Genomic DNA, 57671 nt, shown 5'->3' with positions numbered 1-57671 from the left:
GAAAAAGATTCGATTTTCCCTGATCGAAAGTTACGTGGAAGGGCCGGATTTTCCAGCCCTTTTGTCTTCAGGCTGTTACCGGCTCCAGCAGGCGCGCCCAGCGGCGTCCCTTGCGCTCCGCGTGCGCATTTTTATGCCAGGCATAGCCGGTGATCAGCGGCAGCGCCAGCGTCGCTTCGCTGTACACCATCTGCTCGAAGGTGGTGTCGACCTTGCCCCACGAGCTGGCTTCCTTCAGCGTGCTCGACGACAGCGCGCCGTCGCGCACATCGGCCACCGTGATCTGGATCGCATACTTGTGCATCGGCGCGTCCATGCCCAGCACGTCCGCCGCTACCACGATGTCCTGGGCGAAGTTCTTCGGAACCCCGCCGCCGATCATCAGCAGCCCGGTCGTCGGGTTGGCGATCTTCAGCTGCGTGATCTCGTAGAAATCCTTCGCCGAATCGAGCGAAACCTTCGGCTTGTCCTGCCGCTTGTGCTGGTGCGCCACCAGCCCGAAGCCCGCCGAGCAGTCGCTGAAGGCCGGGCAGAAGATCGGCACGTCCTTCTGATACGCCGCGCAGACGATCGAGTCCACGCCGCACTTGTCCGGCGTCCGCGCCTGCTCTTCCAGATACGCGCCCATCGCGCGAATGAACTCCCGCGAGCTGTACGGACGCGGATCGAGCGAGTCGGCGATCTTCTCCGTCGTCTCGTCGCAGATGCGCAGCTCTTCCTCGTCGATCAGCGTGTCGTAGATGCGGTCGATCTTCAGCTCGCGCAGCGTGCCGTCTTCGGTGCCCTGCTTCAGCAGGTCGCTGGCGATGTAGTGTTTGAAGCCCAGCGCCTCGAAGAAATCCTGATCGACGATGTTCGCGCCGGTCGACACAATCGCGTCCACCATGTTGTTGCGGATCAGATCGACGAAGATCTGCTTCAGCCCGGCCGAGATCAGTGATCCCGCCAGGCACAGAATCACGCCGCACTCCTGGTCGTGCAGCATGCGTTCGTAGATCGAAGCGGCCCGGTAAAGGTCACGGGAGCTGTACGCCATGTGCTGCATCGCATCGACCAGCGCGACGACGTTGTGCTCTTTGATATCGATGTGCCGGATCGGGTCCTGCAGTAGCTCTTGTTTCGTAGGCATAGCCATTCCAGAATATCAAGGTATGGCCGCGGGTTTCGAGGGCCGAATGTGAATTTCAGGCAACTCGCCCGCATCTCCCGTCTTTCCTTCATGCGCCCGCGCAGACCGCGTCTATACTCACCATGATGAAGCCCTCAGCCAGCCTTCTGCGCCGCATCGCCGCCCTTCTGGTCCTGCCGCTCACGGCCGTCCCGCCCTCCTTTGGATGGGGCCGCGAAGGGCACATGATGATCAATCGCCTCGCCGCCGAAAGCCTGCCCGCCGATCTGCCCGCCTTCCTGCACACCCCGCAGGCCATCGACGAGATCGAGTACCTCGGCCCCGAGCCCGACCGCTGGCGCTCGCCCGCCGAGCCCGAGCTCAACGCCGAGCAGGCGCCGGACCACTTTATCGACCTCGAGCTCGCCACCCTCATCGGACCGCTGCCCCGCCAGCGCTATGAGTACATCGCCGACCTCTACGCCGCGGGCATCACGCACCCGAAGCAGGCCGCCGACCTCCGCCCCGAAAAGGTCGGCTTTCAGCCCTACATCACCAGCGAGGTCTGGGAGCGCCTCAAGTCCGCCATGCGCGACTACCGCGAGCTCAGCGCGAAGCATGAAGACACGAAGCCCGTCGAGGCCGCGATCCTCTTCTATGCCGGCTGGCTCGGCCACTATGTCGGAGACGGCTCGCAGCCGCTGCACACCACCATCAATTACAACGGCTGGGCAAATAAAGACAATCCCGGCAACTACACCACCGATCACCAGATTCACAGCCGCTTCGAGACCGTCTACGTCGCCGCCAATATCAAAGCGTCCGACATAAAGCCGCTGCTTCCCGCCGGCCGCCCCATCGGCGACGAGTGGACCGACTACCTGGCGTATCTGAACCACACGAACTCCCTTGTCGAAAAGCTCTATCAGCTCGACAAAGACCACGGCTTCGACGGCGCCGGCACCCCGGAAGGAAAGCAGTTCACCGAAGAGCGCCTCGCCGCCGGTGCCGCCATGCTCCGCGACCTCATCTCCGCCGCGTGGATCAAAAGCGCCGACCCCGTGCCCGAATACCACCGCAGCGCCCCGCCCGTAAAGGACGGCGCAGCCGCACCCGGAATGTAAGTCAAACCGCCCCGGCCGGAGATCTGTTATGTGGAATGGATTCTGCGGAAACCTGATCCGGCGAACGAACCGGAATCTTCTCATCCTGCTGGTGATCGTCTTCGCTGCCCTGATCGCCTTCTTCGGCTTTAACCGGCAGTACTTCCTTGGCTTCTTTCGCGGCGCGCAGTCCGTTACCGCGCAGCAGCTCATCGCCATCTCCGGCTCCGCGCAGGCAGGCGACCGCTTCATCCGCCTGCAGGGTGGCCGCACCATCGACACCGGCATCACGCACATCACAAAAGACGACAACCACCCCGGCGGATACACCGACAGCTACTTCCTCGCCACCGCCGTCGGCGATCGCTTTCTGATCGTGCGCTCCCCGCACTCTCTCGCGGCAACGGTGGACTCCGCATCCTTCGAAGGCCGCCTGCAGCCGGTCTATCCCGAGCTGCGTTCGCATCTCATCGATCCGGTCGTCCAGGACAATCCCGGCGTGCGCTTCCTGTCCTTCTATCTCGACGAAGAAGATTACAAAACCTTCGGCTGGACATCGGTCATCATCGCCGCACCCATCCTGCTGCTGGCGCTCTGGGGACTCTGGCTTTATCTCCAGCGCAGCGGCGAGTTCTCCAGGCACCCCTTCGCAAAGCGCCTCGCGCGCTGTGGGCAGCTTGAGATGCTGACGCAGCAGATCGAAGCGGAGACTTCGCAGGCTCACTTTCAGGCAAAGCGAGGCACCGTCTCACTCGACATCACACAGCACTGGCTGCTGAGCGGCTCTCTTTTCAGCGCGACCCCGATGCAGCTTCAGGACCTCGTGTGGGCCTACCGTCACGTGATGAAGCGCAAAGTCTATTTCCTCATCACCGTTTCAAAGCGCCACTCGCTCATCGCATACGACCGTCTCGGCCAGAAAGTGCAGACGCAGCTCGATGAGGCAAAGGTCTCCGAAGCCCTGCAGGAGCTGGCGCGGCTGGCACCGCAGGCAGTGTACGGCTATGACAGGCGGCTCTTCAGGCTATGGCGGAAGAACAAAGACAAATCGGGTTTTCTGTCCGAAGCGAGAGCCATGCTCGATCTGCCTGACGCACAGTCCGCCCGGTCGAGCACCATGCTTCAGGGCTGAAGCGCCGCCACAGTCGCACACCGGAAACCATGACTTCCGCCTGCGCGCTGCCGGCTCCGCTCAGCTCTTCTGTTACGTTTAAGGTACCTTCACGCAGAAAATCACCGCAGAGGCCAGAGTCATACAGATGCCCCCACTGTCTGAGAAATCACGCACCAGCAGGCGTTCGGAGATCGCATTCTTTCTGCTCACCGTCGCCGTCTCTCTGCACTTCGCGCTCGACTATGTGCGCCTTACCAATCCCATGATCGGGCTGGAGGACTACCTGCACCTCCAGATCGACACTCCCTTCCGTTACCGCATTCTGCCTCAGCTTCTCTACCGCGTCTGGGCGTACGTCATCGCGCACCTGCACATTCACCTGCCGTCTCTCAACCCTCCCGTTGATTCGCCCGACAACTGGTTCATGGTGCTGCTCGCGGCCGCGTCTGTGATCGGCGCTGTTTACTTCACCGCGCACGCCATCCGGCATATCACCGGCACATCGCGATACAAGTGGCTTTCCTTTGCGCTGGTCCTCTGCGCCTATTTCGATTACACGCTGGTCCTCAACCGGAATCTTTTTTATCCCTACGATCTGCCGACGCTCTTTTTCTTCTCTGCGCTCACCTGCTTCGCCGTCACCGGGAACTACTGGCTCTTTGCCCTGACCTTCATTCCTGCGGAGCTGACGAAAGAAACGGTCGTCATCGCCATCCTGATCTTCTTTCTTCTGCAGATACGGCAGGACAACTGGAAGAAGGTGGTATCGTACTGCGCTTTTCTCTCCGTCCTCTTCGTCATCATCAAATACCTGCTCTTTCGCGAGCTCTATCAGCCCTGCGCGCACTGTGGGAATCTGATGCAGAATCAGCTCCGTTCCAATCTCTCGCAGCTCGTCAATCCCCTCTTCTGGATATCGATTTTCAGCGTCTTCGCGTACCTCTGGGTCGCGGTGGTCGCTCTCTGGCCGTGGATCTCTCAGCGGATGCGCTATACCTTCGCCATCACCGCTGCCGCCTGGGGGCTGCTGATGTTCGGAGCCGGCATTCTCCGCGAAATCAGAATCTTTTCCGAGCTCTCCGCGCTTCTGGTTGTGGTCATTGCCTCCGGCCTGCATCGCCGCATTACCGCATCCGGCGCGCAGCCCGGCGAAACAGCCGTTTCCGAATCCTGAGCCCGCCCCGGCAATGGCCGGTGTCAGCCCGCAATCGCCGGCACCAGCCGCTTCAGCAGGCCGCTGAGGCGCGCCTCCACCTGTTTTCCCGTCTCCAGAACCTCGACGTGGTCGAGCGGTCTGGCCCCGATGCCCGCCGCCATATTCGTGACGCACGAGATGCCCAGCACCTCCAGCCCCATGTGCCGCGCCACAATCGTCTCCTGCGCCGTCGACATCCCCACCAGATCGGCGCCCATCGTCCGGAAGGCCCGAATCTCCGCCGGCGTCTCGAAGCTCGGCCCCAGCACGCACAGATACACGCCCTCATCGAGCGCAAACCCCTCCGCCTCCGCCGCCTCGTGCGCCAGCCGCCGCAGCCGCGTCGAATACGCCTCCGACATATCGAAGAAGCGCTCGCCCAGACGTGCATCGTTCAGCCCGCACGCCGGATTCCGCCCCGAAAAATTGATCTGGTCCGCGATCAGCACCAGCTGCCCCGGATGCATATCCAGCCGTATTCCTCCGGCCGCATTCGTCTGAATCAGCGTCCGGATTCCGTACCGCCCCAGCACCCGCACCGGAAAGGTCACTTCCTCTGAGCTGTAGCCCTCATAGGCGTGCACCCGCCCCTGCATCACCGCCACCGGCACGCCCGTCTTCCCGCCCACGCGGCCCAGCACCATCCGCCCGCTGTGTCCGAAGACCGTCGAGTGCGGAAAGTACGGAATCTCCTCGAACGGGATCGCCGTCGCGCAGTCCAGGTGGTCGGCAAACGCGCCCAGACCCGAGCCCAGAATGATGGCCACCTGCGGCCGCATCGCGCAGCGCGTGTGCAGATAATCCGCCGCCGCGCAGGCCCTGTCGTAAAGTGTCCCCTTCGTGATCAAGTCAGCATCCCCGTTCGTTATCGAATCAGAATACTCACGATCGACGCCGACATCAGATTCGCCATCGTCCCCGCCAGCATCGCCCGCAGTCCCAGCTTCGCCAGCTCCCCGCGCCGATTCGGAGCCAGCGCGCCGATCCCGCCGATCTGAATCCCGATCGAGCTGAAGTTCGCAAAGCCGCACAGCGCAAAGGTGGCAATCGTGAACGAGCGCGTGCTGATCATCGCCTTCTGCGCGCCCAGATACGTATACGCCACCAGCTCATTCAGCACCATCCGCGTGCCCAGCAGATTGCCCACCATCCGCGCATCCCGCCACGGAATCCCGATCAGCCACGCCACCGGCGCGAAGAAAAATCCCAGAATCGCATTCAGGCTCGCCGGAAAGGGAATATGGTGCCCGCCCAGCCAGTTGTGCAGCCCCCCCAGAACGCCGTTGCACAGCGCAATCAGCGCCAGAAACGAGATCAGCATAATGGCCACGTTGAAGGCCAGCTGCCCGCCGTCGATCGTCCCCCGCGCCACCGCGCCCAGCAGGTTCTCGCTCCTGTGCTCGGCCTCCTCCGGCATCCGCACCACGCCCGCCGTCGCCGCCTGCTCCGTCTCAGGAACCAGCATCTTCGCCAGCAGAATCGTGCCCGGAGCCGTCATGATCACCGCTGCCAGCAGATGCTCCGCGCTGATGCCGTACAGAATGTACGCCGCCATAATCCCGCCCGAGACATGCGCCATGCCGCTCGTCATGATCGTCATCAGCTCCGAGCGCGTCGCGTCCGGCAGAAACGGCCGGATCGTCAGCGGAGCCTCCGTCTGACCCATGAAAATACTCGCCGCCACATTCAGGCTCTCGGCGCCTGAGACCTTCATCGTCCACTGCATCACCCGCGCAAAGATGCGGATGATGATCTGCATAATCCCCAGGTGATACAGCACCGCAAAAAACGCCGAGATAAAGATGATCGTCGGCAGCACCTGAAAAGCGAAGATGCTCCCCACCGAGGAGTGCTGTTTGCCCAGCTCCCCGAAGACGAAGGTCGATCCATCAAAGGCGTACGAGAGCAGTTTGTTGACGGCATCTCCGGCCGTCTTCAGCACATGCTGGCCCACCGTCCACTCCAGCACCAGAAAGGCGAAGAGCACCTGCATGCTCAGGCCCCAGACCACCGTGCGCCAGCGAATCGCCCTCCGGTTCGACGAAAACAGCCATGCCAGCAGCAGCATGGTCATCACTCCCAGCACTCCGGTAAATCGCGCCAAATCCATCTCCCTGCGTTCCCCTCATCCTATGGGCAGCCCCCGTCTTTCCGGAACAGATTTCTCCCCCGCCGTCACTTTCCTTCCAGGCGGAAGCCGAAGGGAAAGACCTCGGAAAAGGGATGCGTCTCCCACCCCTGCTCTCCGGTAAAGCTCACCACCGCATCCGCAGCCGTGAACTCGCTCATCACCTGCAGGCACGCCCCGCACGGCGGACTCGGCGCGTCATTCAGATTGGTCACCGCAATCGCCACAATCCTCGCCCCCGCCCCCCGCTCGCTCACCGAACGAAAGAGAGCGCTCCGCTCCGCGCAGTTCGACAGTCCGAAGGACATATTCTCGACATTGCAGCCCGCATACATGGTTCCATCGCTGAAAAGCAGCGCCGCGCCCACGCGAAACTTCGAGTAAGGCGCATAGGCGTGATGAGCCGCCGCAGCCGCCGCCTCGCGCAGACGATGAAGTGTTCCCGCATCGATCGCCGTCATACATTCCGGTCCCCGAAGCTGATTTCACCAGACCCGGCCCGCAAAAGCGAGAAACGATTCCCGCCCGCACCTGATGCCTGATGGTTGATCCCTGATCCCTGCGCCCTGTGCCCTGTCCTCTGCGCCCTGTTCTCAAGTTCCCTGTCTTCCCTTCCGATAAAACACCCGTGGATGACCTCACACGAGAATTTCTGATCGAGAGCCAGGAAGGCCTCGACCGCATGGAGCGGTGCCTGACGGAGCTTGAAACACGCCCCGAGGACGCCGAGCTGATCGCCGAGATCTTCCGTTCCGTGCATACCATCAAGGGGACGACCGGCTTTCTCGGCTTCGGCCGCCTCGAGTCGCTCTCCCACGCCGGCGAAAACCTCCTCGGCCTGCTGCGCGAAGGCAGAATGCTGGCTAACGCGGAGATCATCAGCGGTCTGCTCTCCCTGCTCGACGGCCTGCGCTCCATCCTGCAGTCCATCGAGGAGTCAGGCGCCGAGGGCCAGGGCGACGATGCCGCGATGATCGCGCATCTGCAGGCCCTGCAGCAGCCAGGCCCCGCAGTCGAAAACGTGCCCGAAGCCGTGGCAGAGGCCGCTCCCGTCCTCGCAGGTGTTGCCGTCGCCGAAGAATCTGCCGCTGTGGCCGCAACAGCCCCATCAGCAGCGGCCTCCGGAACCGTGAAGCGGCGCGTCCGCCGCAGCCGCGGAACCGGACCGGCCGGAAGGCCGCGCCCGGCCTCGGAAAGCGGCGCACCCGGCGATCCGGACCGTTCGGACCCTCCCCGCTCCGCTCCTGATCCCAGTCCCGGTCCCCGTCCCGATCTCAGCTCCGGTCTCAGTCAGCCCGCACCCGCCGCCGAGGCCCCAAAGCCGGCCCGGCCTGCGGCTGCACCTTCGGCCCCGCCCTCTTCGCCGGCATCGGAGATCGCCGCGCAGCGCCAGCCCTCCGCCGCCGCCGACTCCACGCTGCGCGTCGATGTCGATCTGCTCAACCGCATGATGAACCTGGTGGGCGAGCTGGTGCTGACCCGCAACCAGATTCTGCAGGCCACCGCAGCCGACGCCGGCTTCGCGCTGCTCTCGCGGCGGCTCGACATGGTCACTGCCGACCTGCGCGAGGCGGTGATGAAGGCCCGCATGCAGCCGGTCAGCCATGTTTTCTCGAAGTTTCCGCGCCTCGTGCGCGATCTCGCCCAGACTCTCGGCAAGCGCATCCGCCTCGAGATGGAAGGGCAGGAGACGGAGCTGGACAAGAGCCTGCTCGAAGCCATCAAAGATCCGCTCACCCACGTCGTGCGCAACGCCTGCGATCACGGCATCGAGGCCGCTGAAGCGCGCCTCGCCGCCGGCAAGGAGGCCGAAGGGCTGGTACGTCTGCGCGCCCTTCAGGATGGCAGCCACGTCATCGTCGAGGTCATCGACGACGGCGGCGGACTGCGCGTCGAGAAGATTCGCGCCAAGGCCCTCGACCGCAGGCTGATCACCCCGCAGCAGGCTGCGCAGATGAGCGAGCGCGAGGTGCTGCAGCTGATCTTCCTCGCCGGTTTTTCCACCGCCGAGGCGGTCACCAGCGTCTCCGGCCGCGGCGTCGGCATGGATGTGGTGCGCAACAACGTCGAAAAGATCGGCGGCAAGGTCGAGATCGACAGCAAGGTCGGCCGGGGCACGGTCATGCGCCTGCGCATCCCGCTCACCCTCGCCATCATTCCCGCGCTCATCGTCCGCAGCCGCGACCGCAACTTCGCCCTCCCCCAGGGAACGCTCACCGAGCTCGTGCATCTGGCCTCCGATCAGGCCGCCGCGCAGATCGAGTGGCTGGGCAGCGCCGCGCTCTTCCGTCTGCGCGAAAGGCTGCTGCCGCTGATCTTCCTGAAGGAGATGCTGGCGCTCGACCGCATGCCGGAGGCCGCGGCCTCCGACCAGGCCACGAATCCCGTCACCGGAGCCCCCTCCGGCTGCTACATCGCCGTGCTCAATGCCGACGGACGCCGTTACGGCCTGGTCGTCGACGGCCTTGCCGACCCCGAAGAGATCGTCGTCAAGCCGCTCTCCCCCATTCTCAAAAGCATCGGCCTCTTCTCCGGAGCCACCATTCTCGGCAACGGAGAGACGGCCCTGATCCTTGACCCCGGAGCGCTCGCCACCCGCGCCGGCGTCGGCCTCTCCGCCGAAGAGGAGGAAGAGACCGCCACCGAAGTTCAGACCGCCGGCACCGGGGACAGCGAGTATCTGCTGGTCGAGACCGGCAGCGAGCTGGCGGCGCTGCCTCTGACCACCGTGCTGCGCATCGAGCGCATCCCCCGCTCGCGCATCGAGCACATCGGCCGGACGCCGGTGCTGCGCTTCGAGGGCACTCTGCTGCCGGTCGAGGACAGCGCGCAGCCCGTGCCGCCAGGAAAAGCCGGCGAGCAGACCATCGACGAGCAGATGACCATCGTCGTCTGCCTCGACGGCCGGCGCCACGTCGGCATGGCCGTCTCCCAGGTGCTCGACGTGGCCGGAGGCCGTCAGCTCGAGGAGGCCGGAACCGGCGCCGTCGCCACCGGCGTCACCCTGCTGAAGGATCGCGTCACCAGCGTCGTCAATCTCGCCCGCATTCCCGCGCTGCCTCCGCATGCGGCTCCGGAAGAGAGCCCCGCAGCCGCCGGGGAGACCGAAGCGCCGGCAGTGGAATTCTCCCCGAACTTCTCTACGGAGGTGGCCTGAAATGATCGCAGCGCAGGAAGAGAGAACGCTCGAAAGCCTCGGACGGCCCGGCAGCGCCTCCGCCGAAATCCTTGAGGTCTGCTCGGTCCGCGTGGGCGATACGCTCTTCGGCATCCCCATCGCGCAGATCCTTGAAATCCTCGGCCGTCCCGCCGCGCAGAGCGTTCCGCTCGCCCCTTCGTGGGTCGGCGGCCTCGTTCACTACCGCGGCGAGCTGCTGACCGCCGTCTCTCTGCGCCGTCTGCTCGGTATGGAGCCGCTCGGCGCGCCGGAAGATGTCCTCGTCTTTGAATCGACCGGCGGCCACTACGGCCTGCTCGTCGACGCCGTCAGCGAGGTGCTCACCGTGTCGGCCTCCGAGTACGAGCCACCCCCGGCCACCCTCGACAGCCGCCGCAAGACCCTCTACGCCGGCACGTGGAAGCGGAAGGAAGGCCTGCTCATCGCCCTTGAGGCGGCGCGCTTTGAACCGACCCACCTCTCCCGCACCCTCGAAGCCTGAGCCGCGCAGACACCGCGCCGAATCCGGAGCAAACAGCAGTCCTTCGCAACGGCCAACAGAGCAGTCCTTTGCAGCCGACCACAGAGAAACGGAGAGGAGGAGAGGAGAGGAGAAAGATGCGCGCCCTGATCGTCGACGACTCCCAGTTCATCCGCAGTTACCTTCGCGCCCTGCTTGAAGTGCACGGCATCGTCTGCGAAGCCGCCGGAGACGGTGCCGCCGGCCTCGACTGTGTCCGCCGCTTCGGCCCCTATCGCGTCGCCCTCATCGACTGGAACATGCCCGGCATGAGCGGGCTTGAAATGGTGCAGGCTCTGCGCCAGGACCCGGCGCTCGACGGCATGAAGATCGTCATGGTCACCACCGAGGCCGAGAACGATCACATTGAAGCCGCCCTCCACGCCGGCGCCGACGAATATCTGATGAAGCCCTTCGACGAGGCCGGACTGATCGACAAGCTGCAGATGGTAGGCGTCGTCGAGGCATGAGCGCCGCAGTTTCTCCCGCTGCGGGAGCCCGCATCCGCGTCCTCATCGTCGACGACTCCACCGTTATGCGCACCCTGCTGCGCATGACCCTCGATCCGCATCCGGAGATGGAGATCGCCGGCATCGCCCGCGACGGCGCCCAGGCTCTCGAATCGCTCGACCGCCTCCGCCCCGACCTGATGCTCCTCGACATCGAGATGCCCGGCATGAACGGCCTCGACGTCCTCACCCGCATCCGCGAGCGCCACGACGCCGTCCGCATCATCATGTGCAGCACCCTCACACGGCGCGGAGCCGCCATCACCCTCGAAGCCCTCGCCCGCGGCGCGACCGACTACGTCACCAAGCCCGAGGCCCAGCACGGCGTCGCCGAAGGCGTCGAAACCCTCACCCGCGACCTCATCCCCAAAATCCTCGCCCTCTTCCCGGCTCCGGTTCGCACTCCGCCGCCACCCGCGGCTGTATCTCCCGCCGCCGGAACTCCGCCGGCCCCGAACGCGATCACGGATGCGAACCCGGACGCGATACCGCCCGCACCTTTCCTTCCCTCGCGCTCCGCCGCCTCACCCGGCGCGCTGCTCATCGGTGTCTCCACCGGCGGCCCGGCGGCGCTCGAGCGTCTTCTGCCCGCCCTGCCCGCCGATTTCTCTCTGCCCGTCCTTATCGTCCAGCACATGCCGCAGCTCTTCACCTCGCTGCTGGCCGAGCGGCTCAACCTGCTCTGCCCCCTTGCCGTGCGCGAGGCCATCCCCGGCGCCCGCCCCGAGCCCGGCACCATCTGGATCGCCCGCGGCGACTGGCACATGGAGGTCACCCGCGACCTGCACCTGCAGCTTCGCCAGACCCTCCCCGAGCACTCCTGCCGCCCCTCCGTCGATGTTCTCTTCCGCTCCGCCGCCGCCGTCTGGGGAGCCGGCCTGCTCGGCGTCATCCTCACCGGCATGGGCTCCGACGGCCTCGCCGGCTGCCGCACCGTGCGCGAGGCAGGAGGCACCGTCTTCGTCCAGGACCGCGCCACCAGCGCCGTCTGGGGCATGCCCGGCGTCGTCGCCGAGGCCGGCCTCGCCCACATGACTCTGCCGCTCGGCGAAATGGCAGGAGAGATCCTGCACTACTCCGCCCGGCGGCTCTTCCGTACCCGGCACGAGGCAGGCGCCGCATGGCAATGACCGCGACCGACTTCGATTTTCTGCGCACCGTCGTCTCCCGCAACTCCGGCAACCAGATCGACCCCTCGCGCGATTACCTCTTCGAATCCCGCCTCGGCGGCCTGCTGCGCGCCCAGGGGCTCACCGCGCTCGACCAGCTCGTCGCCGCCCTCAAACTGGAGCCCGATGCCCGGCTGCAGCGCTCCGTGGCCGAGGCCATGACCATCAACGAGACCAGCTTCTTCCGCGACAACTCCCCCTTCGAGCTGCTGCGCACCGCCCTGCTGCCCGCCCTCATCGAGCGCCGCCGCCACATCCGCAGCCTGCGCTTCTGGTCCGCCGCCAGCTCCACCGGGCAGGAGGCCTGGTCGCTGGCCATGCTGCTGCGCGAGCACTTCCCCGACCTCGCCTCGTGGCGCATCGAGATCCTCGGCACCGACCTCTCCGCCGAGATGGTCGAGCGCGCCCGCGCCGCCCGCTATCAGCGCCTCGAGGTCAACCGCGGCCTGCCCGCCCGCTTTCTGCTCAAATACATGGTGCGCATCGACGACGAGTGGGAGGTCGCCCCGGCCCTGCGTCCCCTCTGCCGCTTCGAGCAGCGCAACCTCTGCCGCCTGCCCGTCCTGCTCGACACCTTCGACGGCATCTTCCTGCGCAACGTCATGCTCTACTTCTCCGCGGAAACCCGCCGCCACGTCCTGCTCGAGATGCACCGCGCGCTCTCCCCCGACGGCTTTCTCGTCCTCGGCTCGAGCGAGCAGCCCGGCATGCCCCAGCACTGGCTCCCCGTCCTGACCGAAAAGACCTGCTACTACCGGCCGCTCCCTGCCGCCGGCTGATCGCAGACCGCACCGCCGCATACAACCACACTGCCGCATTTTCCGGTCTATCCTCGCAGTGGGTATGCACTGAGTGCGATGAGCCAAAAGACCGCAGAAAAACCGCCGCCGAAGCAGCGCTCCGCCCGCAGCGCCGAGCGCATCGCAGAGGCCGCAAACAACGCCGCGCTCGCGCTCTTCCATCCCGTCACGCGGACGTGGTTCCGCTCCGCCTTCGGTCGCCCCACCGCGCCGCAGCGCCTCGGCTGGCCGGCCATCGCACGCGGTGAAAGCACGCTGATCCTCGCCCCCACCGGCACCGGAAAGACCCTTACCGCCTTTCTCTGGTGCCTCGACCGGCTCATGCTCCCACGCGACGCCGCGCCCGCCGTCCCCGGCTGCCGCGTCCTCTACCTCAGCCCGCTCAAGGCCCTCGCCGTCGATGTGGAGCGCAACCTGCGCGCCCCGCTCGCCGGAATCGCGGAGACAGCCCGAAGCAGCGGCATCGCCGTCCATATACCGGAGATCGGCATCCGCACCGGCGACACCCCGCAACGCGAACGCGCCCGCTTCCGCCGCACTCCCGCCGAGATCCTCATCACCACGCCGGAGTCGCTCTACCTGCTGCTCACCTCCGAAGCCGCCGCCGGCCTGCGCACCATTGAGACCGTCATCGTCGACGAAATCCACGCACTCGTCCCCACCAAACGCGGAGCCCATCTCGCCCTCAGCCTCGAGCGCCTCGAAGCCATCGCGCACAAACCGCTGCAGCGCATCGGCCTCTCCGCCACACAGCGTCCGCTCGAAGAGGTCGCGCACTTCCTCGCCGGCGCAGAGCCACCGAAAAAGCCCGCCCCGGAGCACGATCCCTCCGAGCCCTCCGCTTCCTCTGTGCTCTCTGTGGTGCATGCCTCAGCACCTTCCGTGCTCTCTGCGTCCTCTGTGGTGAATATGTCCTCTGTGGTGAATGACGACGAGCCGCCGCACCGCTTCCGCCCTGTCACCATCGTCAACGCCAGCGAGCCCAAACGCCTTGAGCTCCGCGTCGAAGTTCCCGTCGAGGACATGGCCCGCCTCACCCAGCCCGAAGAGCCCTCAAAAGACGGAGCCGCGCAGCCGAAGCGCACCTCCATCTGGAGCGCCATCCATCCGCGCCTGCTCGAGATCATCCTCGAGCGCCGCTCCACCCTCCTCTTCGTCAACAACCGCCGCAGCGCCGAGCGCATCGCCGAGGCCATCAACGACCTCGCGCAGCAGCCGCTGGCCCGCGCCCATCACGGCTCGCTCGCCGCCGCGCAGCGCTCCGAGATCGAGGAGCAGCTCAAGGCCGGCCACATCCGCGCTCTCGTCGCCACCTCTTCCCTCGAGCTCGGCATCGATATGGGCGCCATCGACCTCGTCATTCAGATCGAAGCGCCGCCCTCCGTCGCCGCCGGCATGCAGCGCATCGGCCGCGCCGGCCACCAGGTCGGAGCCGCCAGCGACGGCATCATCTTCCCCAAGTACCGCGCCGATCTCGTCGCCTGTGCCGCCGCCACCCGCGCCATGCACGAGGGGCTGGTCGAATCCACGCGCTATCTGCGCAACCCGCTCGACGTGCTCGCGCAGCAGATCGTCGCCACCGTCGCCCAGCCGCCCTCGCTTGCTCATCCGCGGCAAAAGGGCCAGCCGCCGCGCGAAGCCGTCCTGCATGTCGACGATCTCTTCGCCCTCATCCGCGGCGCCGCGCCCTTTGCCTCGCTCACCCGCTCCGCCTTTGAAGGCGTGCTCGATCTGCTCTCCGGCCGCTATCCCTCCGACGAGTTCGCCGAGCTGCGTCCGCGCATCACCTGGGACCGGCAGCGCCATCTCCTCACGCCGCGCGAAGGCGCAAAGAGCCTCGCCATCCTCAACGGCGGTACCATCCCCGACCGCGGCCTCTACGGCGTGTTCCTCTCCGGCACGGAAAAGAAGCCCGTCCGCGTCGGCGAGCTCGACGAAGAGATGGTCTTTGAGAGCAAACAGGGTGAGACCTTTCTGCTCGGAGCCTCCACCTGGCGCATCGACGAGATCACCCACGACCGCGTCCTCGTCTCGCCCGCGCCCGGCGAACCCGGCAAAATGCCCTTCTGGCACGGCGACCGCGCCGGACGCCCTCTCGAATTCGGACAGCGCATCGGCGCGCTCATCCGCGAGCTGCGCGAGCTGCCGCCGAACGCCGCCATCAGCCGCCTCGTCCGCGAGCACGATCTCGAAGCCCAGGCCGCCGAGAACCTGCTGCGCTTCCTCGCCGACCAGCAAAATGTAACCGTCACAGTACCGGATGACCGCAACATCGTCATCGAACGCAGCCGCGACGAGCTCGGCGACTGGCGCGTCTGCGTGCTCACCCCCTTCGGCAGCCGCGTGCACGCTCCCTGGGCCATGGCCGCCGCCGCGCGTCTCAGGACCTCCGGCCTCGCCGGCGTCGAAACCATGTGGACCGACGACGGTTTCGTCCTCCGCTTTCCCGATACCGATACGGTGCCCGACGCCGCTCCGCTGCTCGTCGATTCCGCCGAAGCCACCGGCCTCGTCCTGCAGCAGCTGGGAGCCACCGCGCTCTTCGCCGCCAAATTCCGCGAGGCCTCGGCCCGCGCTCTGCTGCTGCCGCGCCGCCGTGCCCAGGGCCGCACGCCGCTCTGGGCGCAGCGCAAACGCGCGTCTGATCTGCTCTCGGTGGCCGCGCAGTATCCCTCCTTCCCCATGCTGCTTGAGACTTATCGCGAGTGCCTGCGCGATGTCTTCGACATGCCCGCCTTTCTCGAAACCCTGCGCGCCATCGAAGCGCAGCGCATCCGCGTCCACGTCGTCGACACGCAGAAGCCATCGCCCTTCGCCGCCTCGCTCCTCTTCGGCTACGTCGCCAATTACATCTACGAGGGCGATGCTCCGCTCGCCGAGCGCCGCGCCCAGGCGCTCTCCATCGATCAGGAGCAGCTTCGCGATCTCCTCGGCGAAGCCGATCTCCGCGAGCTGCTCGATGCCGCCGCCATCGCCGAAGTCGAGGAACAGCTTCAGTCACTCGGCGAAACGCAGCGTGCCCGCACCGCCGACGCCGTGCACGATCTGCTCCTCCGCCTCGGCGATCTCTCCCGCTCTGAGCTCTCCCGCCGCGTCGCCTCGCCCGAAGTGCTCGATGCCGTCCCGCGCCTGCTCCGCGCCCGCCGCGTGCTTGAAGTCGCCATCGCCCAGGAGCCGCGCCTCATCGCCGTCGAAGATGTGGCCCGCTATCGCGACGCCCTCGGCACTCCGCTTACCTCCGGCATCGCCGCCGCCCTGCTTGCTCCCGTCGAAAAGCCCGTCCTCGAGCTCATCCGCCGCTACGCCCGCACCCACGGGCCATTCACGCTGCAGGAGGCCGCGCACCGCTTCGCACTCGACCCCGCAGCCGTCGAAGCCGCGCTGCGCACTCTTCTCCTCGACGGACGCATCGTCGAAGGTGGCTTCCGTCCCGGCGGCGTCCATCGCGAGTGGTGCGACGCCGAATCGCTGCGCCTCATCCGCAGAAAGTCACTGTCACGGTTACGAAAGGAGATCGAACCTGCCGAACCCGCCACGCTGGCCCGCCTTGAAACCCACTGGCAGGGCGTTCTGCAGAAGCGCCGTGGTCTCGATGCGCTGCTCGACACCATCGAAAACCTGCAGGGTGCGCCGCTGCCCGCCTCGCTCGTCGAGTCGCAGATCCTCCCCGCGCGTCTCGCAAAATATGCGCCCGCCGATCTCGACACCCTCATCGCCGCCGGCGAAGTCGTCTGGATCGGCTTCGACCCCCTCGGCGAGCACGACGGACGCATCGCCCTCTATCTCGCCGACAAAGCCCCTGCGCTGCTGCCGCCACGTCCAAAGCCCGCGCAGCTCGATCCCCGCGAGGAAGCCATCCTCGCGCAGCTCGCCCGCTCCGGAGCCATGTTCTTCGCGCAGCTCCACGACGCGCTCGGCGGCGGCTATCCCGGCGAAACCCTCGACGCCCTCTGGAGCCTCGTCTGGCGCGGCCTCATCACCAACGACACCTTCCACGCGCTGCGCGCCTATGTCGCCCGCCCCGATACCGCGCGCTCCGCAAAGCGCCGGCACAATCTCCCCGCCTTTCACTCGCGCCGCACCACTCCACCCGCCGCGCAGGGCCGCTGGACGCTCATTCCCCAGACAGACCGCACCACCGCCGCCGCGCAGACCGAATGGAGCCACGCCATCGCCCTTCAGCTTCTGCACCGCTACGGCATCGTCACCCGCGAATCCGTCGCGCAGGAAAATCTCCCCGGCGGCTTCAGCGCCGTCTACGATGTGCTCAAAGCGCTTGAAGAGAGCGGCCGCATCCGCCGCGGCTACTTCGTCGCCGGTCTGGGAGCCGCGCAGTTCGCCCTCCCCGCCGCCGTCGATCTGCTGCGCTCGCTGCGCAGCGCACCCCCGCCCGACAAGCCGGAGATGGTCTCTCTCGCCGCCACCGATCCCGCCGGCGTTTACGGCAGCGTTCTGCGCTGGCCGCAGCCTTCCGGCGATCCCGAATCCAGCGACGCACCCGCCACCACGCTCACCCGCAGCGCCGGAGCCTCCGTCATTCTGCGCAATGGCGAGCTCATCGCGTACATGCGCCGCAACAATCCCGCTCTCACCGTTTTTCTGCCCGCCGATGAGCCCGACCGCTCCGCCGCCGCCCGCGATCTGGCAGCCTTCCTCGCGCAGCAGACGCTCGATCAGCGCCGCCACGAAGAATCCCGCCAGCGCGGCGGCATCCTCATCGCCACCATCAATGGACAACCCGCGCAGCGGCACTTCCTCGCGCGCTTTCTCACCGAAGCCGGCTTCCGCGCCGCCCCCTCCGGCTTCAGCCTGCCTCATCAGGAGACGAACATACAGTCGCCGTAAGAAAAGAAGCGATAGCCCGCTTCCACTGCATGGCCGTACGCCGCCATCACATGCTCGCGCCCGCCAAAGGCGCTCACCAGCATCAGCAGCGTCGACTGCGGCAGATGAAAATTCGTCAGCAGTCCGCCGACGATCCGGAATTTGTAACCGGGAGAGATAAAAATACTCGTCACGCCCGAATGCGCCGCAAGCTCACCGCTCTCCATCGTTGCCGCGCAGTGCTCCAGCGTGCGCACCGTCGTCGTGCCCGCAGCAATCACACGCCGTCCGTCGCGCCGAGCCGCGTTGATCGCTGCAGCCGTCGCCTCGCTCAGCGTATAGCGCTCCGCGTGCAGATGAATCTCCTCCACCGTCTCCACACGCACCGGCTGAAACGTCCCCAGCCCCACATGCAGCGTCACGTACGCGACCTCAACACCGCGCCCGCGCAGCCGCTCCAGGATCTCCGGTGTAAAGTGCAGCCCCGCTGTCGGAGCAGCCACCGATCCCCGCTCCCGCGCATACACCGTCTGATATCGCTCGCGATCCTGCGCCCGGTCCTGCCTGTGAATGTAGGGCGGCAGCGGCATATGCCCCAGCCTGTCTAAGATCGCAAAAAAATCCGGCGTGGGTTCAAAGCGCAGCGTCCGCTCGCCGAACTCCCCGTGCGCCGTCACCTCGGCCTGCAGCTCGTTTTCGCCGAAGGTCAGCCTCTCGCCCGTCAGCACCTTGCGCCCCGGCCGCGCCAGCACTCTCCACTCCCACTCGGAAACCTGCTCGGTCAGCAACACCTGAATGCGCCCGCTCGTCTGGTGCCCGGCCTGCGTGTGCAGCCCCGCGCGATGCGCGAACAATCGCGCCGGAATCACGCGGCTGTCGTTCAGCACCAGCAGATCGCCCTCGCGCAGCAGATCGGGAAACTCGCGGAACCATCCGTCCTGCCATGCCCCTGTGGCACGATCCAGGCGCAGCATCCGTGCGCCTGCGCGGTCCTCAGGCGGCTGCTGCGCAATCAGTTCTTCGGGAAGATGAAAATCGAAATCGGAGACAAGCACTCCGGCCATTTTATCGGCCCGTCAGGCCGATTTACTTTTCCTCATCTCGCGCCACAGTGTTCCCGCCAGCGTGCCGATCAGATACAGAATGCCGGCATTGATGACAAATCCAGACAGGAGCAGGTGTATGTCCATCTGGTACCAGGGAAAAGCCAGCATGACAAAGGGAATCCAGTCGAGCCCGACGTTCGAAGGTTTCGTCGTCGCGGCCGTCAGAATATACACAGCCACGACAAGCACGATGTAGCCGGCGGCAAGGTAAATGCCGAGACGACCCTTCCGGCTTTTCTTCACTGCCTCTGCCGCCATCTCCCTCACCCCTTCGCGAAATGCCTTTCCGCCTGCAGCCGCGCCCGCTCCAGCGCGTCGTTCAGCTCCTGCCGCTTCGCTTCGAGCGTTTCCGCGTCGGCATCGTCCGCAGGAGCAGCCACCGCCCGCGCCCAGCTCACCGCCACGCGCGAGAACGGTTTAGGAACAAGAAATCTATCCCACGAGCGCATCACCCACGCCCGCTCCGGCAGCAGATAAAAGCTGCCCATCGCTTCGCCTGTCAGTTGCGCCAGCTTCACCGGCCCGATCTTCGTCTGGTAAATCGGCCCCCGCGGACCATCCGCCGTAAACACCACCGGCAGGCCCTTCGCCAGCACATCGCGCAGCCCCAGCAGCCCCGCAAACCCGCCCCGCGAGCTCGACCCGCGCACGCTGTTATACCCCAGCAGCCCCAGCGTCCGCGCAATCAGCTCCCCGTCAAAGCTTTGACTGATCAGAATCGAGCAGCGAAATTTGCGGAAGTACCAGCCGCACGGCAGCGTGCATCGATGCCAGAAACAAAAAATGCCCTTCGCCGGAGGCGCCGCCGGAACCGCGCCCTCTTCGGCAATCACCTCAAAGCGCAGCGTCGCGCCGATCGCCGCCAGCACCAGCGCCGTCACGCGCGGCACCACCCACAGCGCCACCCGCTGCCCAAAGGAGAACTCTCTGCGCGCACTCACTGGCTCATTCTAGCGGTGGAAACAAATCAGCCGCACAACAGCATTCCCCGCTGACCGCTTTTCCGCTGACCGCCTCTTCGCTGTCCTTTAGCTATAGCGCAGCCAGCGCAGCATCTCCGGCAGCGTGGCCCGCTTGCCGTACATCAGAATGCCCACGCGGTACACCCGCGAGGAGAACCACAGCACCACGTACACCGACACCGCCATCAGGCCCACCGAAGCCCATATCTGCCACGCCGGAGGAAACTGCGACGCCATGCGCAGAAACATCGTGATCGGCGCGCACGGCGGAAACAGCGAGATCGCCACCGACCACACCGAGTTGGGATTGCTCACGATATACGTGATCAGCCCAAAGCTCAGCCACGCCGGAACCGCCGCCAGCGGCGCATACTGCTGCAGCTCCTGCTCCGTGTCGCACGTCGCCGCCAGCCCCGCGAAGAGCGTGCTGTACAGCGCATAGCCCAGCAGAAAGTACACCGCAAAAAGCGCAATGTCGATTCCCGAAATGCTGATCGTAAACTCGCCCGCCAGCAGCTTCTCCGCCAGCGCCGTGCTGGCAAACAGCGCGCCGGCCGCGCCCCAGATCGCCAGCTGCGTCAGCCCCACCGCGCCAATCCCGATCAGCTTCCCGGCCAGCATGTCGCTCGGCTTCACCGTCGCCAGCATCACTTCAAAAATGCGCGACGTCTTCTCCTGAATCACCGAGCGGCCCACGTTCATGCCGTAGAAGATCACCGTAAACATCAGCAGAAACGCCATCGCGTACGCGGCCCAGAAGGTATTCAGCGCGTTCGAGACCGTCTCTTTGCCCTTCTCGATCCGCATCGTCGTCAGATCGATCCGCTTCGTCAGCGTCTCCACCTGACCCGCCGAGATACCCCGCTCCGCCAGCCGCTGCTGCACCAGCGCATGATTCACCGCATCCGTCAGCCTGCCCTCGGTCACAAAGTCACCTGAGCTGCGCGACTCCCACTCCGCCTTCGCCGCCCCGCCCGCCGGCGTCTCGATCCACAGAAACCCGTCGATCTCCTTGCCGTTCACCTTCGCAATCAGATCGGCCTTCGCCGCCGCATCGGCCGGCGCAATCACATCCACCACCATGCGCGCGTCTTTGTCCGCCAGCAGCTGGTCGCGCACCACCCCCGCCAGCGCCGGGCTCTCCGCCGCCACCGCAATGTGCTTGCCCGCGCCTGAGTTCTTTCCCGCGAACACCATCACCGCAATCAGTCCGGCAAAGACCGCGGGAATCAGAATCGTCGTGACCTTGAAGGCGCGTCCCTTCACCTGCTCCAGATACTCGCGCTTCGCAATCAGCAGCACATCACGCATCGATCTTCTCCCCCACCGTCTGAATGAAAATCTCCTCCAGCGACGGCTCCATCACCTCGAACTTCCACACCGTCGCCTTCCGCGACGCCTCCCGCAGCAGGTCCTGCGCGTCCGCATGCGGCTTCAGACGAATCTCCACCAGTCCCGCGTAGTCCTTGTACTCCGCAATCGCCGGATGCTGCAGGAAGGAGTTATCGCCCTCAAAGCTCATCTGCACATGGTTGCGCTCGTAGCGCGACTTCACCTCGCGCATCCCGCCCGCCAGCACCGCCCGCCCGCGATTCACCAGACAGATCGCGTCGCACAGCTTCTCAACCTGATCCATCCGGTGCGTCGAAAACAAAATCGCCCGCCCCTGATTCTTCAGATCGATCAGCGTGTCCTGCAGCAGCGTCGCATTCACCGGGTCCAGCCCCGAGAACGGCTCGTCCATAATGATCAGCTCAGGCTCATGCAGCAGCGTCGAAATGAACTGGATCTTCTGCTGCATCCCCTTCGACAGCTCTTCGGTCTTCTTGTCCACGGCCTCCAGAATCTGCAGCCGCTCGCACCACGCATGCGCCCGCTTCCCCGCCGTCGCCGGGTCCAGCCCCCGCAGCTGTCCCATGAACACCAGCTGCTCCATCACCTTCATCTTTTTGTAGAGGCCGCGCTCTTCCGGCAGATAGCCCACGCGCCGCAGGCTCTCGCGCGCAAACGGCTTGCCCAGCAGACTCACCGTGCCCGAGTCCGGCATCGTGATGCCGACCATCATGCGAATGCTCGATGTCTTGCCCGCGCCGTTCGGCCCCAGCAGGCCGAACATCGTTCCCGCCTCGATGCGCAGGCTCAGATCTTTAACCGCGATCTTCTGTTCGTACACCTTCGAGACACAATCCAGCTCAACCACCGCAGCCATCGAATCCATTCTCCGGAAGTAACCCAAAGTCTAACAAAGCATCGTAAAAGCGATGTCCGGCTGTGAAACGGTCAGCTGGTAAAGCGGTCAGCTGATCGGACCTTAGCTGACCGCTTCCTGGCTGCTACCATCACTCTGTGCCGGAGCTCGAAACCCCCGTACAGTTCGTCAGAGGCATCGGCCCGCAGATCGCCGGTACTCTCGCTGAAAAAGGCATCCTCACCGTCGAAGATCTGCTCCTGCATCTGCCCTTCCGCTACGAAGACCGCCTGCACCCGCGCGCTCTCAGCGAGCTCAAAGCCGGAGAAACCGCCAGCATCATCGGCGAGGTCCGCGGAGCCGCTCTTCTCCGCACCCGCGCCATGCCCATCTACGAAATGACCATCGGCCAGGGCCTGTCGACCCTCAAGTGCATGTGGTTCCACGGCAGCTATCTCGAAGGCAAATTCCGGCCCGGGCAAATGGTCGCCCTCTACGGCAAAGTCGACGCCTCCCGCTCCGGCCGCGGCTTCAAAATGATCCAGCCGCAGTTTGAGATCCTTCCCGACGCCAGCACCGGCGACGACCTCGACCGCATCCTCGAAGTGGGCCGCATCACGCCCGTCTACGAATCGCTCAGCGGCAGCCGCCTCGCCTCGCGCTGGATACGCCGCATCGTCTGGAACCTGCTCGAAGAGATGAAAGGGCAGATGCCCGAGACGCTGCCCCGCGCTCTCATCGACCGTCTCGAGCTGCCCTCACGCGACGAGGCCCTCCGCGCCATCCACTTCCCGCCCGCCGGAACCCCCATGTCGCGCCTGCAGTCCTCGGCCACGCCCGCGCATCGCCGCCTCATCTTCGAAGAGTTGTTCTACCTCGAGCTCGGCCTCGAGCTCAAGCGCCGCCGTTTTCAGAAGAAGACCGGCATCGCCTTCGAAACCAGCGAAAAGGCCCGCTCCGCGCTGCGTGAGATTCTGCCCTTCCATCCCACCGCCGCTCAGAAAAAAGCCCTCGGCGAAATCGCCGGCGATATGCGCCAGCCCCACCCCATGCGCCGCCTGCTGCAGGGCGACGTCGGCTCCGGAAAAACCATCGTCGCGCTTCAGGCCATGCTCGTCGCCATCGAAAACGGCTGTCAGGCCGCGCTCATGGCGCCCACGGAAATCCTCGCCACGCAGCACTACCTCTCAGCGCGACGCCTCCTCGATCGCTCCTCGCGCCGCTATCGCATCACCCTGCTCACAGGTTCGCTGGATGAAGACGTCAAGCGCCTCGCCCGCAGCCGCATCTTCTCCGGAGAAGCCGATCTCGTCATCGGCACGCATGCGCTGATTGAGGAAAAAGTCGAGTTCGCCAACCTCGGCCTCGTCGTCGTCGACGAGCAGCACCGCTTCGGCGTCCTGCAGCGCTTTCGCCTCATGAAGAAGCCCAACGCCGCCGAGCCCGACGTGCTCATCATGACCGCCACGCCCATCCCGCGCACGCTGGCCCTCTCGCTCTACGGCGATCTCGACCTCAGCGTGCTCGACGAGCTGCCCCCCGGCCGCACGCCCATCGTCACCCGCCAGGTCTCCGACGAACGCGCCGATGAAGTCTGGAAATTCGTCCGCGAGCAGGTCGCCAAAGGCCATCAGGCCTACGTCGTCTACCCCGTCATCGAAGGCCCGAAAGACGATCAGCCCGAGCTCGACTTCGCTCCGCCTGATCCCGAAACCGAAGCTTCACAGAAAACCGAAGCCTCCCAGACCGCGAAGCCTGCAAAAGCCGCAAAGCGTGCCCCGGCCAAAAAATCCGCCAAAGCCGCGAAAAAATCCAAAGAAAAGCCGCTCCCTAACCCACTTTTCGAGAAGCCCACACTCAAGTCCGCGACCGAGATGTACGAAAACCTGCGCGCCACGCATCTCTCCGGACTGCGCCTCGGCCTGCTCCACGGTCGCCTCAGCGCTGACGACAAGGAGGTGGTTATGGCGCGCTTCCAGCGCGGCGACCTCGACGTCCTCATCTCCACCACCGTCATCGAAGTCGGCGTCGATGTTCCCAACTCCACTGTCATGGTCATCGAGCACGCCGAGCGCTTCGGCCTCGCCCAGCTTCACCAGCTTCGCGGACGTGTCGGACGCGGCGCCGCAAAGTCCTACTGCATCCTCATGACCGGCGGAAAGCTCTCTCAGCAGGGCGAAGAGCGCCTCGCTGCCATGGTCCGCACCCAGAATGGCTTCGAGCTCGCCGAGCTCGACCTCCAGCTCCGCGGCCCCGGTGAATTCTTCGGCACCCGCCAGGCCGGACTCCCCGACTTCCGCGTCGCCAACCTCGTCCGCGATCGCGCCCTGCTCGAGCTTGCGAAGGAAGAATCCTCCCGCTTCGTGCAAAACGCCAGCGTCGAGGCGACCGAAGAGGAACGAAGCCGCATCTCCGCCCGCCTGAAAGAGACCTGGCAGCGCCGCTACGGCCTCGCCGAAGCGGGATAAAAGCAGCGAGTAGCGATTAGGGATCAGCGATTAGAAAAGCAGGGATCAGCTATTAGAGGGCGATCAGGCGGCAATCAGAAAGAAGTGTGCATCCACCTGCGACCTGCGACCTGCGACCTGCGACCTGCGACCTGCGACCTGCGACCTGCGACCTGCGACCTGCGACCTGCGACCTGCACCCTGCTTTTCTAATCGCTGATCCCTAATCGCTGTTCCCTGCTCTCTCCCGGCTTCCCCGGAAGCACCCGCAGATCCACCCCGGCGGTCTCCAGCCCTTTGCTCTCGATCAGGTCTTTGGTGCACTGGCACAGATCCGCCATCAGCACGTGCGACTCCCGGATCAGCTCCAGCCCCGCCGCAATCAGAACGCTGTACATCTCCACACAGGTCGCCCGCGGAAACTCGAACTCCATCTCCGCGCTGTCATCCGGGAAAAACCGCCGCACCAGCACCCATCCGCCGCAGGCCATCACCGCGCCGGTCAGAAAGCGCACCGTCCGCGCCGCGTCCTCATGGCAAAGCGCCGTCAGCCGCAGCTCTCTCCGCGCCGTCGCCTCGTCGTGACCGTCCTGGACTTCGCTCCCTCGCACATATCACTGATCGGACAATTCACGCCTGCACTTCACTCGCCGCCCAGCGCTCCCGTAGTATGAGAAAGTTCTCACCCAGGCTCCTCCGCCTTCCTATGCTCGTCGGCACCGGTATCGATCTCGTCGAAGTCCCCCGCATCGCCCACTCCATCGAGCGCTTCGGCGACCGCTTCCTCCGCCGCATCTTCACCGAGGCCGAAATCGCCTACTGCCGTCCCCGCGCCACCGCCGCCGAAAGCTTCGCCGCCCGCTTCGCCGCCAAAGAGGCCGCCGCCAAAGCCCTCGGCACCGGCATCCAGCGCGGCGTCACCTGGCAGGAGCTCGAAGTCCGCCGCCTTCCCGGCCAGCGTCCCACCCTCCACCTCTCCGGACGCGCCCGTGCCATCGCCGGACAGCTCGGCGTCACCCATGTCTCGCTTTCGCTCACCCACACCGCCGCCCTCGCCATGGCCACCGTCCACCTCGAAGCCTGACCCGGCTCTCCGCTTCCCTCCCCATGCAACGCCCGCGACACTCTGCTTTAACCGCGCCGTAACTTCCGCATTCTTCACTGTTTCGCTTCTGTGAAAATCCTCCTGCAACGGCCTGCCCCGCTTTTTCATCCAAAAACCAGCGTGGAACAAGGGGGCCGATTTCTCTTCGCTCTCTGGTATCCTCTGCGCAGCAGCAGTTCTTTCATTTTGAGGGGGCGCATTGCCGGGCCAGCAGGAAGTGCGGTGGTCACAACTGAAGGTTGGCGTGCTGGTGCTGGTCGCGATCTTCGCCCTGCTCGCTCTCATCTTTCTTATGACCGGCACCACCGGCGGCTTTTTCACCGGCAAAGTCACCCTCCATTCCTACTTTGAGAACTCCGCCGGCCTCAAGATCGGCGCTCCCGTCAACCTCGAAGGCGTCACCGTCGGCAACGTGAGGTCCATTCGCATCGTGGCCTCGCACAGCCCCACGCCCGTCGAGGTCGTCATGAAGATCAACAAAAAATATGCCGCCGCCATCCGCGAAGACTCGACCGCGGACCTCGACACCATCGGCGTGCTCGGCGACACCGTCGTCGATATCACCAGCAAATTCAAGTCCGGCTCTCCCGTACGCGACGGCGACGAGCTCCACACCACCGAGACGCCCAACCTCAGCGACGTCATCAAGTCCAGCCAGGGCACCATCGAGCAGCTCAACGTCATCCTCGCCAAGGTCAACAGCCTGGTCGACGCGCTCAACAACGGCAAGGGCTCCATCGGCATGCTGATCAACGACCCGACCCTTTACAAAAAAGCCGTCGGCACCTTCGATCAGCTCCAGTCCCTCGTCGATCAGATCAGCAACGGCAAAGGCTCCATCGGCAAGCTCGTCAGCGACGACACGCTCTACAATCGCGCCAATGAAACCATCGGCAAGCTCGACGACATCGCCACCCGCCTCGACTCAGGCCAGGGCACCGTCGGCAAGCTGATGAAGGACGATACCCTCTACAACAACCTGCGCCAGTCCACCGAGAACCTCAACAAGCTCCTCGCCGGCATCAACGAAGGCAAAGGCGGCCTCGGTCTGCTCGCCAAAGATCCGCAGTTCGCGCAGAAGCTCAACGACACCGTCACCCATCTCGATTCGATCCTGAACGGCGTCGACAGCGGCCAGGGTACCCTCGGCCAGCTCATGAAAAACCGCGATCTCTACGACCACTCCGACGAGATGATCCGCAACACCAATCAGCTCATCCTGGCCGTCCGCAAAGATCCGAAGAAATATCTCACGATTCACCTCAAAATCTTCTGACGCGCGAGAGTGGGTTGGTTTGAATGATTTGGGAAGGGCTCGGCTTCAGCCGCTGAGGAATGCTTTGTTTTCTCTGCATTTCAAACTGACCCACGATCGGCGTCGCGCTTCCCCGGCAGCCGCCGGAGACGCTCCTGATACATTGGCAGTACCCTTCGGAGAGATCATGCACGCACGCTGGTTCGCTGTCGCTGCGCTTCTGCCCTTCGCCCTCGCCGCCGCTCTGTCGCATGCGCAGACCCAGACGCCGCCCGCGCATCACACCGCGGCGCATGCCACGCACCGAGCCGCTCCCGCGCAGCCGCCGCTGCCGAAGAACATCCCTCCCGTCCACGCGCCCATGAAGGTGCAGTACGTCATGCGCTATCAGGACATCACCCTCGGCACCGGAGCTCTCGCCGGGCCCGGACAGATCTACACCGTCCACTACACCGGCTGGCTCGCCTCCGACGGCACCAGGTTTGACTCCTCCCTCGACCGCGGCAAGCCCATCGAGTTCCTGCAGGGCTCCCGTCGCGTCATCATCGGATGGGATCAGGGCTTTGAAGGCATGCACATCGGCGGAAAGCGCCGTCTCTTCATCCCCTGGCAGCTCGCTTACGGAGCCGCCGGACGCGGCCCCATCCCGCCCAAAGCCGACCTCATCTTCGATATCGAGCTGGTCGACGCGCGCGACGTCAATGCCCCGGCCCCGCCGCCTGCACCACCCGCCGTCAACAACAGCAACCAATAAGCGATCGCATCCATAAGTCCCTCGCCGAGTGCCGATGTCCGGCTCGAAGCATTCTCTCGCTGAAGAATCCGGGTGCCCCACCTTCGCGACCGGGGTCCCCGGCACACGCGGTGTTCGTGCGCCGGGGCGGGAAGCTAAGGTGGGAAGGTAAGAATCCGGGTGCCCGGGTACCCCATGTCCGTCTGTTCGGACATGGAAATAAAAACCCTTTCCTTGTCATCCCAATCCCTTCCCCTTGTCATCCCGAGCGAAGCCGAGGGATCTACATTTCCTCCTTCTGAGAAGAATCCGGGTGCCCCACCTTCGCGACCGGGGTCCCCGGCGCATGGGGTGTTCGTGCGCCGGGGTGGGCAAGCTAAGGTGGGAGGCGTCATCGCTTTGTATCAGGGCACGGCTTCAGCCGTGCCGAAAAGAGCACCCGAAAGAAGAGGGGCTTCAGCCCCTGTGCGACATAGCCACGGAACACTTCTCATCTCGCGTCAGCGAGACCCGGTAGAAGCACCGGGCTTTAGCCCGGTGAATAAAGGGAAAAAAGGGGCTTCAGCCCGGCTCCGCCAAAACATAAAATCAGGATTGCCCCACATCCGTCCTTTCAAACATGGGGCCACCACCCGCTCTTTTAATCCCACGCTTTCTGCCGTTCGTCACAGCGGAGCCCGCTTCTTTGCCGCTTTTCCGCTGCTTTCTGTTATCTTTCTCCTTCGCACGGCGATAAAAACCCTCCCCCCGGCCCTCCGGGCACTGAATGAGGACCCATGCAACCCACCCGACTTGCTTCGCTCATCCTGCTTTCCGGAGCTCTCGCCTTCACCTCCCATGCCGCCTTCGCCTCGTCCGCTCCCGAGGCATCGGATGCAAAGACCACAGCCGCGCCCGTTGAGCCGAAGGCCCCACACAGCTTCGATCTCACCGCCATCGACAAGACCGCGGACCCCTGCGTCGACTTCTATCAGTACGCCTGCGGCAACTGGCGCAAAGACAATCCCATCCCCGGCGATCAGTCCCGATGGGGCCGCTTCAATCAGCTCAACGAGCGCAACCGCTATCTGCTCTATGTGGAGCTGAAGCAGGCCACCGATCATCCCGCATCGCCCCTGCAGCGCCAGTACGGCGACTTCTTCGCCGCCTGCATGAACACCGACCGCGCCGACCAGCTCGGCATCCAGCCCATCCAGCCGCTGCTCGACCGCATCGCGAAACTGGACGACCGGCAGCAGCTCGCGGCCCTCGTTGCCCTGCTGCAGTCGCGCAACGGCTCGAATGTCTTCTTCAGCTTCGGCGTTGAGCAGGATCAGAAGGACTCCACGCGTCAGATCGCCGCCGCCTTCCAGGACGGCCTCACCCTTCCCGACCGCGACTACTACATCGACAAGTCCGACCGCATGGCGAAGATCCGCGATCAGTACCGCGATTACGTCATCAGCCTCTTTAAGCTCGCCGGAGACAGCGACGATCAGGCCAAAGCCGAGGCCGGCCATGTCATCGACATCGAAACCACGCTCGCCCAAAACTCCATGGCGCGCGTCGATCTGCGCGACCCGAACAAGCGCTACCACCTTCTGCCCGTATCCGGGCTCAAAAGCCTCGCGCCCGACTTCGACTGGAGCGTCTATCTCTCCGACATCCAGGCTCCTTCTATCAATGACCTTAATGTCGGCACACCGGACTTCTTCAAGGCGATGAATCAGGTCATCACCGGCCAGAGCCTCGACGCCATCCGCAGCTATCTCCGCTTCCACGTCATCAACGGCGCCGCGCCCTGGCTCTCCTCGCCCTTTGAAGACGCCAGCTTCGGCTTCTTCCAGAAGACCCTGCAGGGACAGGCCGAGCAGACCGCCCGCTGGAAGCGCTGCACCGCCATCACCGACCGCGCCCTCGGCGAAGCCGTCGGCCAGGACTGGGTAAAACAGAACTTCCCGCCCCAGGACAAAGCCAGCATGGAAAAACTGGTCGCCGCCCTGAAGACCGCGCTCGCATCCGACATTCAGTCCCTGCCCTGGATGACCGAAGAGACCAAAAAGCAGGCCGAGGCCAAGCTCGACGACTTCCGCCAGAAAATCGGCTACCCCGATAAATGGCGCGACTATTCGAAACTCGAAGTCACCCGCGACAACTTCATCACCGACATCCATAACTCCGACGCCTTTGAATTCGCCTGGCAGCTCGACCACATCGGCCGCCCCGTCGACGAAAAGGAGTGGGGCATGACGCCGCCCACCGTCAACGCCTACTACGATCCCTCTCTGAACGACATCAACTTCCCCGCCGGCATCCTCCAGCCGCCCTTCTACGACGCATCGAAGGACCCCGCCGTCAACTTCGGCGGCATCGGCGTCGTCATCGGTCATGAGATGACCCACGGCTTCGACGACGAAGGCAGCCAGTACGACGGACAGGGCAACGTGAAGAACTGGTGGACCCCCGACGATCGCAAGGCCTTCGATCAGCGCACCGACTGCGAGGTGACGGAGTACGGCAGCTTCGAGCCCGTCTCCGGCCAGAAGCTCAACGGCAAGCTCACGCTCGGCGAAAACACCGCCGACAACGGCGGCCTTCACATCGCCTGGCAGGCGCTGCTCAGCACCCTTGCGCAGGACGGCAAAAACGTCCATCAGAAGATCGACGGCTACACCGAGGCGCAGCGCTTCTTCATCTCCTTCGCCCAGGTCTGGTGTGAAAACCGCACCGATCAGGCATCGCGCGTCGCCGCTCGCGTCGATCCGCATTCGCCCGGCCGCTTCCGCGCCAACGGCAGCGTGCAGAACTTCGACGAGTTCGGCAAAGCCTTCGGCTGCCACAAAGGCCAGCCCATGATGCCCGACAATCCCTGCCGCGTCTGGTAAGCCAAAAACGAGGCCCGGAGCACTGCTCTGAGCCTCGTTCTGCATTTCCCCGCCCGTCCGGTTACAATAGTGCGGAACCATCCTGTACCAGTTTTGCCAGGACCATTTCCCCGAATGGCCGGGCTGAAGGAAGCGCATGAAGTTGAGTAAATTCGGCCGGATTGCAGTCGCTCTGTCGGCTTCTTTTGTTCTCGCTCTCGGAGTTACGTCGTGCTCGTATAATTTCACCGCAGCATATGTTTACGTAACCGGCTCTTACTACAACCAGATCGGTGCCTATAAGGAAGACAACAACACCGGTCGCCTGCGCCCCGTTCCGGGCTCTCCCATCAGCAGCGGCGGTTCCAATCCCATTCGGTCTCTGGTGACCTCCAACGGACGCTTCCTTTATGTCCTCAATGAGGGCACGCCCACGACCGACTCCAACGGCAACATCAGCTGGACCGGCGCCAATATCTCCCTGTTCAGCATCGGCGGCAACGGCACCCTGGCCTTCCAGCAGAGCTACAACAGCGCAGGCAACGGATCTATCCGCATCGCCTTCGACGGCACCGGATCGCACCTCTTCGTGCTGGACAGCTACGAGCCCTTTACCAGCAACGGCTCCACAGCGCCGACCGCCACGCTGCCCTGCCTCGGAAGCGATGGTTTCTACCATCCCTATGGCGACATCAGCGTCTTCAATGTGGACAGCACCACCGGACGCCTTTCGATCGTCACGAATCTCCAGCAGAACAGCTCCAATAACACGCCGCTGACTTACTTCCCCGTCGGCTGCAGCCCCATCGACTTCCATGCGACCGGGGGCAACGTCTATACCGCCGAAGTCAGCGACCCGTCGCTCCCGGCCGGCTCTGCGGAAAACAATCAGGTGATCCTGCCCTACGCTTACACCGCCTCCACCGGCCAGCTCACCACCGTCCCCGGCGGCGCTGAGGCCACCGGCGCAGTAGCGATCAGCGTCATCGGCGCCACCTCTTCCAACAATTACATCTATGTAGTGGATGCCGGCGCGAACAACGGCAGCGGCCAGATCATCGCCTACAGCCAGGGCTCCAACGGCTTCCTGCAGACCATCACCGGCGGCGTAACCGCCAATGACGGAACCGCTGCAGGCCCTGTCGCCCTCACCGCCGACAGCAAATCCAAGTTCCTCTACATCGCCAATACCAAGGCCACGTCCAGCATCTCCAGCTCCAACAGCGAGATCACCGGCTTCACCATCAACCCCGCCTCCGGCGTGCTGACGCTGCTCTCCGACGAGCCTTATGGAACAGGTTCCGGTCCGGTCTGCATCTTCCAGGATCCCACCCATCAGTACGTCTACACCGCGGATTCCGATGCCAACACCGTCACCGGCCACCTCATCAATCCGGACACCGGTACCCTGACCGATCTGCGCTCTGGCTCTACTTTTGCCACCGTGCAGACTCCGACCTGGTGCGTGGCCACCGGCGTAACGGATTAACGCTCGCGGCTCCTCTTCTGCCCTCACCGGTGGCCTCTCTCGGGGCCGCCGGTAAAATCGGGCAGCCGCCGCAAACAGGTTTTACTCGCTCCGTCCGGCACAGACACCTGGCCTAACCGTAAGCGAGACTTTACAATTCAACCGGGAGCGATCCCGCATTATGACGCCCATGCCGTTGCCGGCAATGGCTGAGGCGAAGGAAGCGCATGAAGTTCAGAAAATCGGGCCAGGTTCTGCTGGCTGCTGCTGCAACCGTTGTCGTGGGATTGGGCCTGACCTCGTGCGGCGCAAGCAACACTGTGGACTTTCTGTACGTCACCTCCAGCAAGAACAACCCCGGCCAGATCAATGTCTATATCGTTGACTCCGAATCCGGAGCCGCGCGGCAGATCGCCGATTCGCCTTACCCCTCCGGCGGACGTAACCCGGTAGCGGACGTGGCCTCGCCCAACGGCAAGAATCTCTACGTCGCCAATCACGACGACAACACCCTCGTCGAATTCGTCATCGGCACCGACGGCAAGCTCTATCCGCAGCACACCTGCAACACCCCCGGCACCGAGCCCTCCGCGATGGCCATCAGCCCCGACGGCTCCCTGCTCTATGTCGTCGACTTCTATCAGGCCGGCTTCACCGATGTGAACCCCGGCCCCGGCGCCCTGGCCGTGTATCACATCCAGTCGGACGGCAGCCTGGGCAATCCCATAACAAGCTCCTCCGGCGCAACCACTGGTGACTGCAACTCGATCGCGAACGGCAATCTCAGCTACTGGCCGCTCGGCTACTACCCCGGTAATGTCGCCGCCGCGCCCAATGGCTCGCTTGTCTATGTAGCCGACCCCAATATCTTTGTCACGACCGTCACGCCGCCCACCAATGGCACCGTGCCCATCGTCCCCGGCCTTCCCGGTCAGATTTACGGCTTCACGGTCGGCTCCGGCGGTACCCTGGGAACCGTTGCCGGCAGCCCCTTTACGACCGCTTCCGGTTCAGAGCCGCTGGGTGTCGCCGTCAGTCCCGATAACAGCGGGCTCTTTGTCACCGACACCGCGCAGAATCAGCTTCTCAATTACGTCATCGGCGCCGGCGGAGCTCTTTCGGCCAATCCGTCCAGCCCCACCACGCCCACCGGAACTTTCCCTGTAGGCGTCGTGCTCAGCTCCGACGGCAGCGATCTGTATGTGAGCAACTTCACCGACGGCACCGTGAGCGAGTACACCGTCTCGAACGGCGTTCCCGCACTCAACGGCTCCTCGTCCACCCTGGCCGTGGGACACAGCCCTACCGCCCTGCTCATCGATCCCAGCCTGAACGAGTTCCTCTTCACCCCGAACTTCGTCGACGGCACCATCTCCGGTGCGAGGGTCAACACCACGAACGGCACGCTGGTGAACAATCAGAATTCACCTTACGTCACCAGTGGTCAGCCCACCTCCGTGGCGGCGATTCCGCACAACCAGCATGCCGTCAGCAAATAGCATGCGCGTACGGCTGACAGCGGGAGCTGTGGCATATCTGAAACGCTTCCGGCCCTTCGCCGGGGAATTCTCCCGCCCCGGCAGCCCGCAGCGAAGAGTTGTTTTGCAGCACAGTTGGCCCGTTCGAAGATGGCTGAACGCGGTACAACCTTTTACAATCGAACCGGGAGCGATCCCGCAAATAATGCCCGGGCATTCCCGGCAATGGTCGGGACGAAGGAAGCGCATGAAGTTCAGAAAAACGGGCCAGGTTCTGCTGGCGGTTGCAGCCACTGCTGCTGTTGGGCTCGGCACTATCTCATGTGGTCAGAGCCATACCATCGATTACGTTTACGTCACCTCGAACAAGAACTCCCCTGGAGAGATCAATGCCTTTCGCGTCGACTCCCAGTCCGGAGCTCTGACGCAGATCACCGGCTCGCCCTTCGCCTCCGGCGGGAACAATCCGGTGGCGGAAGTGACCTCGCCCGACAGCCAGTACCTCTTCGTTGCCAACCGCGACGACGGCTCAGTGGTGCGCTTCCAGATCGGCTCCGACGGAACCCTCGCCAAACAGAATGCCTGCACCACACCCGGCAGCAGCCCTTCGTCGATGACCTTCAGCTCCGACGGAACCCTGCTCTTTGTGGTCGACTTCTACCAGAGCGGATTCAGCGACACCAATCCCGGCCCCGGCGATCTCGTGGTGTACAACGTCAACTCTGACGGCAGCCTCGGCACCGCCGCCGGCAACTGCACCCCGGTCACCAACACTGCCACCGGACAGCCCTATTGGGCGCTCGGCCGGTATCCCGGCACCGTGGCCACCACGCCGCTCACCTTCGTTTCAGCGAGCACGCCCGGCGCCAACTCCACCCTTTATCCCTATGTGTTCGTCACCGCCACTAACACGTACGTGACCACGACCACGCCGCCCACCACCGGCGCGCCGCCCGCTCCCAGCGGACTGCAGGGACAGATCTACGGCTTCTCCATCGCGAAGGGTGGTGTGCTCTCCTCCGTCGCCGGCAGCCCCTTCACCGCCGGAGCCACGCCGACCGGTCTTGCGCTTGATCCCACCGGCCGCTTCCTCTACACCACGGACAGCCAGCAGGATCAGCTCATCGGCTACACCATCTCCACGAAGGGCGTTCTGACCGCCATCAACAGCGGCCCGGTCGCTACCGGAACCTTCCCGGTTGCCGTCACCGTCGATCCGACCGGCTTTTACGCCTATCTCGTCAACTACACCTCAGGGACCGTCAGCGAATACGCCATCGATCAGGCCACCGGCGCTCCGACCGCTGGAGCCTCCTCCGCGGCCAAAGCCGATGCCGGAGCCTCCAGCATCGTCATCGATCCCGGCCTTGCCCGTGTCGTCCTCACCGCCAACTTCACCGGCGCCGACATCACCAGCATGACCCTGAACCCCAACACGGGCGCGCTCTCTGAAAATCCGAACTCGCCCTACCCCACCGGTGGCCAGCCGACGGCTGTCATCGCCGTGCCGCATGGCAACCATGCCACCACGCATGTCCAGTCCGGCGCGGGCGACTGATCCCCGCTCTCCGCTCCACAGCAGACAAAGGCCCGCCACTCGGCGGGCCTTTTCTTTCTCTGCACAGAACAGCGGTGCCCCATGTCCGGATTTTCTGACATGGGAATGGAACCGTCCTTACCCCTGTCATCCCGACACTCCCTTGTCATCCCGACCGAAGCGCCGGAGGCGCGCAGCGGAGGGATCTGCATTTGCTTCTCATGAATGGGGTGTTCGCAGGACCCGGGTGCCCCACCTTCGCGAACCGGGGCCCCCGGCGCACGTGGTGTTCGTGCGCTGGGGTGGAGAACCGGAGTCCCCGGCGAACAAAGTTCGCTGGGGCGGGAAGCTAAGGTGGGAAACGAAGCGAAAGATGGAAGCCTCACCGCTTTGTATCAGGGCACGGCTTTAGCCGTGCCGAACCATCCTCAAAAATCAAAGGGGGGGGTTCAGCCCCTGTGCGACATAGCCACGGAACACTTCCCGTCTCGCGCCAGCGAGACCCGGTAGAAGCCCCCGGTTTTAGCCGGGGGAGTAACGATGTAAGGAAAAAAGGGGCTTCAGCCCCGGCCGGGTACCCCATCCTCGCCGCTTTCGCGAAGCGACGCCCACCCCAAAAGCTACGCCGGCTTTAACAATCCCCGAATATACCGCTGCGCTGGCTTCTCGATCGCCAGCATCACCAGCACCGAAGCGCCGATCAGCAACCCATAGCTCAGCCAGGGATCGAAGCGGATCAGACCCGTCCGCTCCAGCAGGTGCGACTCGTGGATCATATTCCACAGATTGAAGTGCAGAATATACAGGCAGTAGCTCGCCTGCCCCACGGCCACAAAGGGAAAGAACCCGAAGAAGCGCGAGATCAGGTTATGCCCGGCCAGCCCCAGAATGGCCAGCGCATACAGTGGCATCAGCAGGCCGTCGTGCATCATCGGATACGGCATTTTGTCGCCGTAATACAAAATCAGATACAGTCCGATCATGCCCAGCACGCCCATCATCAGCCGTTTGCGGCTCGCTCTGGGAATCAGCCGGTCCAGATCCGCCAGCGCGATCCCGAAGAGAAACGAAGGCACATGCGGCGGCGGCGTAAACTTCAGCGCCCGTATCCAGAACCCGTCCGTATATCGTCCCGGGTGCAGGTCTCCATCCGGATGCAGCCACATATACAGCCCCGGCAGCACCATCCCCAGGGCCCACAGCCCCAGCATCAGCGCCAGCAGCGCGCCCAGCCGCTTTGGCCGCTTCCACACCACCACTGCCGGAAAGATCAGGTAGAAGAAAGCCTCTGTGCACATCGTCCACGCCGGCGTATTCCAGAAGGTCGACAGCGTCGGCGACCATCCCTGCAGCAGCAGCGGCGTCAGCGCCAATCCCCAGGCAAACTGCGCGTGCGACCGCGCATGCCACTCTTCCACCAGCATGCCCAGCGAAATCAGCAGCGCAAACACGTATACCGGATACAGCCTCGAAAACCGAGCCAGCCAGAAGCTCCGCGCCTTCAGCGTCCCGGCCTGCGCCCGCTCGCTGTAGTTGTAGGCCAGAATGAACCCGGACATCAGCAGAAAAAAGCTGACCGAGGTGTAGCCGTTGTCCACAATCGGCGCAAAGGGCCCAAACCATTTAGGGTTCGAGAAATGAAAGAAGACGATATTCAGTGCCGCAAAGGCACGCAGTCCCGAAAGGGCTGCCAGACGGGGCTTCTTCGCCCCGATGCCGGGAGAAACCGCATCGGCGGCCTGCGAAGCCACCCTCGAGTCTGCCCGCGGTCGTGGAACGACCTGGGTTGGTGCGCTCAGGCAGTCACCAGTGAGCCGACCTTCTCCCCGGAGACGACCCGGCGGATATTGCCCGGCTGATTGAGGTTAAAGATGATCATCGGCAGATTATTGTCCTTGCACAGGCTTACCGCGGTGGTGTCCATTACCTTTAACCCCAGCCGCAGAATATCCATGTACGTAATCTGCTCAAACTTCACCGCTCCCTCTGTGATGACCGGATCGGCGTCGTAGATGCCTTCCACCTTTGTCCCCTTCAGCAGCACATCCGCGCGAATCTCCATCGCCCGCAGCGACGCCGCCGTGTCGGTCGAAAAGTACGGATTCCCCGTCCCCGCCGCGAAGATCACCACCCGGCCCTTTTCCAGATGCCGCACCGCGCGCCGCCGGATATAGGGCTCGCACACCTCGTGCATCTCGATCGCCGACATCACCCGGCAGTGAATATCCTGCTTTTCGATCGCGTCCTGAAGCGCCAGCGCATTGATCACCGTCGCCAGCATGCCCATGTTATCGGCCGAGACCCGGTCCATCTCCTTGGCCTGCTCGGCCACGCCGCGAAAGAAATTCCCTCCGCCCACCACAACGGCCGTTTCCACGCCCATCGCATGCACTTCGGCTATTTCTCCGGCAATCTCGTGAACACGGTCTGAGTCCACGCCAAAACCGCGGCCCGCGGCCAGTGCTTCCCCTGAGAGCTTCAGTACGACGCGTTTATACATTCCTTCTGGAGTATCGCACGCAGCCCCCCTCCCGCGTAACCCGGACCCGGCGCGTTTCGAGGCAGTTTCACTCGCCCGTCATCCCCGGCCGCGGATGCCCGGCATCCTCCGCGGAGCCGATCGTCCTGCCTCCGGATTCACCGGCCGGGTACCCGGGCCCCATGTCCGGATTTTCGGACATGGGAAGCAGACGAATCTCCGGAAGCGGGCATGCAAATCATTAAACCCTGTCATCCCGGCTTCCCCTTATTCCCCGACCCGGCATTGTCATCCCGACCGAAGCAGCCGCGTAAACGGCTGCGCCGCGGAGGTATCTGCACTTCCCGTCTCGCGTCAGCGAGACCCGGTAGAAGCACCGGGCAATCGGAGTCCCCGGCGAACAAAGTTCGCTGGGGCGATCTTCAGCCGGGGGGAATTGAGCGCCAAAAGAAAAACGGGCTTCAGCCCCGGCTCTCCCAAAACACAAATCCGGGGTGCCCCACCTTCGCGAGCCGGGGTCCCCGGCGCACGTGATGTTCGTGCGGTGGGGTGGGAAGCTAAGGTGGGAAGCGTCATCGCTTTGTATCAGGGCACGGCTTCAGCCGTGCCGAACCCATCCTCAAAACCAAAGGGCTTCAGCCCCTGTGCGACATAGCCACGGAACACTTCCCGTCTCGCGTCAGCGAGACCCGGTAGAAGCACCGGGTAATCGGGGTCCCCGGCGAACAAAGTTCGCTGGGGGTGATCTTTAGCTCAGTGAACAGGCAAAAAAAAGGGGGGGCTTCAGCCCCGGCAGGATACCGAATGCCCATCCTTCCCGCTTTCGCACAGCGAAAGGTGGGCGTCCGGCAGCCTCGGGCCCAGCCCGCTCGCATCCATCAGCAGCTGCACCGTCTGCCACACAACCGGCAGCCGCAGCATCGCCCCGGCAAAGGTCCATCCGAAGTGCAGATGCTCGAGCGCCCTCCCCATCGCCCGCACTCCCTCCACGGCAGCGCTCCCGTCGCCCGGAAGATACCGCATGCGCCGGATCGAGCCCACCGGAAGCCTCTCCGCATCCACAATCTCCATCCCCAACGGTCGCCGCGCCTCCAGCCAGCGGCGCAGCTCACTGCACGGCCCGCAGGTCGATGCCATGTACAGCCTGGCCGGCGCTCCGGCATGGAAGGGCCTCCATCGCGGCAGCCAGTTCCGCACGGCGGCGCGATACCCGTGCCATGCCTCACCGAAGCGCCGCGACAGATCCTGGCGCTCATCCCATTCGGCAAGCCCGGCGCTGTAAATGAGCGAGAGACACGCCCCCGCCGCCAGCCATCCGCTCCGCAGCAGCGCGGCCCACGCCAGCATCACCACTCCGCACGAGAGCTGCATAGGATTGGCCACGTAGCGATAAATCCCGCTGCTCACCATGCGCTTCGGCGGATCGTACGGGATCGGCGTCCCCTCGCCTCGCTCCGCAAACTCCATCACCGCCGAGACGCCAGGCACCGCCAGCAGAAAGAACATCTGCACCGCAATCTGCCGTTCCCACCCCGCCACCCTCAGCAGCGGACCCCACCCCGCTCCCCCCTTCACCGCAAAAACAATCTCCGGCACAAGAAAGAGAAAGATCATCCCTGCCAGCGCCGTCTGCAGCGCCGCGCGCAGATACAGATGCGTATCCTCGAGCGTCCATCGCGCAAGGCACAGAGCCGGAAGCAGCGCCAGCGCCACGGCCACGGCCTCACCCGCCAGCCAGTGCGGCCCCAGATGCACGACAGTGCGGCACAGCGGCATCGCCACCAGATCCGCGCCGGTCATGACCGCCGCACATCCGGCGATCCTCAGCCGGGGAAATGCCAGCTGAGGCACCAGACCCCACAGAATCACCCAGCCGGCATAAAGCTCGAGCGGCATGCCCCGAAACGCAGCGTCGCCCGCCGGAAAGCTCCACCACTGCGCCCACTGGTTCAGCCGCTCGACAACCAGCAGCGCCGGAGCCGCCCACAGCGCACTCAGCAGACACGCCGCAAACAGCCGAGGTCTGCGTCCGCGCAGCGCTCCCGCCAGCAGCGCCGCCATCAGCGGGAAGTAGAGCGCAGCGGCGCGCGCCCATTCGGCGCTCGTCACCGAGTCGCCCCTGCTGTGACATGCGGCACGGCATTCGCTTCGATCAGATACCCCGCCGCCTCGCGCACCGTCATGCGCTCGATCGGCGTAAAGTACCACGCCGGATCAAGCTCGCGTTCAAAGTGAATCCGCCACGTCACCGCCGTATGCGACGCATCCACCGCCCTCCACTCCACCTCGGAGTTCTCCCACGCCACCCACTGCGTCAGCTTGCTGCCGTCGCTCACCGTCTCGAAGCGGACATACCCCACCCTCCGCTCCGCCACCCGCATCACCAGGTCTCCCGGAGGATCGCCCTCTGCTCCCGCAAAATGGATAGTGCGCACCGCGCCGGCGCTCAGCCCATCCCCGCCTGCCCACAGCGGCCGCGGAAAGCCCGCGCGCAGCCACACCGGAAGCGGCGCGCGCACATCGAGCCCCTGTGACAGCGCCTCTTCGACCGCATCCGCGGAAGCATCCACCACGCGCGTCGCCTCCACCGTCTGCTTCCTGTTGATTGTGAGCTGCGGAACCGTGCCTTCGAGACACAGCGGCAGCAGCACCAGAGCAATGCAGCTCACTGTCTCCGTCCGCTTCCCGCGCTGCCAGTCCACAATCCAGCCGACTATGATCCCCACACAATAAAACAGCGGCGAGGCCATCAGAATGCACAGATATCCCTCGCCCAGCAGCGGAGCGACGATCAGCAGCGCCAGCGTAATCCCTTTCAGAATGCCACCCGTCACCGTCTTCGCCTGCGGCGTCAGCGCCACCAGAATCGCCAGCATCGCCGGAATCCCCAGGAACATCGCCGCGCTGTGCCCCAGATGCCTGTGCATCAGCCAGCGATAGAGTATGGCTCCCGCGGTAAACGCGATCGCCAGCGCAATCACGCCCCACTGCGCCGGCTCGATCCCTGCAGGCCCGGCCTTTCCCGCTCCGCCTTCCGCTTCTTCGACCTCGGCCTGCCCTCCCATCCCGCGCAGGCACAGCAGCGCCAGAAGCGTCGCCAGCGCACTCGGAACACCCACATACAGCGCCGCGGCCAGCCAGAACGGATCGCCCTGCAGAAACGAATGAATATCCGAGAGGTACACTCCGGCAACCATGACGATGCCCAGCCCGGCCATCGCCCACAGAATCACTGACTGATACTTCCTGGGCCCGCCTGCCTCGCTCATCTCCGCCTCCCCTCGTCCCTTCTGCAGCTATCCCTCCGGCAGCAGATCCGCCTCGCGCAGCAGCGACAGCACCTTCGTGCGCACCGGCTTCAGCACCGGCAGCTTCGCCAGCGCCAGCAGCTTCAGCGTCAGCTCCAGCGCCCCGTCTGCCAGCCTTCGCGTCCGCCTCTGTCCCTCCGATCTGTCGTACAGAAACAGAATCAGCAGCCCCATTTGCAGAGACCACAGCGCCACCGGCAGAAGCTGATCCAGATCCTTCGGCAGCCGCTCGCCCGCAATCGCCTCGCGAAAGACGCCGATGCTCCTCCGCCGTATCTCCTCCGTCCCCGCTCCCAGGCAAGACAGCGGATGCTCCGGCTCACCCGTGTAGCGGAAGACCACCCCCAGCAGCTTCCGGTCCTCCTTCGCCAGATCGAACTTCGCATGCATCGCCGCCGCCAGCCGGGCCTTCAGATTCCCGCTCCCGGCGAAGATCCGCCTGCAGACGCGCTCCTGCTCGTCCTGCACCGCCTCGTAATACGCCTGAATAATCGCTTCCTTGCCGGGAAAGTAGTAGTAGGCCGCGCTCTTGGCCACATCCGCGCGCAGCGCGATCTCCTGCATCGTCGTGGCGTCGAAGCCGTTTTCCCGAAACAGCTCCAGCGCGCAGTCGAAGATATGCCGCCGCGTCTGTTCGCCCTTGTCCGTCGAAGGCTCAGTTTTGAACATGTTCAAATCCTGCGCCGGCAGAGTCCCCGGCGTCAAGATATTTTTGAATAGGGTCAATATTTTTTGAATATATTCAAATCACCGCCCGCTCCAACCCTTCCCGCCGGCAAAACATCCATTCCCGGTAGATGAGCCGCCTCGCGCAGCATCGATGGCATTCGCCCGGAGCTCCCTCCGGATGCACGCCCGAACCAGCCCCGGGAACGAACCACGAGAACATCCCCCTCGAAGTCCGCGTCCGCACCACCAGCGACCGCTTCGGACGCTTCGCCGCCGGAACCTCCGGCTGGCTCGGCTCCAAATGGGCCTTCCTCGGCGCCGGCCTCGTCATCGTCGCCTGGGGCTCCACCGGATGGATCTTCCACTACTCCGACACCTGGCAGCTCATCATCAACACCGGCACCACCATCGTGACCTTCCTCATGGTCTTCCTCATCCAGAACACCCAGAACCGCGACGCCCGCGCCATCAACCTCAAGCTCAATGAGCTCATCCGCGCCATCGACAACGCCCGCGATCAGATGATCGACATCGAGAACCTCAGCGACCTCGAGCTCGACGAGCTCCACGCCAAATACGAAAAGATCAAAGCCGCCTGCGATCAGCGCCGGCAAACCTCTTCATCCGCTCATTAAGCGCACATTCTCGTCCACCGCCGTACAACCCGGCGCGAAAGCAAATATTCCCCTGCACCTGCCCTCCGCCGCGCATCCTAACGTCCCAAAGGAGAAACCATGTTACTCATTATCCTGATCGTTCTGCTTCTGCTCTTTGGGTTTGGCGGTTATCGCATGGGGCCAGGCATCGGCTACTACGGCGGCGGCGGCGTCAGTCTGATCCTGCTGATCCTCATCATCCTTCTGCTGCTGCGCGTCATCTGAGCGCGCTGCTCCCCGCTTTGTGCTGCAGTGCCATCAAAACCGCCCGTGGCCGGACGCTCGCTACCTGTGCTCTGCAGTGCTACCATGCCTGCGGAAGCGCAGATTCTGCCTGCGCCCGGCCGTCCGGTAAGGTTCTATCCCCCTGCCCGGCGTCTTCCCGATCGAACCCTGCCGGGAAAAGAAGGAGGGCGGAAATGAGAACCAACCCCACGCACGGAAGACCCGCAGCCGCCACGCCCGTTCAGACGCTCTTTGGAATTGCCACAGCGGCAGCCCTGCTCGCCTGCTGCATCGCTCTTCCCTCGGCGGCGCAGGAGCCCGCAGCCGCACCCTCGCTGCAGAACAGCACCGTGCCCGCACAGACCTTATCGAAGGTGCGCATCGTGCGCCTCAGCGAGATCAAGGGCACCGTCCTGCTCGACCGCGCCATCGGCCACGGATTCGAAGAGGCCATCACCAACCTTCCCATCGTCGAAGGCAGCCGTCTCCAGACCACCGTCGGCATCGCCGAAATTGAATTCGAGGACAACAGCACCCTGCGTGTCGGCCCCAGCTCCCTCATCGAATTCCCAAAGCTCGAGCTCATGCCCACCGGAGCCACCCTCTCCGCCGTCAAAGTCCTCAAAGGCCTGGTCTACGTCAGCCTCACCGGCACCAAAGGCAATCAGTTCGCCGTCGATTTCGGCTCGCAGACGCTCGACCTCCCGCCCTCCAGCCACATCCGCCTGCAGCTCAGCCCCTCCACCGCGACGCTTGCCGTTCTTGACGGAGCACCCGTCCCCGTCAACGCTGCCTCAGGAACCATCGAGGTCTCCAAAAAGCACACGCTCACCTTCGACCTCGCCAGTCAGAACCCTCCTGAGCTGGCGAAAAAGGTAACCTCCGACATCTTCGATCCCTGGGACCACGATCAGGCCGACTACCACAAGCACTTCGCCAGCCTCAGCGCCTTCGGCGGCTCCGCCTACAGCTACGGCGTCAGCGACATGCTCTACTACGGCAGCTTCATCAATGCCGGCGGCGGATGCGGCTCCATGTGGCGTCCGTACTTCGCCAGCGCCGCCTGGGACCCCTACTCCAACGGCTCGTGGGCCTGGTACTCCGGAGCCGGCTACTCCTGGGTATCGCCCTATCCCTGGGGCTGGATGCCCTATCACTACGGCTCCTGGGGCTTCTGCTCCGGTGTCGGCTGGGGATGGCAGCCTGGCGGCGGATGGTACGGCCTCTCCAACATACCGGGAACGGCCACCGTTCCCTCCACCGGCCATCGCCTCAATCCCCCCGGACGGCTCCCCCATCAGCCCATCCTGCCTCCCATCGCCGGCCGCGGAACGCTGATCGCCGTCAGCAGGCAGCCGCTCTCCCGCTCCTCGCTCAGCACCGGCACCTCGGAGAACTTCGTCTTCCGCAACGACTCCGCCGGCCTCGGCGTTCCGCGCGGCAGCCTCGGCAACCTGCACTCCTTCTCGCGGGAGGTCGAGCATCACGGCTCCGCAAATCTGTCCGTCTTCAACCCCGCATCCATGCCCGGCTCAGGTCCCGGCGAATCGGCTGCCGGACGCTCCTACGGCCCGCGCTCCTACAGCCCCGGCCAGATCAGCCGCACCTCATCCGGCGCACAACGCGGCGGGAACATGCAGCCTTCAGGCGGAGGCATGCAGCCTGGCTTCTCCGGCGCTCACGCCTCGGCACCGGCGGCAGGACCCTCCATGAGCGCTCCGGCCAGCGGAGGCGGACGCTCTCACTGAAACCAGCCCCGTCTTTTACGGTTCCGCGAAAAGAAAAAGCCCGGCCGATGGCCGGGCTTTGTTCACTTCCGCAACAGAGCTTACGCCTCGGGCGCGTCTTCCGCCGCCAGCTTCGTCTGCGCCACCGTCCAGCCGGGATCGCCGACCTTGAAGCGCGCAAAGCGCCGGACCGTGATGTTCTCGCCCAGCTTGCCCACCTTCTGCGCAATCAGGTCCTTGATCGATACCGACTGCTCCTTGATGAACGGCTGTTCCAGCAGGCAGACCTCTTCGTAGAACTTGCTCATCTTGCCCTCGACGATCTTCTCGACCACCGGAGCCGGCTTGCCCGTCGCCGCCGCCTGCGCGCGATAAATCTCCTTCTCGCGCTCCAGGTCCTCAGGAGTGACGTCTTCCGGGCGAATGTAGCGGGGATCGGTCGCCGCGATGTGCATCGCGATGTCCTTCAGCAGGTCCTGGAAGTCGTCCGTGCGCGCCACGAAATCGCTCTCGCAGTTCACTTCCACCAGCACGCCGATCTTGCCGCCCGCGTGAATGTAGGTGCCCACCGCGCCCTCGTTCGTCGAGCGCGAAGCCTTCTTTGCCGCCGACGCCATCCCGCGCTTGCGCAGCAGGACGAACGCGTCTTCCTGGTTCCCCTTCGCTTCCTGCAGAGCCTTCAGGCAGTCGCCCATCGGCGCGCCCGACTTGTCGCGCAGCTCTTTTACCTGCTTCGCATCGATCTTCTCACTCACAGTAGACATCCTGATTCAGTCCTTCCTTCTCAATCTTGTCATCCCGGGCGAAGTTCCCGCAACGCGGGAACGCAGTCGAGGGATCTGCATTTATCGGCTTTTCAAATTTGCCCTGTATCCGGGCAGAAAGAAAGCGTGGCCGTCTTGAGAGCAGCCACGCTTCTGTAAGCTTCCGTCCGGGCCACCATATCGCTGTCCGGTTATACGTCCGTTCAGTTTAAGCCGTCTGCGTCTCAGCTACCCGGCCTTTTAGCTATCCGGTCTTTAGCTGTCCGCTTCATCAGCTGACCGCCTTTTTAGCTGTCCGGCCTTTAGCTCAGTTAGATGCTGCCTTCCGCTGCCTCTTCGTCGATCGCGCTCACCGCAACCGGAGCCTTGCGAATCCCGCCGCCCAGAGCCGCTTCCAGATCGACATCCTCGCTCGGTTCGGAGACCTCGCCCGGTGCCGATGCCTCTGCGGCTTCGGGAGCCTCATCGGCCTCGCCGTCGGCCACTGCCTGGATATCGGCCGTTACACCGGCCACATCGACCAGCACCTTGTCACCGGCCATCTGCACGCCTTCGATCGCCGAATCGGCAATCTTCGAGGTGAACAGACGAATCGCGCGCAGCGCATCGTCGTTACCCGGAATCACGTAATCGACCACCGTCGGATCGCAGTTCGTATCGACGACCGCAACCACCGGAATGCCCAGCTTCCGCGCTTCCTTCACCGCAATCGCTTCGTTGTTCGAATCGACCACGAAGATCGCATCCGGCAGCCGGCGCATGTTCTTGATGCCCGCCAGGTTAGCCTGCAGGTGCTTGCGCTCCCGCTCCAGGCGAATCACTTCCTTCTTGGTCAGCAATCCGTAACGGCCGTCCGTGGCCATATCATCCAGTTCCTGAAGGCGCTTCACCGACTTCTGCACCGTCACCCAGTTCGTCAGCAGGCCACCCAGCCAGCGGTTGTTGATGTAGAACATCCCCGCGCGGTTGGCTTCTTCGGCAATGGCGTCCTGCGCCTGCCGCTTGGTGCCGACAAACAGAATCACTTTGCCCTGAGCGGTGAGGTCGGTCACGTACTTCGACGCCTCTTTGAACATCTTCAGGGTCTTCTGCAGGTCGATGATGTAAATGCCATTGCGCTCGCCGAAGATGTACTCCTTCATCCGCGGATCCCAGCGCTTCGTCTGATGCCCGAAGTGAACACCCGCTTCGAGCAGCTCCTTCATGGTGATCGTGGCCAAACAGCCTCCTTCGTGGACTGCATCCCGGCAAGGTTTAAGGTCGCCGGAATTGATTCCCCGTTTAAGGGAAGATTTAACTTCACAAATCTGTGGGTGCCCCACCTTCGCGAACCGGGTCCCCGTGATATTCGTGCGCCGGGGCGGGAAGCTAAGCTGGGATGATCCCAAAAACCAGCGCCTGCCGAACCGTGGGTGCCCCATGTCCGGATCTTCGGACATGGGATACCGGAAACTAGCGCTTCGAGAACTGGAACCGCTTGCGGGCGCCCTTCTGACCGTACTTCTTGCGCTCCTTGATGCGGGCGTCGCGGGTCAGAAAGCCTTCGGCCTTCAGCGTCTTGCGCAGCTCGACGTTGAACTCGAGCAGGGCGCGGGCAATGCCCATCTTGACCGCATCGGCCTGAGCCGCCACGCCGCCGCCGCGCACCGTCGTCAGCACGTCGAAGGTCGCGCCGGTGTCGCTTGCCACCAGCGGCTTCTTTGCCGACACCCGCTGCTGCTCGGTCACGAAGTAGGTCTCAAACGGCTTGCCGTTCACGGTAAAACCACCGCTGCCGGGGCGCAGGAAAACGCGGGCGATCGCCGACTTGCGACGCCCCGTTCCGTAGTACTGAACCAGATCTGCCATGTCTTATCGAATCCTCTGAAAACCTATGCGCTGATTTCGAGCGGCTGAGGCTGCTGCGCAGCATGCGGATGCTTATCGCCCTTGTAGACGTTCAGCTTCGAGCCCATCTTCCGGCCCATCTTCGTCTTCGGCAGCATGCCCTTGATCGCCTCTTCCACAATCTTTTCCGGCTTCCGCTCCAGCAGCCGCGTAAACGACTCCTCGCGCAGTCCCCCCGGGAAACCCGTATAGCGGCGGTAGACCTTGCTCTGGCTCTTCAGCCCCGTCAGCCGTACTTTTTCTGCATTGATCACGATCACGTGATCACCCACATCGATAAACGGCGTGTACTTCGGATTCCGCTTTCCGGCCAGCACGCTGGCCGCCTCGGTCGCCAGCCGTCCCAGCGTCTTGCCGCTGGCATCGACCACGAACCACTTCCGCTGAATCTCGAGCGCGCTCGGAATATATGTCGACATCGCTTCTTCCTTCTCCCGAACCATTTCCGGGCCATTCGGCCCGCGCCGCGCATCTCCGGAGTTGCCTCCGCCGCGGCCAAAACCCTGTTTTCTCATCGCGCGGCCGGCTTGTCATCGTCCGGTAAACACCGCGAATGATCCACGCGCAGCCACGCGCGGTCCTGCAAAGTACCCCGCGGCTTACAGAATGCTGTTCGCGTGAGGCTGGCGCAACTTCCCCGGAACCGGCTTCTCTCAGGTTTTCCGGATTCGCCTGCCCGTATCTCTATGCACGAACGCACAGAACGGCAGACGCAGACTGCGCAAGGACTTCAGAATACGGCAATTCCCCACCCGAGTCAACGATTCCGCTGCTTTCCGTAACCTGCGTTTACATCTTGGATTAAATTTCCGTCTCCCCGTTTGCACCGTAGCGGTGTAAGCTGGTGCATAAAGTTAGGCAATGAGGATTTTAAGAAATGTCGGGCCAACAGATCGCAAAAGCCGCCAAGCCGTCTACAATCCGCGCCTCGGTTGGATTTCCACCCGATGTTTATCGAACGCTTGAAGAAATTGCGCGGCGTAAAAAAGTATCTCTTGCGTGGGTTGTGCGGGAAGCCGCAGAGAAATACGTGGCAGATCAATGGCCTTTATTTGGCCATACGAGGCTTTAGTGTGACTGATCACCTGAATTCTGACCGCCGCTCCCTGAATATGGCGGCGATTCACGCGGAGGATACAGGCCCGGAAATGGCAGTTCGAAAAATTGTTCACTCGCTTGGGTACCGATATCGACTCCACGACCCAAATTTGCCCGGCAAGCCCGATCTGGTTTTTCCATCACGCCAAAAAGCGTTATTTGTGCATGGATGCTTCTGGCATCGCCATACTGGATGTAAGCGCGCTACGATCCCGAAGACACGCACCGACTTCTGGCAAACAAAGCTTCTCGCTAATGCAACTCGGGATCGACATGTTCGCTATCAACTGCGAAAGATGGGATGGAAAGTACTTACAGTATGGCAATGCGAATTGAAAAAACCTGCAAGGCTGATGGAGCGGCTGAATGAATTTCTCGCAGATTGAAAATGACAAGACCGAACGCTGTCCCACACAGGAAAATAAAGTTCCTTCATACCGGCCTAGTCGCTCAGCCTCAAAAGCCCGGAGAAGGCCGAGACTTCTTGATCTTTTTTGCTGTGCAGGCGGAGCGGGGGCAGGTTATCAGAAAGCTGGTTTTGATGTCGTGGGTGTCGATATAAGCCCACAACCTCGCTATCCATTTCAGTTCATTCAGGCTGATGCTTTGAACTTGGACCCGACCTTTATTGCATCGTTCGACGCGATTCATGCATCCCCGCCGTGTCAATCGTATAGCGACCTCGCCAAAAGAAACGGGAATGCACATGCTTGGCCGCGCCTCATTGAGCCTGTGCGGGAAATGCTCATCAGGTCAAACCTGCCGTATGTAATCGAGAATGTGGAAGGTGCGCCGCTAATCAATCCTGTCGTTCTTTGTGGAACGATGTTCCCTAGACTTAGAGTATTACGTCATCGTCTTTTTGAGGCATCGTTTCCAATTCTGACACCTCCTCATCAAAAGCATCCGAAAGTACATACTTTTGATAGACGCAAATCGCATTACGGTAAGACCGATGAGTGGAAAGATTTTGTACAGGTTACCGGAGGAGGGAATTGCACGCTTGCGGCCGCAAGCGAAGCTATGGGGATTGACTGGATGACCAAAAGCGAGATCAATGAAGCAATTCCACCCGCATATACAGAACTGATAGGAAAACAACTGCTGCATCAGCTGCCTCTCAACACATCTGAATTAGTGAGTATGGAAGGGCATGCGTAAGCCGGGATCAAAAGAAAGAATCCGGCGCTTTCTTGCAGCTAATGTCGGAAAGGTAGTTACATCTATCCAGCTTCGTGACGCAGCTGGCTCCAGTGTCAGCGAGTGGGCAAGGCGTGTCCGCGAACTTAGGGAAGATGAGGGCTGGAAAATCCTGACTCATCACGACAGTGTCGACTTAAAACCAGGGGAATATCTCCTGAGCGAAAACCCACCGGAAAAACAAGTTAGGTTCGGTCGCGGTATCTCTGCGAAGCTTCGTGCTGAAGTCCTTGACCGCAATGGCTTCACGTGCCAGATGTGCGGCCTGACTCCCGGTGATATTGACCCTTTTACCAGGCGCAAAGTTCGCCTTCATATTGGGCATATCAAAGACAAAAATCTCGGCGGCAAAGACGAGTTATCAAATCTCCGCGCTCTGTGCTCGACCTGTAATCAGGGGGCGAAGAATATTACCGGGGAAAAACCAACTACTATCTGGTTGCTGTCACAAATCCGGCGGGCTGGGCAAGATGAACAAAAAGCCGTATTTGAATGGCTATCCAAAAAGTTCGGCGATAAACAACTTTAGCTGAATACTTCGGCTCCGTGAATCTTCGCAGGTTCTCGATAAGCTTCGAAAGCTATCAACGTTCTGGCTCTTACAGCCCGCCCAGCAGCGTCTTCCACTTTGCCCACGCCTGCTCCCGGGCCTTCACGTTCGCCTCATTGCCCGTCGTCCGTGTCGGGTCTTCCCCGGCCCGCATGAAGCCGTGCCCCGCGCCGTCATAAATCACCGGATCGTACTTCTTCCCCGCCGCCTTCATCGCCGCCGTCGTATCCGGAACCGTCGCCGAGATCCGCGCATCGTTCCCCGCGTAGAACCCGTACACCGGAGCCGTGATCGCGCTCAGATCCTTCGGGGGAGGCCCGTAAAACACGAACGCCGCGCTCAGGTCATGCCGATTCGTCGCAAAGCGGAACGACTGCCCGCCGCCCCAGCAGAACCCCGCCACCGCCAGCTTCCCGTTCACCGCCGGCAGCTTCTTCACATAATCCGCCGTCGCATTCAGGTCCGCCGTCACCACATCCGGATCAAGCCCCGACACCGCCTTCACCGCCGCATCCTGGTCCGGGAAGTCGCTCGTCCCTCCGCCCTTCGGACCAAACCCCGACAGCAGATCCGGCTCGATCGCCACATACCCCGCCGCCGCTACTTCATCCGCCGCCTCGCGCGCCCAGTCGGTCAACCCGAAGATCTCATGAATCAGCAGAACCGCCGGAGCCTTCCCCTTCACCTCCGGATACACCACATACGCGTGCACCGTCCGGTTGCCGTACTGAATGTTCACCCACTCCTGGTGCCGCGGCGATTTATCCAGCCGCGCCTTCGCCCACTCCTGCGCATGCGCCGCGCCGGCGCCCGCCGTCAGCAGCGCCATCATCGCAACCGCAATCCGTCTTCCCAGCCTGCTCTGAAAATCCATCGCCGCCATCCCCCTCGCGCCCGTCGCTAAGATCGTACATCGCAGACTATCCGCAGAAGACGCGCACGGCAATTCCCCTCGCAGCCTTCCCTTCCGGCTCCATCAAATATTCACGAACGCCGCCCTCCCGATCTTCATGAATTCGGTCTTTCCCCCGCCGCGCGAATCGCGTAGCATGGCGCCCATCCTGAGCCGATATTCCCAGCCCTGAGCCGGGATGTATGGAGCCGCCCATGCCACTCGACCGCGTCGTCACCTTTCTGCTCACCCAAAACCCCGAAGCCTCGACCGTCTTCTACCGCGACACCCTCGGCCTGCGCTTTCTCCGCGACGACGGCTTCGCTCTCGTCTTCGACATCCACGGCATCATGCTCCGCATCAGCAAACTGCCCGGCTTCACCCCCTCGCCCTCCACCGTCCTCGGCTGGGAGGTCCCCGACATCGCCGCAGCCGTCTCCGGGCTCGCGCAAAAGGGCGTCGCCTTCGAGCGCTACCCCGGCCTTCCGCAGGACGAGCACGCCATCTGCACCTTTCCCACCGGCGATAAAGTCGCCTGGTTCAAAGATCCCGACGGCAACGTCCTCTCATTCTCGCAGCACGCCTGAGAGCGACCCTCCGGCCTCTGGCGCACAAAACAAAACGGGCACCCGTTTTACCGGATGCCCGCACCCTCTTCGCTCTTTCCGTCTCAGACGCCCGCGGCCTCGATCGCCGGATAATCCGTGTATCCCTTCTCCGTGCCGCCGTAAAAGGTCGAACGGTCCGGAGCATTCAGAGTGGTATTCCGGCGAAAGCGCTCCGGCAGATCAGGATTGGCGATGAACGGCCGCCCGAAGCCAATGGCATCGGCGTAGTTGTCGCGCAGCGTCTCCTCAGCCTCTTCGGCCGTATATCCGCCGGTCGAAAGAAACACGCCCTGAAACGCGCCGCGAAAGATCTTCGCCGTGCGCGGAGCATCATGATTGGTCGGCGCGCCGCCGCCCGAGCCCGAAGTGCGCGGCTCGATCACATGCGCATACGCAATGCCTTTTTCGCTCAGCCCCTTCAGCACATACGTAAACAGCGCCACAGGATCGCTGTCGGCTATATCGCCGAAGGTTCCGTACGGCGACAGCCGCACGCCCACGCGGTCTTTTCCCCACACATCGATCGCCGTATCGACCACCTCAAAGAGCAGCCGTGCTCGGTTCTCAATCGAGCCGCCGTAGATATCGGTGCGCCGGTTCGTGCGGTCCTCAAGAAACTCTTCCAGCAGATACCCGTTCGCCGAGTGCACCTCGACGCCGTCGAAGCCCGCGGCCTTCGCATTCTCCGCCGCCTGGCGGTACGTGGCAATCAGCCCCGGAATCTCTTCGAGCGTCAGCGCGCGCGGCGTCTCGAAGGGCACGCGCCCGAAGTGCGCGTCGAAGGTCTCCCCCACTGACGGAGCAATCGCCGAAGGCGCCACCGGCAATCCCTCCTCCGGATGCAGCGAGCTGTGCGAGATCCGCCCCACATGCCAGAGCTGCAGAAAGATAAATCCGCCCTTCGCATGCACCGCCTGGACAATCTTCTTCCAGCCCTCCACCTGCTCCTGCGAGTGGATCCCCGGCGCGCCCGGATAGCCCTTTCCCTGCAGCGAAATCTGTGTCGCCTCGGAAATAATCAGCCCGCCCTCCGAGGCGCGCTGCCCGTAATACGTGGCCATCAGATCCGTCGGCACATCGCCCGGCTGCTCCGACCGCATCCGCGTCAGCGGAGCCATCACCACACGATGCTTCAGCGCCAGCGCGCCCACACGAAGAGGAGAAAACAAACGAGGATAATTCGACATGTATCGAAACAGATGCTCCAGCCCGCGATTGGTCGCACCCGGCACGCACTCTTCTTTCGCACCGGCACTTACCTTTACCTACCTGTAAAGAAAAGGCCCGCCATCGAGCGGGCCCTGTTTTTGCGGTCTCGGCAGAGACCGCGTACGCCTGGACGGCCAGTCCCCGGGTGCCCCACGTCCGGACCTTCGGACGTGGGAGCGTATACCCTCAACCCTTGTCATCCCGACCGAAGCGGACCGGGGTCCCCGGCGCACGTGATGTTCGTGCGCTGGGGTGGAGAACGCAGTGAAGCGCAGCGGAGGGATCTGCATTGCTCCCCCCCGTGCGACGCGTACGCCTGGACGGCCAGTCCCGCGTAGCTGGGACGATCAGCCTTACGCACCCGTCTCCAGCACCACCCGGAAGCGCGCCTTCCCGCTCATCATCCGAGCGTATGCCTCCGCCGCCTTCTCCAGCGGATACGTCTCGATCAGCGGCTTCACACCCGTCAGCGCGCTGAACTTCAGCGTGTCCTCCGAATCGATCGACGTCCCGCTCGGCCATCCCGCCACCGTCTTCCGCTGCATGATCAGCGGAATCGCCGGCACCTGCAGTGGCTCCATCGGCGCGCCCAGCACCATCAGCTTGCCCGCATAGCCCAGCCCGCCGATCGCCGCCGACATCGCGCCCGCGTCCGTCACCGTCGCCAGAATCGTCCTCGCGCCGCCCAGCTTCTGCAGCGCCTGCGCTACGTCCTCCGTCGTGCTGTCGATGTAATGATGCGCGCCCAGCTCATGCGCAAACTTCGCCTTGTCCGCGCCGCGCGCCACAGCCACCGTGGTGAAGCCCATCTTCGCTGCGTACTGCACGCCCAGATGGCCCAGTCCGCCCATCCCCAGCACCGCCACCACATCCGGAGGCCGCGCTCCGCTGTTGCGCAGCGCATTGAACGTCGTAATCCCCGCGCACAGCAGCGGACCCGCCTCCGCGCTCGTCAGCGACTCCGGAACCGAGGCCACCGCCATCGCCGGAACCACAATGTAGTCCGCATATCCACCGTCATACGAAATGCCGGGAATGCTCAGCACCTGGCACGCCACATGATCGCCGCGCCGGCACGGCTCGCATTTGCCGCAGTGGCCGCCATACCAGCCCACGCCCACGCGCTGCCCCGGAGCAAACTGCGTCACACTCTCGCCCACCGCGTCCACCACGCCCACCACTTCATGCCCCGGCACTCTGGGATACGCAATCCCCGGCCAGTATCCCTCCACGGTCAGCGAATCGCTGTGGCACACTCCGCATGCCTGCACACGAATCCGCACCTCATGCGCGCCCGGATCGCGCACCTCCCGCGTTACCACTTCCAGCGGAGATCCGCCCTTCGCTACCTGCCCGAATCTGCCTGTCACTTTACCTGTGGCCATCGGTCTTACTCCTTTCCCGAAGCCCGCATTATGGCAGAACTCGATGACAGCCCGCTGAATCGCCGGGGATGCTCCGCGTCCGGATCTTCAGACGCGGTCTGCGGACGGATTATGAGTGTGGAAGGTGAGACGAACACCCGGGTGCGAACACCTAGGTGCCCCCGCGTCCGGATTTCCGGACGTGGGCATGCATACCCTCCACCCTTATCATCCCGACCGAAGCGGACCGGGGTCCCCGGCGCACGTGATGTTCGTGCGCTGGGGTGGAGAACGCAGTGAAGCGCAGTGGAGGGATCTGCATTTCCTCCTTCTGCGCGGAATCCAGGGTGCCCCACCTTCGCGAACCGGGCCGGCGCGCACGGTGTTCGTGCGCCGGGACGGGAAGCTAAGGTGGGAAGACGATACCCTCAACCCTTGTCATCCCGAGCGAAGTCGAGGGATCTGCATTTCGCAACATCCCAGTGTCCCTTTGCGCCCCTTGCTGACACGAATGGAGACGGGCTTCGCTACTTCGCCTTCAGCAGCGCTTTGGCGCCGTCCAGATGCTTCTGCAGCGTCGGCAGCGTCTGCTGCGCGTACGACTTCAGCGCCGGATTCTGCGCGTCGTCCGCTTCTTTTTTGTAAACGGCGATCGCCTTCGTATGTCCCGCGATCATCTCCTGCACATACTTATGATCGAAGGCCGCGCCCTTCAGCTTCTGGAAGGGATCGATCATCATCTTATTGTGCGCCGCATCGATCGCCGTCGGCGCCGTCAGGCTCGCCTGCTGCGCCACACTGTTCAGCTGGCTGAAGTCGCTCGTGTGATCCGTCACCAGCATCTGCGCATAGTCCTTCACCGGCTGCGAAGAGGCCGTGGTGGCCGCAAGCTGTCCCAGGTTCGCCTCAACCATGTCCGTCTGCCCGGCAAAATCCACAAACTGCTGGTCCGTCATCGCCGCCTTCTTCTGAGCCAGCGCAGGCATCGAGCACATCGCGACGCAGCATATCGCTGCGAGAATGCATTTCATCGGATTCCCTCCCATCCAGACTTCTTCTGTCAGGGTTGGATGCCGAAAAGCCCCGTGCGGGAAATCCGGACCCGCTCGTGAAACGCCGCCTCAGCCCTGCACGCTGTCCGCAAAGGCCAGCATCGTGGCATTGAACAGCCCCGGCCGCTGCAGGGGAGCAAAGTGGCTCACTCCGCGCAGCATCACAAACTCCGCCGCCGGAAGAGACCGCGCCAGATACTCCGCATGCTCGCGCCGGATAAATTCATCCTCTTCGCCCAGCACCACCAGCACCGGCACGCGAACCCCAGCCAGATCGTCCACCGAATAATTCGGCTGCGTCCGCTGCATCAGGCTCACATCCTCCACAAACGCCCGGAAGCTCTCCGGAGCCGCCGACAGCTCCGCATAGTCCCTCGCATGCCGCTCGAAGCACCGGTCCGACGCCGGCGTCGCCGCAAACGGCTTCACGCCGCCCGGGTCCATATTGCATGCAAAGAAGAAGACCCCATGCACGCGCCCCGGCTCCTCCGCCGCAAACATCAGAGCCGTGCACGCTCCGTCACTCCATCCCACCAGACACGCCTTCTCCAGCAGCAGCCGGTCCATCACCGCCCGCAGATCGGCCGCCATCAGCTCATACGAGTACGGCCTGCCGTCGCGCGTGCTGCGTCCATGGCCTCTGCTGTCCAGCACCACCGCGCGATACCCGCTCTCCGTCAGCGCCGGCACCTGATACCCCCAGTTGCCGCTGTGCCCCAGCCCGCCATGCAGCAGAATCACCGGCGATCCCGAGCCATACGTGCTGTACCAGATCCGGGCCCCCTCATGCTCCACATAGCCCTGATCCTCAGCGGCAGGCAGCGGCGCCGCGCCGTTCTTCTCAAACGCTTTCAGATCGTCATCGCGGAATTCCATCGTTCTCCATCCGTCGGTGCCTGCCGATAGTACATGCCCCGCCGCCCCCGCGTACACTGCTTCGTTTCAGCAATCTCCGCAGCCGCAGGACTCCCCGCATCGCGTATAAAAACAATTCGGGCGGCAGCCACCACCCGGCATAACGCCCGGCCGCAGCCACCGCCCGCACTGCAAAATTACCCGCCCTACTTAAACATCTTCAGATCGATCGCATCCGCCATTGCCTTGTATCCGGCATCCTGCGGGTGCAGATGATCTCCGCTGTCGTCCGCCGGCAGAAACCACGTCGGCTTCTGCGGGTCCTGCGTCGCCTTGTCGAAATCGAACGCGCCGTCGAACACACCGCCCGTGCGGATCCACTGGTTCACCGCCTCGCGCACCTGTTCGCCGCGCTCCGTCGAGTAGCCCGCGCCCATATACGGCGTCAGCGTCGCACCGTAAATTTTGATCCCGTGCGCATGCGCCCGCGTCACCAGCTGCGTCAGCCCCCAGATCAGGTCCTCCGCCGTCACGCCCGCATCCGGATCAGCCGGATTGTGAATCCGCCCGATATCGTTGATGCTCTCGAGCACGATCACATACTTCACGCCGTCCTGCGACAGCACATCGCGGTCGAACCTCGCCAGCGCGCTCGGCCCGTATCCGTCGCGCAGCACGCGGTTGCCGCCGATCCCCTCATCCAGCACCGACAGGTGCGACAGCTTCTTGTCCGCCTGCAGCCGCGCTGCCAGATAATCCGGCCAGCGGTGGTTCGCATTCGCCGTCGAGTGCGCCCCGTCCGTGATCGAATCGCCGAAGGCCACAATCGCCGCGTCCTTATCGCCCGCCTTCACCTCCACGCCCTTCACGAAGCACCACGAGCCCGTTTCTTTCGCATTCTCCGGCGTCGCCGCCGCCGTCTCATCGCCCGGCATCGTGTAATTCGTCGACGCCGCGAACGAGTGGCAGCTCTTCGTCGCCAGCGGCTGGTCCGGCACATACACGCTCACCGCCAGATCCGACATCGCCGCCGCCGTCATCGTCACCGGATCGCTCAGCACAAATGCGCCCGCCGGAATGATCACATCCGGTTTGCCCCCGAACATCAGCGCATGGTCCGATCCCGCCTGGATCGCTCCGCTGCCCGCGCTGGCCGCCAGATGCGCCGCGCCCACCTTCAGCGGAGTCGAGCCGAACTCATTCGTCAGCTGCACCCGCAGCGTGTTCCCGCCCAGGCTGATGTGCACCACATCGCGATACGTCGCATTCGCCGCCGACTCGTCCGCCTTCACCGGAACCGCTACCGGAGACGCCGCCCACGTCCCCACCCAGTCCGCCGCCGGCTTGTCCGCCGCAAACGCCGAACCTGCAAACATCGCTCCGAAGATCGCCGCCGCACACCACACCGGCGCGGTCCCCACCGCCAAACCAGATCGCATCATCATTCATTCACCCGACAGAAGAGTTGAGTTTTACGCGAGGAAAAGCCGCTCCCATCATATCCGCGCCGCTCTCTCCGCGCCCGCGCCCCTCGCCCGGTCTGCGAAATTCTCCCCGTCTCTGTATCCTGTTCGCATCACCAGCCACTCACTGGAGCCCACCCGCATGAGCCGCCATATTTTCGACATGATCCGCCGCGGACAGACCTCCGAGCTCGCCGCCGACATCGAGGACAACCCCGACCTCGCCGCCTCGCGCGACGCGCAGGGCGTCTCTGCGCTCCTGTGGGCCATCTACACCGGCCAGCCCGTCATCCGCGACTTCCTCATCACCCGCCTGCCTGAGCTCGATATCTTCGAAGCCGCCGCCCTCGGCGACACCGCGCAGCTCGAGCGCCTGCTCGCCCCCGATCCCTCCGCTGCCCGCTCCGTCTCCGGCGATGGATGGACGCCGCTCCACCTCGCCGCGGCCTTCGCCACACCCCAGGCCGTCACCCTCCTCCTCGCGCGCGGAGCCGGCCTCGACGCCCGCTCGAAGAATCCCCTCGACAACCAGCCGCTCCACGCTGCCGTCGCGCTCAACACCTCTTATGAAGTGGTCCTTGCGCTCCTCGATGCCGGAGCCGATATCAACGCGAAGCAGGCTGGCGGATACACGCCTCTCCATCAGGCCGCCGACTCCGGCAAAGCCGAAATCGCCCTGCTCCTCCTCGCTCGCGGAGCCGACCCCTCCGCCCTCTGCAATCAGGGCAAAACGCCCGCCGGATACGCCCGCGCCAAAGGCCACACCAGCCTCGCCGAAAAGCTCAGCCCACAGATCACCGTCTGAACCTTCATCGCCTCGTCATCCCGAGCGCAGCCGAGGGATCTGCGTTCTCTTCCATCCGAAAAGTCCGGGTGCCCACCTTCGCGTAGCTAAGGCGGGCATATGTCTCGCGCC

51 protein-coding genes are annotated in these 57671 nt (G+C 63.7%); 26 read left to right on the top strand and 25 right to left on the bottom strand.

What is annotated here, in order from left to right; all coding sequences use genetic code 11:
- Window positions 1–67 precede the first annotated feature (67 nt).
- Complete coding sequence (locus D0Y96_RS09920) at window positions 68–1129, bottom strand: 1,9-bis(guanidino)-5-aza-nonane synthase (RefSeq protein ID WP_117299225.1); 1062 nt, start codon at window positions 1127–1129, stop codon at window positions 68–70.
- 122 nt (window positions 1130–1251) lie between these two features.
- Here D0Y96_RS09920 and D0Y96_RS09915 point away from each other — a divergent pair, with 122 nt between their 5' ends.
- From D0Y96_RS09915 to D0Y96_RS09905, 3 genes are all read left to right on the top strand, one after another.
- A complete protein-coding gene (locus D0Y96_RS09915; RefSeq protein ID WP_252263637.1) occupies window positions 1252–2232 on the top strand; it encodes a S1/P1 nuclease in 981 nt (326 codons plus the stop codon).
- A gap of 28 nt (window positions 2233–2260) precedes the next feature.
- A complete protein-coding gene (locus D0Y96_RS09910; protein WP_215601616.1) occupies window positions 2261–3343 on the top strand; it encodes a DUF6709 family protein in 1083 nt (360 codons plus the stop codon).
- Between the two features lie 127 nt (window positions 3344–3470).
- Complete coding sequence (locus tag D0Y96_RS09905; RefSeq protein ID WP_117299221.1) at window positions 3471–4499, top strand: hypothetical protein; 1029 nt, start codon at window positions 3471–3473, stop codon at window positions 4497–4499.
- Window positions 4500–4522: 23 nt separating this feature from the next.
- Here the strand turns inward: D0Y96_RS09905 and D0Y96_RS09900 are convergent, their stop codons facing one another.
- The 3 genes from D0Y96_RS09900 to D0Y96_RS09890 all read right to left on the bottom strand — a co-directional run bounded on the left by D0Y96_RS09900 (window position 4523) and on the right by D0Y96_RS09890 (window position 7109).
- Entirely contained in the window at window positions 4523–5368 is an 846-nt protein-coding gene (locus D0Y96_RS09900; RefSeq protein ID WP_252263636.1) for a purine-nucleoside phosphorylase, read from the bottom strand.
- Window positions 5369–5385: 17 nt separating this feature from the next.
- Window positions 5386–6624 (bottom strand): NupC/NupG family nucleoside CNT transporter, encoded by a 1239-nt coding sequence (locus tag D0Y96_RS09895; protein ID WP_117299782.1) that lies wholly within the window; start codon window positions 6622–6624, stop codon window positions 5386–5388.
- A gap of 71 nt (window positions 6625–6695) precedes the next feature.
- Complete coding sequence (locus tag D0Y96_RS09890) at window positions 6696–7109, bottom strand: cytidine deaminase (protein WP_117299219.1); 414 nt, start codon at window positions 7107–7109, stop codon at window positions 6696–6698.
- Window positions 7110–7276: 167 nt separating this feature from the next.
- On the opposite strand from D0Y96_RS09890, the gene D0Y96_RS09885 reads away from it, so the two are divergent.
- The 6 genes from D0Y96_RS09885 (at window position 7277) to D0Y96_RS09860 (ending at window position 17648) form a co-directional block, all read left to right on the top strand.
- Window positions 7277–9805 (top strand): chemotaxis protein CheA, encoded by a 2529-nt coding sequence (locus D0Y96_RS09885; RefSeq protein WP_117299216.1) that lies wholly within the window; start codon window positions 7277–7279, stop codon window positions 9803–9805.
- Between the two features lies 1 nt (window position 9806).
- Window positions 9807–10307 (top strand): chemotaxis protein CheW, encoded by a 501-nt coding sequence (locus tag D0Y96_RS09880; protein WP_158562334.1) that lies wholly within the window; start codon window positions 9807–9809, stop codon window positions 10305–10307.
- Between the two features lie 116 nt (window positions 10308–10423).
- Window positions 10424–10795 (top strand): response regulator, encoded by a 372-nt coding sequence (locus D0Y96_RS09875; RefSeq protein WP_117299210.1) that lies wholly within the window; start codon window positions 10424–10426, stop codon window positions 10793–10795.
- Window positions 10792–11964: a protein-glutamate methylesterase/protein-glutamine glutaminase gene (locus D0Y96_RS09870; protein ID WP_117299208.1), complete on the top strand. Its 1173-nt coding sequence runs from the start codon at window positions 10792–10794 to the stop codon at window positions 11962–11964. The genes D0Y96_RS09875 and D0Y96_RS09870 overlap by 4 nt, the downstream gene beginning before the upstream one ends.
- Complete coding sequence (locus D0Y96_RS09865) at window positions 11955–12782, top strand: CheR family methyltransferase (protein ID WP_117299206.1); 828 nt, start codon at window positions 11955–11957, stop codon at window positions 12780–12782. Before D0Y96_RS09870 ends, D0Y96_RS09865 begins: the two co-directional genes overlap by 10 nt.
- Before the next feature lie 78 nt (window positions 12783–12860).
- Window positions 12861–17648, top strand: a complete 4788-nt coding sequence (locus D0Y96_RS09860; RefSeq protein WP_117299204.1) for an Lhr family helicase — start codon at window positions 12861–12863, stop codon at window positions 17646–17648.
- On the opposite strand, the gene queA is transcribed toward D0Y96_RS09860, so the two are convergent.
- The 5 genes from queA to D0Y96_RS09835 form a co-directional block, all read right to left on the bottom strand.
- Entirely contained in the window at window positions 17621–18682 is a 1062-nt protein-coding gene (gene queA / locus D0Y96_RS09855) for a tRNA preQ1(34) S-adenosylmethionine ribosyltransferase-isomerase QueA (protein WP_117299780.1), read from the bottom strand. The genes D0Y96_RS09860 and queA overlap by 28 nt on opposite strands.
- 21 nt (window positions 18683–18703) lie before the next feature.
- Complete coding sequence (locus tag D0Y96_RS09850) at window positions 18704–18991, bottom strand: hypothetical protein (RefSeq protein WP_117299201.1); 288 nt, start codon at window positions 18989–18991, stop codon at window positions 18704–18706.
- A 5-nt stretch (window positions 18992–18996) separates the two neighbouring features.
- The gene (locus tag D0Y96_RS09845; protein WP_117299199.1) at window positions 18997–19674 is read right to left on the bottom strand and encodes a lysophospholipid acyltransferase family protein; all 678 of its coding nucleotides are present in this window, start codon (window positions 19672–19674) and stop codon (window positions 18997–18999) included.
- Window positions 19675–19761: 87 nt separating this feature from the next.
- A complete protein-coding gene (locus tag D0Y96_RS09840) occupies window positions 19762–21006 on the bottom strand; it encodes an ABC transporter permease (protein ID WP_117299197.1) in 1245 nt (414 codons plus the stop codon).
- Complete coding sequence (locus D0Y96_RS09835; RefSeq protein WP_117299195.1) at window positions 20999–21904, bottom strand: ABC transporter ATP-binding protein; 906 nt, start codon at window positions 21902–21904, stop codon at window positions 20999–21001. The genes D0Y96_RS09840 and D0Y96_RS09835 overlap by 8 nt, the downstream gene beginning before the upstream one ends.
- 137 nt (window positions 21905–22041) lie before the next feature.
- Here D0Y96_RS09835 and recG point away from each other — a divergent pair, with 137 nt between their 5' ends.
- Window positions 22042–24351: an ATP-dependent DNA helicase RecG gene (gene recG, locus D0Y96_RS09830; RefSeq protein ID WP_117299192.1), complete on the top strand. Its 2310-nt coding sequence runs from the start codon at window positions 22042–22044 to the stop codon at window positions 24349–24351.
- A gap of 188 nt (window positions 24352–24539) precedes the next feature.
- Here recG and D0Y96_RS09825 read toward each other — a convergent pair whose 3' ends face one another.
- On the bottom strand, window positions 24540–24941 hold the full coding sequence (locus D0Y96_RS09825) for a hypothetical protein (protein ID WP_147324997.1): 402 nt from the start codon (window positions 24939–24941) through the stop codon (window positions 24540–24542).
- Window positions 24942–25000: 59 nt separating this feature from the next.
- On the opposite strand from D0Y96_RS09825, the gene acpS reads away from it, so the two are divergent.
- The 7 genes from acpS (at window position 25001) to D0Y96_RS09790 (ending at window position 34770) form a co-directional block, all read left to right on the top strand.
- Entirely contained in the window at window positions 25001–25414 is a 414-nt protein-coding gene (gene acpS, locus D0Y96_RS09820; RefSeq protein ID WP_350449027.1) for a holo-ACP synthase, read from the top strand.
- A 238-nt stretch (window positions 25415–25652) separates the two neighbouring features.
- The gene (locus tag D0Y96_RS09815; protein WP_350449026.1) at window positions 25653–26711 is read left to right on the top strand and encodes an MlaD family protein; all 1059 of its coding nucleotides are present in this window, start codon (window positions 25653–25655) and stop codon (window positions 26709–26711) included.
- Window positions 26712–26877: 166 nt separating this feature from the next.
- The gene (locus tag D0Y96_RS09810) at window positions 26878–27444 is read left to right on the top strand and encodes an FKBP-type peptidyl-prolyl cis-trans isomerase (RefSeq protein ID WP_117299778.1); all 567 of its coding nucleotides are present in this window, start codon (window positions 26878–26880) and stop codon (window positions 27442–27444) included.
- 755 nt (window positions 27445–28199) lie between these two features.
- Complete coding sequence (locus D0Y96_RS09805; RefSeq protein ID WP_117299182.1) at window positions 28200–30287, top strand: M13 family metallopeptidase; 2088 nt, start codon at window positions 28200–28202, stop codon at window positions 30285–30287.
- Between the two features lie 136 nt (window positions 30288–30423).
- Window positions 30424–31755, top strand: coding sequence for a lactonase family protein (locus D0Y96_RS09800; RefSeq protein WP_117299180.1), 1332 nt, complete (start codon window positions 30424–30426; stop codon window positions 31753–31755).
- Between the two features lie 206 nt (window positions 31756–31961).
- A complete protein-coding gene (locus tag D0Y96_RS09795) occupies window positions 31962–33233 on the top strand; it encodes a lactonase family protein (protein ID WP_117299178.1) in 1272 nt (423 codons plus the stop codon).
- A gap of 226 nt (window positions 33234–33459) precedes the next feature.
- The gene (locus D0Y96_RS09790) at window positions 33460–34770 is read left to right on the top strand and encodes a lactonase family protein (protein WP_158562333.1); all 1311 of its coding nucleotides are present in this window, start codon (window positions 33460–33462) and stop codon (window positions 34768–34770) included.
- A 599-nt stretch (window positions 34771–35369) separates the two neighbouring features.
- Here D0Y96_RS09790 and D0Y96_RS09785 read toward each other — a convergent pair.
- From D0Y96_RS09785 to D0Y96_RS09765, 5 genes are all read right to left on the bottom strand, one after another.
- The gene (locus D0Y96_RS09785) at window positions 35370–36500 is read right to left on the bottom strand and encodes an acyltransferase family protein (RefSeq protein WP_350449025.1); all 1131 of its coding nucleotides are present in this window, start codon (window positions 36498–36500) and stop codon (window positions 35370–35372) included.
- 44 nt (window positions 36501–36544) lie between these two features.
- A complete protein-coding gene (pyrH, locus tag D0Y96_RS09780) occupies window positions 36545–37249 on the bottom strand; it encodes a UMP kinase (protein WP_117299170.1) in 705 nt (234 codons plus the stop codon).
- Between the two features lie 762 nt (window positions 37250–38011).
- Window positions 38012–39337 carry a methyltransferase family protein gene (locus D0Y96_RS20715; RefSeq protein WP_117299168.1) on the bottom strand — a complete coding sequence of 442 codons (1326 nt, stop codon included), beginning with the start codon at window positions 39335–39337 and terminating at the stop codon, window positions 38012–38014.
- A complete protein-coding gene (locus D0Y96_RS09770) occupies window positions 39334–40497 on the bottom strand; it encodes an SRPBCC family protein (protein ID WP_117299166.1) in 1164 nt (387 codons plus the stop codon). Before D0Y96_RS09770 ends, D0Y96_RS20715 begins: the two co-directional genes overlap by 4 nt.
- A 27-nt stretch (window positions 40498–40524) precedes the next feature.
- Window positions 40525–41205: a TetR/AcrR family transcriptional regulator gene (locus D0Y96_RS09765; protein ID WP_117299164.1), complete on the bottom strand. Its 681-nt coding sequence runs from the start codon at window positions 41203–41205 to the stop codon at window positions 40525–40527.
- A gap of 128 nt (window positions 41206–41333) precedes the next feature.
- On the opposite strand from D0Y96_RS09765, the gene D0Y96_RS09760 reads away from it, so the two are divergent.
- The 3 genes from D0Y96_RS09760 to D0Y96_RS09750 all read left to right on the top strand — a co-directional run bounded on the left by D0Y96_RS09760 (window position 41334) and on the right by D0Y96_RS09750 (window position 43834).
- The gene (locus D0Y96_RS09760; RefSeq protein WP_117299162.1) at window positions 41334–41840 is read left to right on the top strand and encodes a low affinity iron permease family protein; all 507 of its coding nucleotides are present in this window, start codon (window positions 41334–41336) and stop codon (window positions 41838–41840) included.
- Between the two features lie 99 nt (window positions 41841–41939).
- On the top strand, window positions 41940–42086 hold the full coding sequence (locus D0Y96_RS09755) for a DUF3309 family protein (RefSeq protein WP_117299161.1): 147 nt from the start codon (window positions 41940–41942) through the stop codon (window positions 42084–42086).
- Between the two features lie 194 nt (window positions 42087–42280).
- Window positions 42281–43834: a DUF6600 domain-containing protein gene (locus D0Y96_RS09750; protein WP_117299159.1), complete on the top strand. Its 1554-nt coding sequence runs from the start codon at window positions 42281–42283 to the stop codon at window positions 43832–43834.
- Window positions 43835–43914: 80 nt separating this feature from the next.
- On the opposite strand, the gene tsf is transcribed toward D0Y96_RS09750, so the two are convergent.
- The 4 genes from tsf to rplM all read right to left on the bottom strand — a co-directional run bounded on the left by tsf (window position 43915) and on the right by rplM (window position 46883).
- A complete protein-coding gene (gene tsf / locus D0Y96_RS09745; RefSeq protein ID WP_117299158.1) occupies window positions 43915–44577 on the bottom strand; it encodes a translation elongation factor Ts in 663 nt (220 codons plus the stop codon).
- Window positions 44578–44888: 311 nt separating this feature from the next.
- Window positions 44889–45797 (bottom strand): 30S ribosomal protein S2, encoded by a 909-nt coding sequence (gene rpsB / locus D0Y96_RS09740; RefSeq protein WP_117299157.1) that lies wholly within the window; start codon window positions 45795–45797, stop codon window positions 44889–44891.
- A gap of 232 nt (window positions 45798–46029) precedes the next feature.
- Window positions 46030–46425 carry a 30S ribosomal protein S9 gene (rpsI, locus tag D0Y96_RS09735; RefSeq protein WP_117299155.1) on the bottom strand — a complete coding sequence of 132 codons (396 nt, stop codon included), beginning with the start codon at window positions 46423–46425 and terminating at the stop codon, window positions 46030–46032.
- A gap of 23 nt (window positions 46426–46448) precedes the next feature.
- Window positions 46449–46883, bottom strand: a complete 435-nt coding sequence (gene rplM, locus D0Y96_RS09730; RefSeq protein WP_117299776.1) for a 50S ribosomal protein L13 — start codon at window positions 46881–46883, stop codon at window positions 46449–46451.
- 458 nt (window positions 46884–47341) lie between these two features.
- Between rplM and D0Y96_RS20710 the strand changes: the two genes are divergently transcribed.
- From D0Y96_RS20710 to D0Y96_RS09715, 4 genes are read left to right on the top strand one after another with little or no spacing between them, the layout of a single operon-like run.
- Window positions 47342–47536 (top strand): ribbon-helix-helix domain-containing protein, encoded by a 195-nt coding sequence (locus D0Y96_RS20710; protein WP_117299154.1) that lies wholly within the window; start codon window positions 47342–47344, stop codon window positions 47534–47536.
- Window position 47537: 1 nt separating this feature from the next.
- Window positions 47538–47948, top strand: coding sequence for a very short patch repair endonuclease (locus D0Y96_RS09725; RefSeq protein WP_350449024.1), 411 nt, complete (start codon window positions 47538–47540; stop codon window positions 47946–47948).
- Window positions 47929–48723 (top strand): DNA cytosine methyltransferase, encoded by a 795-nt coding sequence (locus D0Y96_RS09720; protein ID WP_117299152.1) that lies wholly within the window; start codon window positions 47929–47931, stop codon window positions 48721–48723. The genes D0Y96_RS09725 and D0Y96_RS09720 overlap by 20 nt, the downstream gene beginning before the upstream one ends.
- A complete protein-coding gene (locus tag D0Y96_RS09715) occupies window positions 48716–49291 on the top strand; it encodes an HNH endonuclease (RefSeq protein ID WP_117299151.1) in 576 nt (191 codons plus the stop codon). Before D0Y96_RS09720 ends, D0Y96_RS09715 begins: the two co-directional genes overlap by 8 nt.
- Before the next feature lie 70 nt (window positions 49292–49361).
- Here D0Y96_RS09715 and D0Y96_RS09710 read toward each other — a convergent pair whose 3' ends face one another.
- A complete protein-coding gene (locus tag D0Y96_RS09710) occupies window positions 49362–50186 on the bottom strand; it encodes a dienelactone hydrolase family protein (RefSeq protein WP_252263634.1) in 825 nt (274 codons plus the stop codon).
- Window positions 50187–50419: 233 nt separating this feature from the next.
- On the opposite strand from D0Y96_RS09710, the gene D0Y96_RS09705 reads away from it, so the two are divergent.
- Window positions 50420–50791, top strand: coding sequence for a VOC family protein (locus D0Y96_RS09705; protein WP_117299771.1), 372 nt, complete (start codon window positions 50420–50422; stop codon window positions 50789–50791).
- 83 nt (window positions 50792–50874) lie between these two features.
- Here the strand turns inward: D0Y96_RS09705 and D0Y96_RS09700 are convergent, their stop codons facing one another.
- The 5 genes from D0Y96_RS09700 to D0Y96_RS09680 all read right to left on the bottom strand — a co-directional run bounded on the left by D0Y96_RS09700 (window position 50875) and on the right by D0Y96_RS09680 (window position 56737).
- A complete protein-coding gene (locus D0Y96_RS09700; RefSeq protein ID WP_117299150.1) occupies window positions 50875–51999 on the bottom strand; it encodes an alkene reductase in 1125 nt (374 codons plus the stop codon).
- 375 nt (window positions 52000–52374) lie between these two features.
- The gene (locus D0Y96_RS09695) at window positions 52375–53406 is read right to left on the bottom strand and encodes an alcohol dehydrogenase (RefSeq protein WP_117299149.1); all 1032 of its coding nucleotides are present in this window, start codon (window positions 53404–53406) and stop codon (window positions 52375–52377) included.
- Between the two features lie 506 nt (window positions 53407–53912).
- A complete protein-coding gene (locus tag D0Y96_RS09690) occupies window positions 53913–54416 on the bottom strand; it encodes a DUF4142 domain-containing protein (protein ID WP_158562332.1) in 504 nt (167 codons plus the stop codon).
- Window positions 54417–54506: 90 nt separating this feature from the next.
- Window positions 54507–55313: an alpha/beta fold hydrolase gene (locus tag D0Y96_RS09685; protein WP_117299147.1), complete on the bottom strand. Its 807-nt coding sequence runs from the start codon at window positions 55311–55313 to the stop codon at window positions 54507–54509.
- Between the two features lie 185 nt (window positions 55314–55498).
- A complete protein-coding gene (locus tag D0Y96_RS09680; RefSeq protein WP_252263633.1) occupies window positions 55499–56737 on the bottom strand; it encodes an SGNH/GDSL hydrolase family protein in 1239 nt (412 codons plus the stop codon).
- Between the two features lie 160 nt (window positions 56738–56897).
- Between D0Y96_RS09680 and D0Y96_RS09675 the strand changes: the two genes are divergently transcribed.
- Window positions 56898–57560: an ankyrin repeat domain-containing protein gene (locus D0Y96_RS09675; protein ID WP_117299146.1), complete on the top strand. Its 663-nt coding sequence runs from the start codon at window positions 56898–56900 to the stop codon at window positions 57558–57560.
- Window positions 57561–57671 lie beyond the last annotated feature (111 nt).

Origin of the sequence: Paracidobacterium acidisoli (genome assembly GCF_003428625.2) — a bacterium.
Classification (GTDB): Bacteria; Acidobacteriota; Terriglobia; order Terriglobales; family Acidobacteriaceae; genus Paracidobacterium; species Paracidobacterium acidisoli.
Note: the sequence above shows the minus strand (reverse complement) of the source record. Positions and strands in the feature narration are given on the sequence as shown.

Coding starts and splice junctions, on each gene's coding strand:
- D0Y96_RS09920 (WP_117299225.1), bottom strand. CDS start 1,129: ATGCCTACGAAACAAGAGCTACTGCAGGACCCGATCCGGCACATCGAT.
- D0Y96_RS09685 (WP_117299147.1), bottom strand. CDS start 55,313: ATGGAATTCCGCGATGACGATCTGAAAGCGTTTGAGAAGAACGGCGCG.
- D0Y96_RS09695 (WP_117299149.1), bottom strand. CDS start 53,406: ATGGCCACAGGTAAAGTGACAGGCAGATTCGGGCAGGTAGCGAAGGGC.
- D0Y96_RS09835 (WP_117299195.1), bottom strand. CDS start 21,904: ATGGCTGCGGTGGTTGAGCTGGATTGTGTCTCGAAGGTGTACGAACAG.
- D0Y96_RS09915 (WP_252263637.1), top strand. CDS start 1,252: ATGATGAAGCCCTCAGCCAGCCTTCTGCGCCGCATCGCCGCCCTTCTG.
- D0Y96_RS09765 (WP_117299164.1), bottom strand. CDS start 41,205: ATGTTCAAAACTGAGCCTTCGACGGACAAGGGCGAACAGACGCGGCGG.
- D0Y96_RS09705 (WP_117299771.1), top strand. CDS start 50,420: ATGCCACTCGACCGCGTCGTCACCTTTCTGCTCACCCAAAACCCCGAA.
- D0Y96_RS09890 (WP_117299219.1), bottom strand. CDS start 7,109: ATGACGGCGATCGATGCGGGAACACTTCATCGTCTGCGCGAGGCGGCG.
- pyrH (WP_117299170.1), bottom strand. CDS start 37,249: ATGTATAAACGCGTCGTACTGAAGCTCTCAGGGGAAGCACTGGCCGCG.
- D0Y96_RS09755 (WP_117299161.1), top strand. CDS start 41,940: ATGTTACTCATTATCCTGATCGTTCTGCTTCTGCTCTTTGGGTTTGGC.
- D0Y96_RS09875 (WP_117299210.1), top strand. CDS start 10,424: ATGCGCGCCCTGATCGTCGACGACTCCCAGTTCATCCGCAGTTACCTT.
- D0Y96_RS09910 (WP_215601616.1), top strand. CDS start 2,261: ATGTGGAATGGATTCTGCGGAAACCTGATCCGGCGAACGAACCGGAAT.
- D0Y96_RS09720 (WP_117299152.1), top strand. CDS start 47,929: ATGAATTTCTCGCAGATTGAAAATGACAAGACCGAACGCTGTCCCACA.
- D0Y96_RS20710 (WP_117299154.1), top strand. CDS start 47,342: ATGTCGGGCCAACAGATCGCAAAAGCCGCCAAGCCGTCTACAATCCGC.
- D0Y96_RS09795 (WP_117299178.1), top strand. CDS start 31,962: ATGAAGTTCAGAAAATCGGGCCAGGTTCTGCTGGCTGCTGCTGCAACC.
- D0Y96_RS09680 (WP_252263633.1), bottom strand. CDS start 56,737: ATGATGATGCGATCTGGTTTGGCGGTGGGGACCGCGCCGGTGTGGTGT.
- D0Y96_RS09870 (WP_117299208.1), top strand. CDS start 10,792: ATGAGCGCCGCAGTTTCTCCCGCTGCGGGAGCCCGCATCCGCGTCCTC.
- D0Y96_RS09860 (WP_117299204.1), top strand. CDS start 12,861: ATGAGCCAAAAGACCGCAGAAAAACCGCCGCCGAAGCAGCGCTCCGCC.
- rplM (WP_117299776.1), bottom strand. CDS start 46,883: ATGTCGACATATATTCCGAGCGCGCTCGAGATTCAGCGGAAGTGGTTC.
- D0Y96_RS09710 (WP_252263634.1), bottom strand. CDS start 50,186: ATGGATTTTCAGAGCAGGCTGGGAAGACGGATTGCGGTTGCGATGATG.
- D0Y96_RS09865 (WP_117299206.1), top strand. CDS start 11,955: ATGGCAATGACCGCGACCGACTTCGATTTTCTGCGCACCGTCGTCTCC.
- D0Y96_RS09790 (WP_158562333.1), top strand. CDS start 33,460: ATGAAGTTCAGAAAAACGGGCCAGGTTCTGCTGGCGGTTGCAGCCACT.
- rpsI (WP_117299155.1), bottom strand. CDS start 46,425: ATGGCAGATCTGGTTCAGTACTACGGAACGGGGCGTCGCAAGTCGGCG.
- D0Y96_RS09805 (WP_117299182.1), top strand. CDS start 28,200: ATGCAACCCACCCGACTTGCTTCGCTCATCCTGCTTTCCGGAGCTCTC.
- D0Y96_RS09905 (WP_117299221.1), top strand. CDS start 3,471: ATGCCCCCACTGTCTGAGAAATCACGCACCAGCAGGCGTTCGGAGATC.
- D0Y96_RS09760 (WP_117299162.1), top strand. CDS start 41,334: ATGAGCCGCCTCGCGCAGCATCGATGGCATTCGCCCGGAGCTCCCTCC.
- D0Y96_RS09770 (WP_117299166.1), bottom strand. CDS start 40,497: ATGAGCGAGGCAGGCGGGCCCAGGAAGTATCAGTCAGTGATTCTGTGG.
- D0Y96_RS09675 (WP_117299146.1), top strand. CDS start 56,898: ATGAGCCGCCATATTTTCGACATGATCCGCCGCGGACAGACCTCCGAG.
- D0Y96_RS09880 (WP_158562334.1), top strand. CDS start 9,807: ATGATCGCAGCGCAGGAAGAGAGAACGCTCGAAAGCCTCGGACGGCCC.
- D0Y96_RS09850 (WP_117299201.1), bottom strand. CDS start 18,991: ATGGCGGCAGAGGCAGTGAAGAAAAGCCGGAAGGGTCGTCTCGGCATT.
- D0Y96_RS09840 (WP_117299197.1), bottom strand. CDS start 21,006: ATGCGTGATGTGCTGCTGATTGCGAAGCGCGAGTATCTGGAGCAGGTG.
- D0Y96_RS09810 (WP_117299778.1), top strand. CDS start 26,878: ATGCACGCACGCTGGTTCGCTGTCGCTGCGCTTCTGCCCTTCGCCCTC.
- D0Y96_RS09715 (WP_117299151.1), top strand. CDS start 48,716: ATGCGTAAGCCGGGATCAAAAGAAAGAATCCGGCGCTTTCTTGCAGCT.
- D0Y96_RS09750 (WP_117299159.1), top strand. CDS start 42,281: ATGAGAACCAACCCCACGCACGGAAGACCCGCAGCCGCCACGCCCGTT.
- acpS (WP_350449027.1), top strand. CDS start 25,001: ATGAGAAAGTTCTCACCCAGGCTCCTCCGCCTTCCTATGCTCGTCGGC.
- tsf (WP_117299158.1), bottom strand. CDS start 44,577: ATGTCTACTGTGAGTGAGAAGATCGATGCGAAGCAGGTAAAAGAGCTG.
- D0Y96_RS09690 (WP_158562332.1), bottom strand. CDS start 54,416: ATGAAATGCATTCTCGCAGCGATATGCTGCGTCGCGATGTGCTCGATG.
- D0Y96_RS09700 (WP_117299150.1), bottom strand. CDS start 51,999: ATGTCGAATTATCCTCGTTTGTTTTCTCCTCTTCGTGTGGGCGCGCTG.
- D0Y96_RS09800 (WP_117299180.1), top strand. CDS start 30,424: ATGAAGTTGAGTAAATTCGGCCGGATTGCAGTCGCTCTGTCGGCTTCT.